Source organism: Allobosea sp. 05T439 (assembly GCF_056396005.1).
In genome coordinates this window covers 56576-112708 of the sequence record NZ_JBFTKP010000017.1, presented here as the reverse complement: position 1 = coordinate 112708, position 56133 = coordinate 56576, and the positions used below count along the sequence as shown (strand labels likewise).

Annotated in this window: 58 protein-coding genes and 1 other RNA gene (2 of these 59 only partly in view); 29 read left to right on the top strand and 30 right to left on the bottom strand. The window is 65.4% G+C overall.

The features are described 5' to 3' along the window. The 5 genes in view from AC1DIO_RS20400 to ruvC are tightly spaced (at most 40 nt apart) and all read right to left on the bottom strand, a layout consistent with a single transcriptional unit that may run on beyond the window. Positions 1–295: the 5' portion of a DUF3828 domain-containing protein gene (locus tag AC1DIO_RS20400; RefSeq protein ID WP_476853999.1), read on the bottom strand. The gene continues 245 nt to the left of window position 1, outside the view; 295 of the gene's 540 nt are visible here — the first part of the coding sequence; its start codon is at positions 293–295; the stop codon falls past the left edge of the window. Further along, positions 295–1341 carry a Holliday junction branch migration DNA helicase RuvB gene (gene ruvB / locus AC1DIO_RS20395; RefSeq protein WP_476853998.1) on the bottom strand — a complete coding sequence of 349 codons (1047 nt, stop codon included), beginning with the start codon at positions 1339–1341 and terminating at the stop codon, positions 295–297. Before ruvB ends, AC1DIO_RS20400 begins: the two co-directional genes overlap by 1 nt. After that, positions 1338–1826: a hypothetical protein gene (locus tag AC1DIO_RS20390; protein ID WP_476770811.1), complete on the bottom strand. Its 489-nt coding sequence runs from the start codon at positions 1824–1826 to the stop codon at positions 1338–1340. The genes ruvB and AC1DIO_RS20390 overlap by 4 nt, the downstream gene beginning before the upstream one ends. Further along, on the bottom strand, positions 1823–2440 hold the full coding sequence (gene ruvA / locus AC1DIO_RS20385) for a Holliday junction branch migration protein RuvA (protein ID WP_476853997.1): 618 nt from the start codon (positions 2438–2440) through the stop codon (positions 1823–1825). The genes AC1DIO_RS20390 and ruvA overlap by 4 nt, the downstream gene beginning before the upstream one ends. Before the next feature lie 40 nt (positions 2441–2480). Beyond that, positions 2481–2996, bottom strand: a complete 516-nt coding sequence (ruvC, locus tag AC1DIO_RS20380) for a crossover junction endodeoxyribonuclease RuvC (protein ID WP_441488214.1) — start codon at positions 2994–2996, stop codon at positions 2481–2483. 217 nt (positions 2997–3213) lie between these two features. On the opposite strand from ruvC, the gene AC1DIO_RS20375 reads away from it, so the two are divergent. The 3 genes from AC1DIO_RS20375 to AC1DIO_RS20365 all read left to right on the top strand — a co-directional run bounded on the left by AC1DIO_RS20375 (position 3214) and on the right by AC1DIO_RS20365 (position 6616). Further along, positions 3214–4623 carry a DUF1254 domain-containing protein gene (locus AC1DIO_RS20375; protein ID WP_476853996.1) on the top strand — a complete coding sequence of 470 codons (1410 nt, stop codon included), beginning with the start codon at positions 3214–3216 and terminating at the stop codon, positions 4621–4623. A gap of 14 nt (positions 4624–4637) precedes the next feature. Further along, the gene (locus AC1DIO_RS20370; protein WP_476854007.1) at positions 4638–5669 is read left to right on the top strand and encodes a DUF1254 domain-containing protein; all 1032 of its coding nucleotides are present in this window, start codon (positions 4638–4640) and stop codon (positions 5667–5669) included. 167 nt (positions 5670–5836) lie between these two features. Beyond that, positions 5837–6616, top strand: coding sequence for a sulfite exporter TauE/SafE family protein (locus tag AC1DIO_RS20365; protein WP_476770808.1), 780 nt, complete (start codon positions 5837–5839; stop codon positions 6614–6616). Between the two features lie 104 nt (positions 6617–6720). Here the strand turns inward: AC1DIO_RS20365 and AC1DIO_RS20360 are convergent, their stop codons facing one another. Continuing rightward, entirely contained in the window at positions 6721–7467 is a 747-nt protein-coding gene (locus tag AC1DIO_RS20360; protein ID WP_069879409.1) for a YebC/PmpR family DNA-binding transcriptional regulator, read from the bottom strand. A 258-nt stretch (positions 7468–7725) separates the two neighbouring features. Here AC1DIO_RS20360 and AC1DIO_RS20355 point away from each other — a divergent pair, with 258 nt between their 5' ends. Continuing rightward, entirely contained in the window at positions 7726–9081 is a 1356-nt protein-coding gene (locus tag AC1DIO_RS20355; RefSeq protein ID WP_476832077.1) for a methyl-accepting chemotaxis protein, read from the top strand. A gap of 19 nt (positions 9082–9100) precedes the next feature. Here the strand turns inward: AC1DIO_RS20355 and AC1DIO_RS20350 are convergent, their stop codons facing one another. The 6 genes from AC1DIO_RS20350 to AC1DIO_RS20325 all read right to left on the bottom strand — a co-directional run bounded on the left by AC1DIO_RS20350 (position 9101) and on the right by AC1DIO_RS20325 (position 12096). After that, positions 9101–9928: a TIGR00282 family metallophosphoesterase gene (locus AC1DIO_RS20350; RefSeq protein ID WP_441488209.1), complete on the bottom strand. Its 828-nt coding sequence runs from the start codon at positions 9926–9928 to the stop codon at positions 9101–9103. A gap of 55 nt (positions 9929–9983) precedes the next feature. After that, positions 9984–10562, bottom strand: coding sequence for a 5-formyltetrahydrofolate cyclo-ligase (locus AC1DIO_RS20345; RefSeq protein WP_441506995.1), 579 nt, complete (start codon positions 10560–10562; stop codon positions 9984–9986). An 8-nt stretch (positions 10563–10570) separates the two neighbouring features. Next, positions 10571–10725: non-coding RNA, 6S RNA (gene ssrS, locus AC1DIO_RS20340), on the bottom strand. 69 nt (positions 10726–10794) lie between these two features. After that, positions 10795–11292 (bottom strand): hypothetical protein, encoded by a 498-nt coding sequence (locus tag AC1DIO_RS20335; protein ID WP_476832076.1) that lies wholly within the window; start codon positions 11290–11292, stop codon positions 10795–10797. 133 nt (positions 11293–11425) lie between these two features. Continuing rightward, the gene (locus tag AC1DIO_RS20330; protein ID WP_069879404.1) at positions 11426–11794 is read right to left on the bottom strand and encodes a cell division protein ZapA; all 369 of its coding nucleotides are present in this window, start codon (positions 11792–11794) and stop codon (positions 11426–11428) included. A gap of 14 nt (positions 11795–11808) precedes the next feature. Beyond that, positions 11809–12096 (bottom strand): DUF4164 family protein, encoded by a 288-nt coding sequence (locus AC1DIO_RS20325; protein WP_371331978.1) that lies wholly within the window; start codon positions 12094–12096, stop codon positions 11809–11811. A gap of 272 nt (positions 12097–12368) precedes the next feature. Between AC1DIO_RS20325 and tkt the strand changes: the two genes are divergently transcribed. From tkt to AC1DIO_RS20270, 11 genes are all read left to right on the top strand, one after another. Further along, on the top strand, positions 12369–14366 hold the full coding sequence (gene tkt, locus AC1DIO_RS20320; protein WP_476776087.1) for a transketolase: 1998 nt from the start codon (positions 12369–12371) through the stop codon (positions 14364–14366). Positions 14367–14462: 96 nt separating this feature from the next. After that, entirely contained in the window at positions 14463–15473 is a 1011-nt protein-coding gene (gap, locus tag AC1DIO_RS20315; protein ID WP_476853995.1) for a type I glyceraldehyde-3-phosphate dehydrogenase, read from the top strand. Between the two features lie 69 nt (positions 15474–15542). Further along, the gene (locus AC1DIO_RS20310) at positions 15543–16004 is read left to right on the top strand and encodes a hypothetical protein (protein ID WP_441488204.1); all 462 of its coding nucleotides are present in this window, start codon (positions 15543–15545) and stop codon (positions 16002–16004) included. Then, on the top strand, positions 16001–17191 hold the full coding sequence (locus AC1DIO_RS20305) for a phosphoglycerate kinase (RefSeq protein WP_476853994.1): 1191 nt from the start codon (positions 16001–16003) through the stop codon (positions 17189–17191). The genes AC1DIO_RS20310 and AC1DIO_RS20305 overlap by 4 nt, the downstream gene beginning before the upstream one ends. A gap of 407 nt (positions 17192–17598) precedes the next feature. Continuing rightward, the gene (gene fba / locus AC1DIO_RS20300; RefSeq protein WP_441488201.1) at positions 17599–18678 is read left to right on the top strand and encodes a class II fructose-bisphosphate aldolase; all 1080 of its coding nucleotides are present in this window, start codon (positions 17599–17601) and stop codon (positions 18676–18678) included. 269 nt (positions 18679–18947) lie between these two features. Next, positions 18948–20102, top strand: coding sequence for a benzoate/H(+) symporter BenE family transporter (locus AC1DIO_RS20295; RefSeq protein WP_476770455.1), 1155 nt, complete (start codon positions 18948–18950; stop codon positions 20100–20102). A 2-nt stretch (positions 20103–20104) separates the two neighbouring features. Next, the gene (locus AC1DIO_RS20290) at positions 20105–20752 is read left to right on the top strand and encodes a thiamine phosphate synthase (protein WP_441488199.1); all 648 of its coding nucleotides are present in this window, start codon (positions 20105–20107) and stop codon (positions 20750–20752) included. After that, positions 20749–21684 (top strand): tetratricopeptide repeat protein, encoded by a 936-nt coding sequence (locus AC1DIO_RS20285; RefSeq protein ID WP_476770457.1) that lies wholly within the window; start codon positions 20749–20751, stop codon positions 21682–21684. Before AC1DIO_RS20290 ends, AC1DIO_RS20285 begins: the two co-directional genes overlap by 4 nt. Before the next feature lie 71 nt (positions 21685–21755). Continuing rightward, positions 21756–22544, top strand: coding sequence for an inositol monophosphatase family protein (locus AC1DIO_RS20280; RefSeq protein WP_476770458.1), 789 nt, complete (start codon positions 21756–21758; stop codon positions 22542–22544). A gap of 214 nt (positions 22545–22758) precedes the next feature. After that, positions 22759–23751 carry a flagellar motor protein MotA gene (locus AC1DIO_RS20275; protein WP_441488349.1) on the top strand — a complete coding sequence of 331 codons (993 nt, stop codon included), beginning with the start codon at positions 22759–22761 and terminating at the stop codon, positions 23749–23751. A gap of 57 nt (positions 23752–23808) precedes the next feature. Beyond that, on the top strand, positions 23809–24825 hold the full coding sequence (locus AC1DIO_RS20270; RefSeq protein ID WP_113513290.1) for a peptidoglycan -binding protein: 1017 nt from the start codon (positions 23809–23811) through the stop codon (positions 24823–24825). 93 nt (positions 24826–24918) lie between these two features. Here the strand turns inward: AC1DIO_RS20270 and AC1DIO_RS20265 are convergent, their stop codons facing one another. Further along, positions 24919–25581: a GNAT family N-acetyltransferase gene (locus tag AC1DIO_RS20265; protein WP_441488348.1), complete on the bottom strand. Its 663-nt coding sequence runs from the start codon at positions 25579–25581 to the stop codon at positions 24919–24921. A gap of 82 nt (positions 25582–25663) precedes the next feature. On the opposite strand from AC1DIO_RS20265, the gene pdxR reads away from it, so the two are divergent. After that, positions 25664–27112 (top strand): MocR-like pyridoxine biosynthesis transcription factor PdxR, encoded by a 1449-nt coding sequence (pdxR, locus tag AC1DIO_RS20260; RefSeq protein WP_476770459.1) that lies wholly within the window; start codon positions 25664–25666, stop codon positions 27110–27112. Positions 27113–27124: 12 nt separating this feature from the next. Here pdxR and AC1DIO_RS20255 read toward each other — a convergent pair whose 3' ends face one another. Next, on the bottom strand, positions 27125–28714 hold the full coding sequence (locus AC1DIO_RS20255) for an EAL domain-containing protein (protein WP_441506990.1): 1590 nt from the start codon (positions 28712–28714) through the stop codon (positions 27125–27127). Positions 28715–29159: 445 nt separating this feature from the next. Next, the gene (locus tag AC1DIO_RS20250) at positions 29160–30938 is read right to left on the bottom strand and encodes an ABC transporter transmembrane domain-containing protein (protein ID WP_441506989.1); all 1779 of its coding nucleotides are present in this window, start codon (positions 30936–30938) and stop codon (positions 29160–29162) included. Between the two features lie 145 nt (positions 30939–31083). Between AC1DIO_RS20250 and rpmE the strand changes: the two genes are divergently transcribed. Beyond that, positions 31084–31317, top strand: a complete 234-nt coding sequence (gene rpmE, locus AC1DIO_RS20245) for a 50S ribosomal protein L31 (protein WP_043238453.1) — start codon at positions 31084–31086, stop codon at positions 31315–31317. Positions 31318–31436: 119 nt separating this feature from the next. On the opposite strand, the gene rcdA is transcribed toward rpmE, so the two are convergent. Then, positions 31437–31967, bottom strand: coding sequence for a protease adaptor protein RcdA (rcdA, locus tag AC1DIO_RS20240; protein WP_113513280.1), 531 nt, complete (start codon positions 31965–31967; stop codon positions 31437–31439). Between the two features lie 418 nt (positions 31968–32385). Next, the gene (locus AC1DIO_RS20235) at positions 32386–32586 is read right to left on the bottom strand and encodes a DUF1192 domain-containing protein (RefSeq protein WP_069879389.1); all 201 of its coding nucleotides are present in this window, start codon (positions 32584–32586) and stop codon (positions 32386–32388) included. A 120-nt stretch (positions 32587–32706) separates the two neighbouring features. Here AC1DIO_RS20235 and AC1DIO_RS20230 point away from each other — a divergent pair, with 120 nt between their 5' ends. The 3 genes from AC1DIO_RS20230 to AC1DIO_RS20220 all read left to right on the top strand — a co-directional run bounded on the left by AC1DIO_RS20230 (position 32707) and on the right by AC1DIO_RS20220 (position 35612). Continuing rightward, positions 32707–33708 carry an NAD(P)H-quinone oxidoreductase gene (locus AC1DIO_RS20230; RefSeq protein WP_476853993.1) on the top strand — a complete coding sequence of 334 codons (1002 nt, stop codon included), beginning with the start codon at positions 32707–32709 and terminating at the stop codon, positions 33706–33708. 250 nt (positions 33709–33958) lie between these two features. After that, positions 33959–34684 carry a DUF1013 domain-containing protein gene (locus AC1DIO_RS20225; RefSeq protein ID WP_441488192.1) on the top strand — a complete coding sequence of 242 codons (726 nt, stop codon included), beginning with the start codon at positions 33959–33961 and terminating at the stop codon, positions 34682–34684. Between the two features lie 43 nt (positions 34685–34727). Further along, entirely contained in the window at positions 34728–35612 is an 885-nt protein-coding gene (locus AC1DIO_RS20220) for an MBL fold metallo-hydrolase (RefSeq protein ID WP_476853992.1), read from the top strand. 42 nt (positions 35613–35654) lie between these two features. On the opposite strand, the gene AC1DIO_RS20215 is transcribed toward AC1DIO_RS20220, so the two are convergent. Continuing rightward, a complete protein-coding gene (locus tag AC1DIO_RS20215; protein WP_441506986.1) occupies positions 35655–37571 on the bottom strand; it encodes a propionyl-CoA synthetase in 1917 nt (638 codons plus the stop codon). Positions 37572–37737: 166 nt separating this feature from the next. Here AC1DIO_RS20215 and AC1DIO_RS20210 point away from each other — a divergent pair, with 166 nt between their 5' ends. Next, on the top strand, positions 37738–38502 hold the full coding sequence (locus AC1DIO_RS20210; protein ID WP_476853991.1) for a sulfite exporter TauE/SafE family protein: 765 nt from the start codon (positions 37738–37740) through the stop codon (positions 38500–38502). Positions 38503–38611: 109 nt separating this feature from the next. After that, entirely contained in the window at positions 38612–40240 is a 1629-nt protein-coding gene (locus tag AC1DIO_RS20205) for an acyl-CoA synthetase (protein ID WP_476853990.1), read from the top strand. 116 nt (positions 40241–40356) lie between these two features. On the opposite strand, the gene AC1DIO_RS20200 is transcribed toward AC1DIO_RS20205, so the two are convergent. Beyond that, positions 40357–40545, bottom strand: coding sequence for a DUF465 domain-containing protein (locus tag AC1DIO_RS20200; RefSeq protein ID WP_043238472.1), 189 nt, complete (start codon positions 40543–40545; stop codon positions 40357–40359). 228 nt (positions 40546–40773) lie between these two features. On the opposite strand from AC1DIO_RS20200, the gene AC1DIO_RS20195 reads away from it, so the two are divergent. The 5 genes from AC1DIO_RS20195 to AC1DIO_RS20175 all read left to right on the top strand — a co-directional run bounded on the left by AC1DIO_RS20195 (position 40774) and on the right by AC1DIO_RS20175 (position 44221). Then, positions 40774–40992 carry a YdcH family protein gene (locus tag AC1DIO_RS20195; RefSeq protein ID WP_043238474.1) on the top strand — a complete coding sequence of 73 codons (219 nt, stop codon included), beginning with the start codon at positions 40774–40776 and terminating at the stop codon, positions 40990–40992. A 110-nt stretch (positions 40993–41102) separates the two neighbouring features. Next, positions 41103–41600 carry a 5-(carboxyamino)imidazole ribonucleotide mutase gene (purE, locus tag AC1DIO_RS20190; protein WP_441506984.1) on the top strand — a complete coding sequence of 166 codons (498 nt, stop codon included), beginning with the start codon at positions 41103–41105 and terminating at the stop codon, positions 41598–41600. Further along, positions 41597–42697, top strand: a complete 1101-nt coding sequence (locus AC1DIO_RS20185) for a 5-(carboxyamino)imidazole ribonucleotide synthase (protein ID WP_441488186.1) — start codon at positions 41597–41599, stop codon at positions 42695–42697. Before purE ends, AC1DIO_RS20185 begins: the two co-directional genes overlap by 4 nt. 209 nt (positions 42698–42906) lie before the next feature. Next, a complete protein-coding gene (gene rpsU, locus AC1DIO_RS20180; RefSeq protein WP_038359685.1) occupies positions 42907–43140 on the top strand; it encodes a 30S ribosomal protein S21 in 234 nt (77 codons plus the stop codon). Between the two features lie 235 nt (positions 43141–43375). Next, positions 43376–44221 carry a tetratricopeptide repeat protein gene (locus AC1DIO_RS20175; RefSeq protein WP_244523454.1) on the top strand — a complete coding sequence of 282 codons (846 nt, stop codon included), beginning with the start codon at positions 43376–43378 and terminating at the stop codon, positions 44219–44221. A gap of 21 nt (positions 44222–44242) precedes the next feature. On the opposite strand, the gene AC1DIO_RS20170 is transcribed toward AC1DIO_RS20175, so the two are convergent. From AC1DIO_RS20170 to AC1DIO_RS20130, 9 genes are all read right to left on the bottom strand, one after another. Beyond that, positions 44243–45088 carry an alpha/beta hydrolase gene (locus tag AC1DIO_RS20170; protein ID WP_441506983.1) on the bottom strand — a complete coding sequence of 282 codons (846 nt, stop codon included), beginning with the start codon at positions 45086–45088 and terminating at the stop codon, positions 44243–44245. Positions 45089–45129: 41 nt separating this feature from the next. Further along, the gene (locus tag AC1DIO_RS20165) at positions 45130–45609 is read right to left on the bottom strand and encodes a GNAT family N-acetyltransferase (protein ID WP_441488184.1); all 480 of its coding nucleotides are present in this window, start codon (positions 45607–45609) and stop codon (positions 45130–45132) included. A 70-nt stretch (positions 45610–45679) separates the two neighbouring features. Beyond that, the gene (locus AC1DIO_RS20160; RefSeq protein ID WP_441488183.1) at positions 45680–47083 is read right to left on the bottom strand and encodes an NAD(P)(+) transhydrogenase (Re/Si-specific) subunit beta; all 1404 of its coding nucleotides are present in this window, start codon (positions 47081–47083) and stop codon (positions 45680–45682) included. A gap of 6 nt (positions 47084–47089) precedes the next feature. Next, positions 47090–47521, bottom strand: coding sequence for an NAD(P) transhydrogenase subunit alpha part 2 (locus AC1DIO_RS20155; protein ID WP_069879377.1), 432 nt, complete (start codon positions 47519–47521; stop codon positions 47090–47092). Between the two features lie 26 nt (positions 47522–47547). Beyond that, positions 47548–48687, bottom strand: a complete 1140-nt coding sequence (locus tag AC1DIO_RS20150) for a Re/Si-specific NAD(P)(+) transhydrogenase subunit alpha (RefSeq protein ID WP_441506981.1) — start codon at positions 48685–48687, stop codon at positions 47548–47550. 22 nt (positions 48688–48709) lie between these two features. Continuing rightward, positions 48710–48997 (bottom strand): aa3-type cytochrome c oxidase subunit IV, encoded by a 288-nt coding sequence (locus AC1DIO_RS20145; protein ID WP_069879375.1) that lies wholly within the window; start codon positions 48995–48997, stop codon positions 48710–48712. Positions 48998–49166: 169 nt separating this feature from the next. Further along, the gene (locus AC1DIO_RS20140; RefSeq protein WP_476853989.1) at positions 49167–50534 is read right to left on the bottom strand and encodes an ABC1 kinase family protein; all 1368 of its coding nucleotides are present in this window, start codon (positions 50532–50534) and stop codon (positions 49167–49169) included. 117 nt (positions 50535–50651) lie between these two features. Further along, positions 50652–51131 (bottom strand): SRPBCC family protein, encoded by a 480-nt coding sequence (locus AC1DIO_RS20135; RefSeq protein ID WP_441506979.1) that lies wholly within the window; start codon positions 51129–51131, stop codon positions 50652–50654. 172 nt (positions 51132–51303) lie between these two features. Further along, the gene (locus AC1DIO_RS20130; protein ID WP_441488179.1) at positions 51304–52188 is read right to left on the bottom strand and encodes a beta-keto acid cleavage family enzyme; all 885 of its coding nucleotides are present in this window, start codon (positions 52186–52188) and stop codon (positions 51304–51306) included. Positions 52189–52366: 178 nt separating this feature from the next. Between AC1DIO_RS20130 and AC1DIO_RS20125 the strand changes: the two genes are divergently transcribed. Both AC1DIO_RS20125 and AC1DIO_RS20120 read left to right on the top strand, forming a co-directional pair. Next, positions 52367–52819 carry a MaoC/PaaZ C-terminal domain-containing protein gene (locus AC1DIO_RS20125; protein WP_441506978.1) on the top strand — a complete coding sequence of 151 codons (453 nt, stop codon included), beginning with the start codon at positions 52367–52369 and terminating at the stop codon, positions 52817–52819. Then, entirely contained in the window at positions 52819–54450 is a 1632-nt protein-coding gene (locus AC1DIO_RS20120; protein WP_441506977.1) for an acyl-CoA synthetase, read from the top strand. Before AC1DIO_RS20125 ends, AC1DIO_RS20120 begins: the two co-directional genes overlap by 1 nt. Positions 54451–54479: 29 nt before the next feature. Here the strand turns inward: AC1DIO_RS20120 and AC1DIO_RS20115 are convergent, their stop codons facing one another. Together AC1DIO_RS20115 and AC1DIO_RS20110 are read right to left on the bottom strand one after the other, a co-directional pair. Further along, positions 54480–55442 carry an alpha/beta fold hydrolase gene (locus tag AC1DIO_RS20115; RefSeq protein WP_441506976.1) on the bottom strand — a complete coding sequence of 321 codons (963 nt, stop codon included), beginning with the start codon at positions 55440–55442 and terminating at the stop codon, positions 54480–54482. A 115-nt stretch (positions 55443–55557) separates the two neighbouring features. Then, positions 55558–56133, bottom strand: partial view of a PCC domain-containing protein gene (locus tag AC1DIO_RS20110; protein WP_441488175.1) — the 3' portion only. It continues 279 nt past the right edge of the window; only the last 576 of its 855 coding nucleotides appear in the window; its start codon lies off the right edge, out of view; the stop codon is at positions 55558–55560.

The following is a 56133-nucleotide window of genomic DNA, read 5'->3' as shown; positions in this document are numbered from 1 at the left end:
TGAGGAAGGGATCAGCGCCGATATTGCCCATCTCGCCGCTCTCATCCTGATAGAGATCGTCGCGGGCGAAGAGCGCGGCGAGGCCTTTGCTCAAGAGCCTGTCGCGATGCGGCGGTCGCCATGCCGGTGGCGGGGCTTTGGGGCCGGAGCCGGCAAGGCTACGGATTGTCGCGGCATAAGCCTGTTTGACCGTCGCTTCCGGCGTGGACTCGGCCGCCGCAGCCCATTGCGCGGCGAGCCCCGCAGTCAACGTGACGAAGACGGCGATCAAAAGGTTCCGGAGTATTTTCAGCATCACTCGTCCTCGGCCTCGTCCCCGAACAACCCGAATTGCGCGGCCTCGCGGTTCGGCTCCGGCATGCCGAGATGCCGGAAGGCATGCGGCGTCAGCAGGCGCCCGCGCGGCGTGCGCTGGATGAAGCCCTGCTGCAGCAGGAACGGCTCGATGATTTCCTCGATCGCATCGCGCGGCTCGGAGAGCGAGGCGGCGATGGTCTCGATCCCGACCGGGCCGCCGCCGAAATTGACCGCGACGGTGGTGAGATAGCGCCGGTCCATCTGATCGAGGCCGATGCCGTCCACATCGAGCAGGTGCAGCGCCTTGTCGGCGACCGAGCGCGTGATCACCGGATCGCCGTCGACGATGGCGAAGTCCCGCACGCGCCGGAGCAGCCGGCCGGCGATGCGCGGTGTCCCGCGGGACCGGCGGGCGACCTCGTTGGCACCGTCATCCGACATGCCGATGCCGAGCACGCGAGCGCCGCGCGAGACGATGCCCTGCAATTCCTCGACCGTGTAGAATTGCAGGCGGATCGGAATGCCGAAACGGTCGCGCAGCGGCGTCGTGAGCAAGCCGGCGCGCGTGGTCGCGCCGACCAGCGTGAACTTGGGCAGGTCGATCTTGACCGAGCGCGCCGCCGGGCCCTCCCCGATGATCAGGTCGAGTTGGTAATCCTCCATCGCCGGATAAAGGATTTCCTCGACCGCCGGGTTGAGCCGGTGAATCTCGTCGATGAAGAGCACGTCGCGCTCTTCGAGATTGGTCAGTTGCGCCGCGAGGTCGCCGGCCTTGGCAATGACCGGCCCCGAGGTCGAGCGGAAATTGACGCCGAGTTCACGCGCCACGATCTGCGCCAGCGTCGTCTTGCCGAGGCCCGGCGGGCCGACGAAGAGCACATGGTCGAGCGCATCACCGCGCGCGCGCGCCGCATTGATGAAGACCTGGAGATTGGCGCGCGCCGCCGCCTGGCCGGTGAAATCGGACAGCGACAGCGGCCGCAGCGAGGTTTCGCTGTCGTCGTCGCGACGGTCGGCCGTCACGAGGCGGCGGGGTTCACTCACAGTTCAATCTCCAGCTCCAGCGCGTCATGCACCGGGATGTCCCTGTAGCCGGTCTTGATAATCGTCGGAATCACGGAGCGATAATGATCGATCGCCTCGGGATAGAGGCCGGACAGGCGAAAGCCCTGGCGCTGATAGAAGGTCAGCCCGGGCATGTTGTCATTGGTCAGCATCGCCTTGAGCTTCTTGGCACCTGCGGCCCGGGCAGCGGCCTTGACCGCAGCGAGCATCTGGACTGCCACGCCCTCTCCCGGCCGCAGCGAATGCAGGGCGCAGAGATAGGCGGTCTCGTCGTGTCGCGTCCAGCTTGCCAGCGCCGCCGTCTGCCCCGTAGCCGTGAACAGGCCGAGCGCATCGATCTCGGCGACGTCGTAGGTGTGCAGGTCGATCATCATCTTATGCGAGCCCCAGACCGCCAGCATCAGTTGCAGCAGCTCGCTCTTATCCTCGACGGCGCGGACGATCAGGGCGTCGGCATTGCTCACTTCGCCAGTTCCTTGAGACCCAGCTTGATCAGCTGTGCCGTCCCGGCCCCCTCGCCGGCCGCTTTCGAGGCCGCGGCCACCGCCGCCACGGCCTGGGCCTGCGGATAGCCGAGATTGGACAGGGCAGAGATCGCGTCCGCCACCGCTTGCGGTAGTTTCCTGTCCTCCAGTGCGCCCGCGAGCTGCACCACGCCGGGATCGATATGGCCGAAGGCGGGCGCCTTGTCCTTGAGCTCGGCGCAGAGCCGCTGCGCCAGCTTTGGACCGACCCCGGGGGAACGCGCCACGKCCGCCTTGTCGTTGGTCGCGATTGCCGTCGCCAGCGCGCCGGGCTCCAGCGTCGAGAGAATGGCGAGCGCCACCTTGGCGCCGACGCCCTGTACCACCTGCATCAGCCGGAACCAGTCGCGTTCGACGTCGGACAGGAAGCCATAGAGACGGATCGCGTCCTCGCGGACATGGGTCTCGATTGCCAGCGCCGCTGCCTCGCCGGGTTTTGGCAAGCGCTGCAGGGTGCGCGACGAGCATTGCACGACATAGCCGACACCCTGCACGTCGAGGATCACGAAATCCTCGCCATAGGAATCGATCAGCCCCTTGAGCTTGCCGATCATCAGAGGCTCCGTCGCATGTGCATGTCCAAGCTGTAGCGCCTCACGAGGCCGCGCGCATCTGCGCGACCAGCGCCCTCATGCCGCGATGCTGCGAATGGCAGATCGCCACCGCGAGCGCGTCCGCCGCATCCGCCGACTTTGTCTCGGCCTTCGGAAGCAGCACCCGGATCATCGCCTGGACCTGCTTCTTGTCGGCATGGCCGACACCGACCACCGTCTTCTTGACGAGATTGGCCGCGTATTCGGCAACGCTGAGGCCGGCGATCGCCGGCACCACCAGCGCGATGCCGCGCGCCTGGCCGAGCTTCAGCGCCGATTGCGGATCGCGGTTCACGAACGTCTCTTCGACGGCGACCTCGTCGGGGTCGAACGAGCCGATCACCCGCGCGATACCGTCATGAAGTTGTCTCAACCGCTCCGAAAGCGGGCTCGCTCCGTCGCTTTCGACGCAGCCGCAGGCAACGAAGGAGAGCTTGGTGCCCTCGCTCGTGATGATGCCCCAGCCGGTCTTCCTGAGACCGGGATCGAGGCCGAGAATCCGAATCGCTTGTGCCATGTCCGCACACTAGTCTGGACACGGTTTGTACTCCATTACCGAGGTTCCACTGAGGAGCGCTGCCGGAATGCCAGGGCATGCGGCGCAGCATGGCCTGGCCTCTATACGCTGCGCGCGGCTTGCCCCTATGCTTCGTCGATTGCGGTCATTCCGCGAGAATTCCGGACGTTTTTCGTTATCGAGAAGATTTCAGCGCAGGAATCCAGGGGAATACGCCATGAGAACGTCGCTCTTCGTCTCTCTCGCCGCATCGCTTGCCCTGTTGCTGCCGCCGCTGGCACTCACKGCGCACGCACAAGCTCCTACCCCCGCCGAAGCTCGCGCCATCGCCAAGGAAGCCACGATCTATGGCTTCCCGCTCGTCGACAATTACCGCATTCAGCATTCCTATTTCGTCGATCGCTACAGCCCGGAGTTCAAGGCTCCCTGGAACACGCTCGTCAACAACGCGCGGGTCTATACGCCCGACGACAAGGCGATCCAGACGCCCAACTCGGACACGCCCTATTCCTATGTCGGTGCCGACCTGCGCGCCGAGCCGCTCGTCTTCACGGTGCCCGCGGTCGAGAAGGGCCGCTATTACTCCCTTCAGTTCATCGACCAGTACACCTTCGATTTCGCCTATGTCGGCAGCCGCGCCACCGGGAACGGCGCTGGTAGCTATCTGCTGGCGGGTCCGAAATGGAGGGGCGAGAAGCCGGCCGGCATCAAGCAGGTGATCCGCTCCGAGACCGATTTCGCCTTCGTGCTGTACCGAACCCAGCTCCTCGACCCCGGGGACATCGACAAGGTCAAGGCGGTCCAGGCCGGCTACAAGGTCCAGCCCCTCTCGCAGTTTCTGGGACGGCCAGCACCAGCACCGGCGCCGACGGTCGATTTCATCAAGCCGCTGACGCCCGAGCAGGAGCGCAGCTCGCTCGAGACCTTCAACGTCCTGAATTTCGTTCTGCAATTTGCCCCGACGCATCCGTCCGAAAGGGCGCTGATGGCGCGTTTCTCGAAGATCGGCGTCGGCGGCGGAAAGAGCTTCGACGCGAATGCGCTCTCGCCTGAACTACGCCAGGCCCTGCAGGACGGCATGGCCGATGGCTGGGCCGCATTCAAACTGTACAAGGAAACAGAGGTCGATACCGGCAAGAGTTCGAGTGCGGACGGGTTTGGTACGCGAGCCTTCCTGAAGAACAATTACATGCTGCGAATGGCAAGCGCTGTCCTCGGCATCTACGGCAATGCGAAGCAGGAGGCGCTCTATCCCGCCTATTTCATCGACTCCGCCAAGCAGACGCTGAACGGGGCGAAGCGCTACACCCTGCGCTTTGCACCGGGGCAGTTGCCACCGGTCAACGCCTTCTGGTCGCTGACCATGTACGAGCTGCCGGCGAGCCTGCTCTATGCCAACCCGATCAACCGTTACCTGATCAATTCGCCGATGCTGCCGGGCCTGAAGCGCGATGCGGATGGCGGGATCACGGTCCATGTGCAAAACGAGTCCCCCGGCAAGGAGCGCGAAGCCAACTGGCTGCCCGCGCCGACGGGGCCGTTCTTCGCGGTCATGCGGCTGTACTGGCCGAAGCCGGCGGCGCTGAACGGCAAATGGAAATCCCCACCGCTGCAGCCACAGAACTGACCCAGAGGGCCGAGATGCACACCAAGCTCACGATTTACGCGTTTGCCGCTACGCTGGCGGTTACGGGCGGCGCGGTCGCGCAGGCGCCGTCGGATCCTGCAGCCCCAGTCGGAGTGGACAATTTCATCCGCGCCGAATCGGACCTCTACATGAGCAACATGGTCAAGGACGGCAGCCTCGGTAAATTCGTGCACCGGCGTGAGCCGGCCGCGATCGACAACCAGACCGTTATCCGCCTCAACCGCGATACGCTCTATTCGGCGGCCGTCTTCGATCTCGACGCAGGCCCGGTCACGATCACGCTGCCGACGGCAGGCAAGCGCTTCATGTCGATGCAGGTGATCAACGAGGACCACTATACCCCGATGGTGGCCTATGGCGCCGGCTCCTACACCCTCGACAGGCAAAGGGTCGGCACGCGCTATGCGGCGGTTGCCATCCGCACCCTGGTCGACCCTGTGGATCCAAAGGACGTGCAGCAGGTTCACGCCCTGCAGGATGCCATCAAGGTCAGCCAGAAGCGCGCGGGTAAGTTCGACGTGCCGAACTGGGATCAGGCCAGCCAGAAGAAAGTCCGTGACGCATTACTGGTGCTGGGCTCGACGATACCCGATTTCAAGAAGGCCTTCGGCACGAAGGAGGAAGTCGATCCCATTCGGCACCTGATCGGGACCGCGACAGGCTGGGGCGGCAACCCCGACAAGGACGCCACTTATCTCAACGTCACGCCGGCGAGGAATGACGGAACCACMGTCTACAAGCTCAACGTCAAGGATGTGCCGGTCAACGGCTTCTGGTCGGTGAGCCTCTACAATGCCGAGGGCTACTACGAAAAGAATCCTTACGGCGCCTACTCATTGAACAACATCACCGCTAGGAAGAATGGCGACGGCTCGATCTCGATCCAGTTCGGCGGCTGCGACGGCAAGATCCCGAACTGCCTGCCGATCATGAAGGGCTGGAATTACACGGTTCGCCTCTATCGCCCACGCGCTGAGATCCTGAACGGCAAATGGAAATTCCCGGAACCCGTGGCCGCAAGCTGAGCAAGGCGGGCATGCGCGGACGCGCAGTTGATCAGGCGCGCATGACCGCGCGCGATCCTCATGGCATCGATGACGTGCACATATCGATGCCATCACAAGGAAAGAGTTGATCCCGCCGGGACTTGGGTGATGGTGGGCTGCCCCGACTGCCTGACCTCCCTGGACCGATGACCGACCTGCTTTCCGCGCTGTTCCCCAGCCTCACCCTCTCGGGGATAACCACCCTTCTCGGCGCGACGCTGCTCGGCGGACTGGTGCGCGGGTTCACCGGCTTCGGCTTCGCCATGGTCTTCATGCCGCTGGCAAGCCTGGTGCTCGGCCCCGTCGCAGCGCTCGGCCTGATCTGGGTGATCGATCTGCCTTTCGCGCTGCCGATCGCCGCCCGCTCGGCCAAGCGTGCCGAATGGAGCGAGGTCATCCCCTTGCTGATCGCCGCGACGCTGACGCTGCCATTCGGGCTCTGGCTGCTGACCTGGCTGGAGCCGAGGACGATGCGCTGGATCGTCGCCGTGCTCGTTCTCGCCGCGGTGACGCTGATGGCCTCGGGCTGGCGCTATCACGGCAAGCCGGGCATCCCGCTCTCGCTGGGTGTCGGTTCGCTGTCCGGCCTGTTCAACGGCCTCTCCAGTATCGGCGGCATGCCGCTGGCCGTATTCTGGCTCGGCGCCCAGCGCAACGACCGGCACAAAGCGCGTGCCAACCTCCAGACCTATTTCGGCCTGTCGACCGTGGTCAGCGGTGTCCTGCTCTGGCTGAAGAGCATCATCACGGCCGCATCGCTCGCGATGGCGCTGCCGTTGTTTGCGATCTACGGCGCCGGTCTCTGGGTCGGCACGCATGCCTTCCGGATCGCCTCCGAGGAGACGTTCCGGCGCATCGCCTATCTCGTGATCTTCCTCAGCGCGCTGGTCAGCCTGCCGCTATGGGATGGCATGCTGGGGCGTTGAACCGCCGCGTTCGCCTTCGCAGGCAAGTAGTCGCGCCTTGCCGCACGCGATGAAGGAGCAGGCGTCGTGGCCGGGACAAGCCCGACCATGATTGGCAGGGCTGCTTACGAGCCGAGCTTCGCCATGATCTCGTCGGCGATCTCGAAATTCGCGAAGACGTTCTGCACGTCGTCGTCATTGTCGAGCGCCTCCATCAGCCGCATCATCGATGCGGCCTTCTCCTCGTCGAGCGGCGCGGTCGTCGTCGGGCGCCAGACGGGCTTGGCCGAAGCCGGCGCGCCGAGCGAGGCTTCGAGCGCCTTGGAGACTTCGTTCAGCGCATCGAAGCCGCACAGGATCGTGTGGCCGTTCTCGTCGCTGACGACGTCGTCGGCGCCAGCTTCGATCGCCGCTTCCATGACCTTGTCGGCATCGCCGGCCTCCGGCGGGTAGGTGACCTCGCCGACGCGGTTGAACATGAAGGAGACGGAGTTGCTTTCGCCAAGAGCCCCACCGGCCTTGGTGAAGTAGGATCGGACGGCCGAAGCGGTGCGATTGCGGTTATCGGTCAGCGCCTCGACGATGACGGCGGCACCGCCCGGGCCATAGCCCTCGTAGCGCACCTCGTCATAGTTCTCGCCTTCATTGCCGGCCGCCTTCTTGATGGCGCGCTCGATATTGTCCTTCGGCATGTTTTCGGCACGCGCGGCGAGCACCGCCATGCGCAGGCGCGGATTCATGTTGGGGTCGGGCATGCCCATCTTGGCCGCGACGGTGATTTCGCGCCCGAGCCGCGAGAACAGCTTGGACCGCACCGCGTCCTGCTTGCCCTTGCGGTGCATGATGTTCTTGAATTGGGAATGCCCGGCCATCGAGGTCAGCCTCTTTTGTCACTGTGGACCTGCCAAGGCGGACCAAACTGGGCCCGGCGAGGCAATCCGCGCCTTATAAGCGGGGCTTTTGCCGGCAGGCAAGCCGCCGGGCCGCCCTGAATGACGATGCTCCTACTGCGTTTCCACGGCAGAAGCGCGGCAAGAGCAGCGTTAAGCCAATCTTTGCCGAACTGGGTCAGGGTCACTTCAGATCAGTCCCTCCTGCCAGATTGCAGCTCTCCCGACCTCATGAAATCTGTGTCCAGCATAGCCATCGCAGAACAGGACGTGCGCTTCCGCGCGTTCCAGATCGGCGCCGACGATCTCGCCCTTCTGCGCCTGCAATCCGCCTTCGCCAAGGAGAGACTGCCGGGGTTGCTGCAGGAACTGCACGTCGAATTCGATCCCTGGCCGGAAACCAGCCGCGCATTGAAAACCCCCGAGGTTCATGAACTCAGGCTGGCGCACTGGATCAGGCTGGCCTCGGGCGAACTCGGGGATGGCTACCTCCACTCCGCCCGCAACCTCGCCGCAGCCTTCTATCGTCACGGTGTTCCGGTCTATGCGGTCGCGATCTGCCACACGATCGTCTCCAACGCGATCGGCGCCGAGCTTGGTGTCGACCGCGACGGCCTCCAGAAGTTGAATGGCTTCTGGCAGCACAAGCGCTTCGTCCGGGGCATTGCCATGAGGGCTGCGCTCAACAAGGCCGTGCAACTGGACCTCGAATTGCTGCTCGAGACCTATGCGGAAGTCCAGCGTGAAAGCCGCGAGCGCACCCGCGCCGAGATAGAGGCCTTCGAGGTCACGGTTCGCGGTGTGGTCGACACGGTCAACACCGGTGCCACCCGCGTCGAGACCATGGCACGCGCCGTCAGCAACGTCGTGCAGGATACCGGCACGCAGGCCATCGTCGCCGCGCAGGCCTCCGATGAAGCCTCGGCAAACGTCCAGAACGTCGCCAGCGCGGCCGAAGAGCTCTCGATCTCGTTGAACGATGTCTCGTCCGAAATCTCGCGCGCGGCGAACATGGCGCATGACGCCAATGCGGCCGCGATGAAGACCGACATCATCGTGAAGAGCCTCGCGCATTCGGCCGAAACCATCGGCGCGGTGGTCGAGATGATCAAGACCATCGCCGCCCAGACCAACATGCTCGCGCTCAACGCCACGATCGAGGCTGCGCGTGCCGGCGAAAGCGGGCGCGGCTTTGCCGTGGTCGCCAATGAGGTCAAGCAGCTTTCGGCGCGCACGGCCCAGGCAACCGACGAGATCGCGGCTCAGGTGCCGGCGATGCAGGCGGCGACGCGCGAGGCAGTCGCGGCAATCGAGAGCATCGTCGCCTTCGTCACGCAGATGGAGCAGACGACGGTGACGATCGCGGGCTCGATCGACGAGCAACGCGCCGCAACGCAGGAAATTGCCCGCAGCGTCAACCTGGCCGCGCTCGGAACGCAGGAAGTCGCGCAGGCCGCCAGCGGGGTCAGCGAGATGGCGCAGACAGCCGGCGCCAATGTCTCGGACGTCCTGAGCGTCGCGGAAAACCTGGCGAAGCAAGCCTCGTCGCTCACCTCCGCCTTCGAGAACCTCGCCCGTCAGGGCCGCACCGTCTAAACGGTTCAGGGTGGGGTGATCAGCCCCGCTCCCAGGCCTCCGGTGTGGCCTCGCTCAGATGCGGCCCCAGCCTGACGGCCCAGACCGCCCGGGCCAGCCCCGTCGCGTCGTCGATATCGACCGCCACGCCAGACAGTGTTCCAGGTCCGGTCGCAGGCTCCAGCCTCGCGCCCGGCACCTTCTGCAGGAAGCGGCGAACCGGCTCCTCCCGGTGCATGCCCAGAACGGAATCATAGTCGCCACACATGCCGGCATCGGACTGGTAGGCGGTGCCGCCAGGCAGGATGCGCGTATCGGCGGTCGGGGCGTGGGTATGGGTGCCGACCACGAGACTGGCGCGGCCATCGACGAAATAGGCCATGGCCTGCTTCTCGCTGGTCGCCTCGGCATGGACATCGATGATGACGGCGTCGGCGACCTCGCGCAGCGGACAGGCTGCGAGTTCGCGTTCGACCGCGGCGAAGGGGTCATCGAGCGGATCCATGAACAGCCGCCCCATCACATTGACGACCAGCACGCGCGCGCCGTTGCGCGCCTCGATCACGGTCGCGCCGCGGCCGGGCGTTCCGGGCGGATAATTGGCGGGGCGGACCAATGCGGGCTGGCGCTCGATGAAGACCAGCGCCTCGCGCTGGTCCCAGGAATGGTTGCCGAGCGTCACGGCATCGGCCCCCGCGGCCAGAAACTCGTCGCAGATCGCCTCGGTGATGCCGAAGCCACCGGCCGAGTTCTCGCCATTGATCACGACACAGTCGAGCTTCCAGCGCTCACGCAGGCCAGGCAGGCGCTCCTGAACCGCAATGCGACCGGGGCGACCGACGACGTCGCCGAGGAAAAGAAAACGCATGACGGGAACCCTGAACGAAGAAGGAGCGCTTCACTGACGCGAACGCGCACGCGAATCAACCGCAGCGGATGGTTTCGCGCTCGGTCACGATCCAGTCGAGCTTGCGGTCATGGGGCTCATCGGGAACAGCCGCGATCTCCTGCGCACCATAGGCGAGGCCGATCGTAGTGACCGCTCCGAGCTCGGTGAGCGTGCGGTCGTAATAGCCTTTGCCGTAGCCGATGCGGTAGCCGCGGCGGTCGAAGGCCGCAAGCGGCACAAGCAGGATGCTCGGCCTTGCCTGCGGCTGTTGCGGCTCGGGCACCAGCGTACCGAAGCCACCGGGCACGATCGGCTCCCATGGCGCCCAGCTCCGGAAAATCATCGCGCCATTGACGATAGCCGGCAGGCAGAGCGGAACGCCCCGCGCGTGCAGGGCTTCCAGAACCGGGCGGGGGTCGGCCTCGGAGCGCATCGGCCAATAGGCCGAGACGGTTCCGCCTCCAGCCAGCGCCGGCAGCGCCAGGACGCCGGCGACGATGGCCTGATCCCATTCGAGCCGGTCATCGATCTCAAGCGCGTCACGGCGCGCGAGCGCCTCGATCCGCAACTCGCTCTTGCCGCGGAGCGGCGTCGTTTGAAGGTCAGTATGCATGGAGAAAGCGCGGAGCCACCTTGGCCGTGGAGTTTTCGATCCCGGGACACCTACTAAGTAGGTGGGCGCCATATGTCTGGGTCCAGGGACCCAGTCAGGGACAGCTCCCGAGGAGATCGTATGGGCCCGGGAATACATACTCTCACGCACCGGGCAGCCCCGCCAGAACTATGTAGGACGCTCGCCGGCAAAGCGCCAGTGGCGAGTTGCAGCCGGCGCACAGGATGCTGGCTCACGCCGAGAAGAACTCTCGCACGTCCCGGGTGAGCTGCTGCAACGTCGCCTCGAACGGCAGCAGGTCGGTGTCGATGATCAGATCGCTGAAGGGACGTTCCGCATAACCTTCATGCAGCATGACGCGGATGCGCTCATGCTCGTCCTCGTCGAATGCACGGCCGCGTGCCGCCGATGTGATACCCGCATAGGAGGCGCGCAGGCTGATGAAGAGCGGGCGAACGCCAGCATCCGTGAAATGACGCCGGTAGAAGATCCAGGTGCTACACCCCAGCGGATAGGCGATCACGACAACTGGCTGAACCGCGAGGATTGTCAGGCCAGTCCTGACCACGGATCGGCTCGTCCGCAGGATTGAGCGATACCAGGGCAGATCCGGATCCGAATGGTCGTCACCGTCGATGAAGCCGCCACCGAGTTCCGTGGCCAGCGCCTTGCCGAGTGTCGTCTTGCCGGCGCCGATCGGGCCGCTCAGGAAAATCGCATAGGGCTGCATCGCCGCTGTTTCACCCAGAGAACGCCTCGGGGCAATCGTCGCCCCCGCAGGGCACTGCCAGGCCGCCCGCACCAGTCCGTGCTGGATCACGCCGTCGATCGGATCGGGATAGGCGATGCCGTGCCTCGAGGCTTCAGCCGACTGGGCTTGGGATCAGGCTGCGCGCTACGCTTTCGATACGCTCTGCCGCAGTGACCAGCGCTTCGGCGGCGCGCTCCTCGACCTCGCCCAGGCGCTGATCGGCAGAGCCGGCGTCGCCGCGCACAGCCGCGAGCATGTTCTCCAGCGTCGCGACGCGTTCCTTGAGCTCCGACACCTCGTCGGCAACCATCAGCGCGGCCATCACATGCAGACGCATGTCGCCGATCTCGCCAAAAGCCTGGCGCATTTCATCGATCTTGCCGTCATAGAGATTGGCGAGCCCTTCGAGATGGGCTTCCTCGCCGTCGCCGCAGGCCATGCGATAGGCCTTGCCCGCGATCGTGACATTCACCTGCGGCATCACGCCCTCCGTATTCAGTGCTCGCGCGCCTCGGCGCGGGCGATCACGTCACCCACCGCGCCCAACGCCTTCTCCAACCTGCGTTCGACGTCGCCCGCCGCGGTTTCGACCTGGCCGACGCGCGCGATCGCGCCATCGAGCTCCGCTGCGAGCCGGGCCCTGTCATCCTGCATCAAGGTCAGCTCGGTTTCGAGGTTGGCCCGTCCGCGCTCCGCCTCGATGCGTCGGCGCGCAGCCGCCTCGAGTTGCGCGAGTGCGCTATCGAGTCGCGCAAGCGCATTGTCCAGCATCAGGCTCGCCACGGTCGTCTCCTCCCTTTCAGTTCGAAGCCGGCTCCATGATTCGCGAGCCTAAAGCAGGATATGAGCAAGTGGGAAACGCTTTCGGGCAGATATTCGCAGCTCTCAACTGTGATAGCAGCCCCCTGATGAATTGACTCCGGGAGAGCGGGCATCCTATCGAGCACCCGCACGAAAACGATGCCCCGAAAGCCTACCGGACCGTCGCCCTCATGCCCTTCCGGCATGGTTCGGACGCGGGACGCGCCCTTCCGCCCGCCGGAGCCAATGACACCATGACCACGATCGACCGCGCCCAGCACGACAAGCTCGCCAACGCCATTCGCGCCCTGGCAATGGATGGCGTCGAGCAGGCGAAGTCCGGCCACCCCGGCCTGCCGATGGGTGCAGCCGACGTCGCAACCGTGCTGTTTACCCGCGTCATGAACTATGACGCCGCCGATCCGCGCTGGCCGGATCGCGACCGCTTCATTCTCTCGGCCGGTCACGGCTCGATGCTGCTCTACGCCCTGCTCTATCTCACGGGCACGCCGGGCATGGAGCTCGACGACCTCAAGAAGTTCCGCCAGCTCGAGTCGAAGACCCCGGGGCATCCCGAGAACTTCATGACTGTCGGGGTCGAGACCACCACTGGCCCGCTCGGCCAGGGTCTCGCCACCGCAGTCGGCATGGCCATGGCCGAGCGCATGCTCGCCGCCGAGTTCGGCAAGAAGGTCGTCGACCACAAGACCTATGTCCTGGCCTCCGACGGCGACCTGATGGAAGGCATCAGCCAGGAAGCGATCGCGCTTGCCGGCCACCACAAGCTCAACAAGCTGATCGTGCTTTGGGACGATAACGGCATCTCGATCGATGGCCCGCTCTCGATCTCCGACTCGGTCGACCAGGTCGCGCGTTTCAAGGCCTGTGGCTGGCGCTCCGAGCGCGTCGACGGCCATGACCCCGACGCGATCGAGGCCGCGATCCGCCGCGCCCAGAAGTCGAACAAGCCGACCATGATCGCCTGCAAGACCGTGATCGGCTTCGGCGCACCGAAAAAGGCCGGCACCTCCAAGGCTCATGGCGAGCCGCTCGGCGCCGAGGAACTCGCAGCCGCGAAGGCCAAGCTCGGCATCACCGGCGCGGCCTTCGAGATTGCCCCCGACATCCTCAAGAGCTGGCGCGCCTTCGGCTCTGCCGGCCACCTCGCCCACAAGGACTGGCTCGCCCGGTTCGAGGCGCTGTCGCCACGCAAGCGCGCCGAGTTCGAGCGCCGCCTCGCCCACACGATTCCGGGCAAGCTCGACAAGGTGATCGTCGCCCACAAGAAGGCCCTTGCCGCCAACCCGGTCACCGTCGCGACCCGCAAGGCCTCCGAGCTCGCCCTCGACGTCATCGTGCCGGTGATGCCGGAGCTGGTTTCCGGCTCGGCCGACCTGACGCCATCGAACAACACCAAGGCGAAGGGGCTGGAAGACTTCACGCTCAAGACCCCGAAGGGGCGCTACATCCGTTACGGCATCCGCGAGCACGGCATGGCTGCCGCGATGAACGGCATCACCCTGCATGGCGGCTTCCGCACCGCCGGGGGCACCTTCCTGGTCTTCGCCGACTACGCCCGCCCCTCGATGCGTCTGGCGGCCCTGATGGGCCTGCCGGTCGTCTATGTCATGACCCATGACTCGATCGGCCTGGGCGAGGACGGCCCAACCCACCAGCCGGTCGAGCATCTCGCCTCGCTTCGCTCGATGCCGAACATGCGCGTGCTGCGCCCAGCCGACGCGATCGAGACGGCGGAAGCCTGGCAGATCGCGCTTGAGCGGACCGGAGGGCCGACCGTGCTGGCGCTCTCGCGCCAGAATCTCGCGCCGCTCCGCACGGATGGCACCGCGACCAACCGCTCGGCCAAGGGCGCCTATGAATTGCAGGCGGCCGAGGGCGGCAAGGCGCAGGTCTCGCTCTTCGCGTCCGGCTCGGAACTCGAGATCGCCGTTGCGGCCCGCAAGCTTCTGGCCGAGAAGGGCGTTCGCGCCCGTGTCGTCTCTGTACCCTCGCTCGAACTGCTGCTCGCTCAGGACGAGGCGACGCAGAACCAGATCATCGGCGAGGCCCCGGTCAAGATCGCGATCGAGGCCGCCGTCCGCTTCGGCTGGGATGCGGTGATCGGCCATGACGGCATCTTCGTCGGCATGGCCTCCTTCGGCGCCAGCGGCCCCTACAAGGACGTCTACAAGCATTTCGGCATTACGCCCGACGCAGTGGTCGAAGCCGCATTGAAGCGGCATAACGGCTGAGTTTTACCCGGACACTTGCGTTTGGCCATGCTTTGGCCGATTTGCCCGCGTGAATAACGGCCAACCCGCCGTGAATCGGCGAAGGAGAGGATTGAGATGACGGTCAAGGTGGCGATCAACGGCTTCGGCCGCATCGGGCGCAATGTTCTGCGCGCGATCATTGAGTCGAAGCGCAAGGATATCGAGGTCGTGGCGATCAACGATCTCGGCCCGGTCGAGACCAACGCCCATCTCTTCCGCTTCGACTCCGTCCACGGCCGCTTCCCCGGTACCGTGACAGTCTCCGGCGACACGATCGATGTCGGCCGTGGACCGATCAAGGTCACGGCGATCCGCGATCCCAAGGACCTGCCGCACAAGGCGCTCGGCGTGGACATCGCGCTGGAATGCACCGGCATCTTCACGACCCGCGACAAGGCGGCCGCCCATCTCGCCGCCGGCGCCAAGCGCGTGCTGGTTTCGGCGCCCTGCGATGGCGCCGACCTGACCGTGGTTTTCGGCGTCAACAACAACGCCCTGGCCACGGACCATCTCGTCGTCTCGAACGCCTCCTGCACGACGAACTGCCTCGCGCCAGTCGTGCGCGTGCTGCAGGACGCGGTCGGCATCGACAAAGGCTTCATGACCACGATCCACGCCTATACCGGCGACCAGCCGACGCTCGATACGATGCACAAGGATCTCTATCGCGGCCGTGCTGCCGCGTTGTCGATGATCCCGACTTCGACCGGCGCCGCCAAGGCGATCGGCCTCGTCATTCCCGAGCTGAAGGGCCGTCTCGACGGGACCTCGATCCGCGTGCCGACCCCGAACGTCTMGGTCGTCGACTTCAAGTTCATCTCGAAGCGCAAGACCACGGTCGAGAAGATCAACGAAGCCATCATCAAGGCCTCGAAGCGCGGTCCGCTCAAGGGCATCCTCGCGGTCACCGACCAGCCGAACGTCTCGATCGACTTCAACCACGACCCGGCTTCGTCGACCTTCGCGCTCGACCAGACCAAGGTTTTGGACGACAAGTTCGTTCGCATCCTGGCTTGGTACGACAACGAGTGGGGCTTCTCGAACCGCATGAGCGACACTGCCGTCGCGATGGCGAAGCTCATCTGACGCAACGGCCGGCGGGACCCCGCGCGCTGCCGGGCCCCGCCTGACCCTTCTCGAACGAACGGAACGCGCATGACCAAGATCGAGCCGACCGTCGCCGCGCCGGCGAGCCTCTCCGAACCCTCCATCGCTGCGCCCGGCGCATCGGGAGCAACGGTGACGGCTCTCTCCGCAGCCAGCCGGACCGAAGAGGTGGCGCCGACCGCGGAGCCGCGCAAGCTCGACCAACTCTCTCGCATCGAAGACAAGGCGGCGCGCATCGAGGAGAAGTTTGCCCGCTACGAGGCCGTCTTCACCCGAGCCGAAGCCTCGCTGGAGCGCAGTGCGGCCAAGGTCGAGACCGCGACCGGCGCCATGGACTTCGCGGGAATCCGCCAGGAGGTTGCGGCGCTGCGCGAACGCGTCGACGCGACTCCTCGTTCGGCGACCCTGTTCACGACCGCCCTCGTCACTGCCGTTCTCACCGTGCTGCTCACCATCCTGGTGCTGAAGTTCGGCGTGCCGGGCCTGTTTCCGGGACTTCTGCCACGATGAGCTTCCGCACGCTCGACGACGCCGATCTCGCCGGCAAGCGCGTGCTTGTCCGCGTCGACCTGAACGTGCCGATGGACGCCGGCAAGGTCACCGACACGACACGCATCGACCGTGTCCTGCCCACCATTCGCGAGATCTCGCAGAAAGGTGGCAAGGTCATCCTGCTCGCGCATTTCGGCCGGCCGAAGGGTCGCGATCCCAAGGATTCGCTGAAGCCGGTCGCCATGGCGCTTGCCCATCAGCTTGGCCAGCCGGTGATCTTCGTCGATGACTGCATCGGCGAGGACGCCGCCAAGGCCGTCGCCGCGGCCAAGAGTGGCGAAGTCCTGCTGCTGGAGAACACCCGCTTTCATGCGGGCGACGAGAAGAACGACGCCGCCTTCGTCCGGGCGCTCGCCGCCAATGGCGACATCTTCGTCAATGACGCCTTCTCCGCTGCCCACCGTGCCCATGCTTCGACCGAGGGCCTCGCCCATGTGCTGCCGGCCTATGCCGGTCGCACCATGCAGGCCGAGCTGGAAGCGCTGAGCGCCGGGCTCGACAATCCCGCCCGCCCGGTCATGGCGATCGTCGGCGGCGCCAAGGTCTCCACCAAGCTCGAGCTGCTCGGCAACCTGGTGAAGAAGGTCGACGTCCTCGCCATCGGCGGCGGCATGGCCAATACCTTTCTGGCCGCGCGCGGCGTCGATGTCGGCAAGTCGCTCTGCGAGCATGATCTCCTCGCTACCGCCCGCGAGATCGACGAGAAGGCCAGGATTGCGGGCTGCGAGATCATGCTGCCGGTCGATGCGCTGGTCGCCCGTGAGTTCAAGGCCAATCCCGGACACCGCGTCGTGCCGATCACCGAGGTCGCTGCCGACGAGATGATCCTCGATGCTGGCCMGCTCAGCGTCGCCGAGGTCGTGCTCAAGCTCGACACCGTCAGGACGCTGGTGTGGAACGGCCCCTTCGGCGCCTTCGAGCTGCATCCTTTCGACACGGCGACGGTCACAGTCGCCAAGGCTGCGGCCGAGCGCGTCAAGGCCGGCCGGCTCGTGGCCGTTGCCGGCGGCGGCGACACCGTTGCAGCAATGAACCATGCTGGCGTCGCCGACGACCTGTCCTATGTCTCGACGGCGGGCGGTGCCTTCCTCGAGTGGATGGAAGGCAAGGCCCTGCCGGGGGTCGAGGCGCTGCGGACGCGGTAAGCCGCAATGCCTTCATCTTCCTGTTCCACGTCTGCACAGCAGGTCTGGCAGGGCTCCAATCGAACAATCGACGTGCCTGCCGACTTCGTCGGCTGGCCGGGGCCGCGCTGGTTGCCGATCGGCATCACCGGCCTTCTGGCTGCGGGCCCGGTGACTGAACCTCAGTCATCCTTGGACATATGCTCGGCTATGCGCTCCCCGGAAGAGCTCGTCCAAAAGCAGGGACATGACCCTGCAGGCCTGGTCACGATGGCCGAGACCATACCGGCGACTTTGCCGAGCAGGCGCGCCTCATGGGAGCGCGCGGCCACGAACTGCATTCACGCTGCGGCCGCTTTCGCTTTGCCATGACGGGTCATCCGCACTAAATCCTCCCCGAACGCTCTAAGCCCAAAGGGAGGACCATCGTGGCCCGCATCACGCTTCGCCAACTGCTCGACCATGCCGCCGAGAACGATTACGGCGTGCCCGCCTTCAACATCAACAACATGGAACAGGCACTGGCGATCATGGCCGCAGCGGACGCGACCGATGCGCCCGTCATCATCCAGGCCTCGCGCGGCGCCCGCTCCTACGCCAACGACATCATGCTCAAGCACATGATGGACGCCGTCACCGAGATCTATCCGCATATCCCAGTCTGCGTTCACCTCGACCACGGCAACGAGCCGGCGACCTGCATGACCGCGATCCAGGCCGGCTTCACCTCGGTGATGATGGACGGCTCGCTCAAGGCCGACGGCAAGACCCCGGGGGACTGGGACTACAATGTCGGTGTGACCAAGACGGTGACCGAGATGGCTCATCTCGGCGGCATCTCGGTCGAGGGCGAGCTCGGTGTGCTCGGCTCACTGGAAAGCGGCGAAGGCGAGAAGGAGGACGGCCATGGCTTCGAGGGCAAGCTCTCCCACGACCAGCTCCTGACCAATCCAGAGGAGGCCGTGAAATTCGTCGCCGAGACCAAGGTCGATGCGCTCGCCATCGCCATGGGCACCTCGCACGGCGCCTACAAGTTCACGCGCAAGCCCGACGGCGCGATCCTCGCCATGCATGTCATCGAGGAGATCCACAAGAAGCTGCCGAACATGCATCTCGTGATGCACGGCTCCTCCTCCGTGCCGCAGGACCTGCAGGACATCATCAACCAGTATGGCGGCAAGATGCCCCAGACCTGGGGCGTACCGGTCGAGGAGATCCAGCGCGGCATCAAGCACGGCGTGCGCAAGATCAACATCGACACCGACAATCGCATGGCCATGACTGGCCAGATCCGGAAGATCCTCTCCGAGCATCCCGGCGAATTCGACCCGCGCAAATATCTGAAGCCCGCCATGGAGGCAATGACCAAGCTCTGCACGCTGCGCCTGCAGGAGTTCAACACCGCCGGACAGGCCTCGAAGATCAAGCGCGTCGCCACCACCGCCGAGATGGCCAAGCGTTACGCCAAGGGCGAGCTCGACCCGACCTTTGCGGGCAGGGCCGCGTAAGTCACACCGCTCGGACGGACGGACGGACGGATCGGCGCGGCGCGGCGCAGAGTCGCGACCCAGGCCTGAACCCACCGAACAGAAACGCCCGGCCTTTCGCCGGGCGTTTCACTTTGAAAAGGGAGCCGTGGCAGCTCCGCGACAGGCGCCGCGGACATGAGCCGGTTTCGTCCCTGCCCTTCCGGGCGCCGTGCTTTTCTGGTTCAAGGAAAGGCCCGTCTGGCCGCGCACTCCCTGCGCGGCTTACCTTACTGCCGCGGTAGTGCCCGATGTCGATCGTCTTTTCCGCGCTGGTCGCGGTCTTTGTCGGCTTTGCCGCCTCCGTCGCGGTCGTGCTTGCCGCGGCGCAAGCCATTGGGGCGACACAGGCACAGACGGTGTCCTGGATCGTCGGGCTCGCCATCGCCAAGGGGCTCGCCAGCATCTGGCTGTCCTGGCGCCATCGGATGCCGATCATTTGCGCCTGGTCGACACCCGGCGCCGCTCTGATCGCGGCCGCAAGCGGCTTTGATCTCGCAGCCGCGATCGGCGGTTTCCTCGCCGCTGCGGCGCTGATGATGCTGACCGCCACTTTCCGGCCGCTCGGCGCGCTGATCGAGCGGATTCCGATGACCATCGCCTCGGCCATGCTCGCCGGCGTCATCTTCCGCTTTGTCGTCGCCGTCTTCGACGAGATGAAGCTGCAACCCGCCCTTGTCCTGACGCTGCTCGCCGTCTTCCTGGTCGCGCGCCTGATCAACCCGTTTCTTGGCGTCATCGCCGCGCTCGCTGCCGGCCTGGCGCTGAGCTTTGGAACCGGCCTCGCAACCCTGCCCGGCGGCGACATGGCGCTGACCGAACTCGTCCTGACCTGGCCGCGCTTTGACCTGACCGCGATCATCGGCATCGGCATCCCGCTCTATCTCGTCACCATGGCCGCGCAGAACCTGCCGGGCTTCGCCGTGCTGCGCGCCGCCGGCTATCATCCGCCGACTTCGCCCAGTCTGTTCGTCACCGGGCTGATGTCCTTCATCACGGCGCCGACCGGCGCGCATATGGTCAATCTCGCAGCGATCAGCGCCTCGATCTGCACGGGCGCCGACACTCATCCCGACCCCAAGCAACGCTGGAAGGCCGGCATCGCCTACGGCCTGTTCTGGCTATGCATCGCCGCGACAGCCGGTCTGCTGCTCGCGCTCATCATCGCCATGCCCAAGGCACTGATCGTCGCGGTCGCGGGACTCGGCCTCATCGGCTCGCTGACAGGCGCGCTCGGCCAGTCCATGGCCAAGGATTCCGAGCGCTTCGCCGCCGTCATCACCTTCGCCGTTGCGGCGTCCAGCCTCTCGCTTTTCGGCGTCGGTTCCGCCTTCTGGAGTCTGGTCGCCGGGCTTGCGGTCTTGACATTGGACGCTCTCGCAGGCCGTTTGCGCGCAAGATCATGACCATGACAACCTCACAGACCCGCCTCATGCTCGTCACTCCGCCCGTCGCGGATGCCGAGGCCATGTCATTCCGCCTGATGCAGGCCTTCGCCGGCGGCGACGTCGCCGCCGTGCTGCTCCGCCTCACCGAGGGCGACGACCGCAGCCGGATCGAGCGCGTCAAGCGCATCGCCGGGCCCGTTCAGTCGAACAGCGTTGCGCTTGTCGTCGAAGGTTCCGCGCTGATTGCGACACGCGGTGGCGCCGATGGCGTGCACCTGGTCGACGGCCCGGAGGCGATCCGCGAGGCGCGCTCCAGCCTGCGCGATGAGCGCATCATCGGCGCCGGCGGCCTGCGCGCCCGGCACGACGCCATGGATGTCGGCGAGGCAGGCGTCGACTACGTGATGTTCGGCGAACCGCGGCCTGACGGCTCGATGCCGCCTTTGCCGGCCGTCGTCGAGCGCGCCACCTGGTGGGCGGAGATCTTCGAGACGCCATGCGTCGCCTATGCGCCCGACGCGGCATCCGTGCCGGCACTTGTCGAAACCGGCGCCGAATTCATCGCGCTCGGCGAATGGGCCTTTGGCGAAGATCAGGACATCCGCGCCCTTGTCGAGGCCGCCAATGCGGCGATTGCCGCCTGCGCAACCCGGAAGGCCGGCCGGTGAGACGCCTTCGGCGCAACCTGCTGCTCGTCGGGCTGGCGCTCGCGCCGGCCGGGCTTGCGTCGGCCGCCGATATCGACCTTGCCTATGGCGCCCTTCAGGCTGGCCATTATCGCAGGGCTCAGGAAGAGGCGCTAAAGCGCGTCGAGGCTGATAACACTGACGCTGCTGCCATGACACTGCTCGGCGAAATCTATCGCCAGGGTCTCGGCGTCCCGGAAAACACCACGGCCGCCACCGAATGGTATGAGCGCGCAGCCGACCGTGGCGACATCAACGCCGTCTATGCGCTCGCCATCGCATTGCTCGACCAGCGCAGCAGCAAGCGCGACCCCGCCAAGGCCGGCCAGCTGCTGGAACGTGCCGCCGCAGCCGGGCATCCGGCCGCCAACTACAACCTGGCCCTGGCGCTGCTCGCGACAGGCAAGGAGGCCGACGACAAGCGGGCTATTGCCTCTCTCGAAATCGCCGCGAAAGCCGATATCGGCGATGCCGAACACGCGCTGGGCACGCTTTACAATCAGGGCCGCGGCGTGCCGCAGGACAATGCGAAGGCCGCCGAATGGATGGCGAAGGCGGCACAGAGCGGCAATGTCGCGGGCGAGATCGAATATGCGATCATGCTGTTCAATGGCGAGGGCGTCGCCACCGACGAAACAGCTGCCGCCAGGCTCTTCCTGCGCGCCGCCTACAAGGGCAATGCGATAGCGCAGAACCGCATCGCCCGTCTCTATCTGGCTGGCCGCGGCATCGCTCCCGACAGTGCCGAGGCCGCTGCCTGGCATCTCGCCGCCAGGGCCCAGGGCCTCGACGATCCCATGCTCGACCAGTTGCTTGATCGCATGACACCTGAGCAGATGAACCGGATCGCACGCGTCGCCGCCGACCGGATCGAGGGCACGGCCTTGACTACGCCGAGCCAGCCGAGCAAGTGACGGCAGAATTTCCAGGCCGGAGCGATGGCGCTGCCGGCCTTCTCGCGTTCAAGGCGCGCATGAGGTTTTAGATGATCCGCTCTCCCCTGATGACCGTGATGACCGACGCCGTGATGAAGGCGTCCCGTTCGCTGAAGCGCGACTTCGGCGAAATCGAGAACCTGCAGGTGCTCGCCAAGGGCCCGGGTGATTTCGTCTCGAAGGCCGACCACAAGGCCGAGAGCATCCTGCGCGAATCGCTGGAGAAGGCCAGGCCAGGCTACGGCTTCGTCATGGAGGAGAGCGGCGTCGTCCACGGCACCGACGAGAGCAACCGCTGGCATATCGACCCGCTCGACGGCACCCATAACTTCCTGCGCGGCATTCCGCATTGGAACATCTCGGTGGCGCTGGAGCGCGACAACCAGTTCGTCGCGGGCATCGTCTATGATGCAGCCAAGGACGAGCTCTTCATCGCCGAGAAGGGCAAGGGCGCCTATGTCAACAACCGCCGGATGCGCGTTTCCGGCCGCCGTGAGCCGACCGACATGCTGATCGGCATGGGCGTGCCGCATATCGGCAAGGGCGGCCACCCGCTCTTTCTGCGCGAGCTCGGCGCCGTCATGACGCGCTTTGCCAATGTCCGCCGCCTGGGCTCCGCTGCGCTCGACATCGCCTATGTCGCGGCCGGCCGGATGGACGCTTACTGGGAACGCGGCCTCAACACCTGGGATTTCGCGGCGGGCGCCGTGATGATCCGCGAGGCTGGCGGTACCTTCGGCACCCTCGATGGCAAGCAGCCGACCAGCGCCAAGGATATCATCTGCGGCAACGAAGTCGGTGAACAAGCGCTTCGCGCCGCGCTCAAGACGGCTGGCTGACATACAGCTTTGATCTTTCACGCTTGATCATGGCGCAGCGGGAGGCGACAGTCTGCCTCCAGCGTTGAGGCCGTGGACAGGGGTGACCGGATTCGGGTCCACCCCGCTGACGGCCGGATGGTTGATGAGAGACGCCGGCTCGGGATCACCCGGGAGTGGCAGGCTCCAGGCGAACGGAAGACGAGGCATGGACAGAGAGGTCCCAGCGGCCGAGATGGGCACGGTCGCGACGACACGGGAAACCACCCGCTTTTCGCGGCCGCTGCGCTACGCGATCCGCGCAATCCTGTTCCTTGCCCTGATCGGATTCCTGGGCTTCATCCTCCAGGGCGGCCTCGTCACGGCCTTCATGACCAATCCCGGTCTCAACGGGCTCATCCTCGGCGCGCTCCTGGTCGGAGCGCTGATCGCACTGCGTGAGCTCTGGCGCGTCAACAGCGAAGCGGCCGCTGCGACCCGCCTCGCCGCAGCGCCCGGGCTCGCCGATGTCGAGCGCGGCCAGGTCATTGCCCCGCTCGGTCCCGTGCTGCCGGCCCTCGACGCCGGGACCCTCGCCCCCACTCAAGCGGCCTCCGTACTCGAATCGATTGCGGTCAGGCTCGACGACGGTCGTGAGGTCCTGCGCTATCTCGCAGGCCTGCTTGTCTTCCTCGGCCTGCTCGGCACCTTCTGGGGCCTCCTCGAAACCGTGAGCTCGGTCGGAAACGTCATCAAGAGCCTGCGCACCGGCGCTGAAGCCGGCGTGCTCTTCGACGAACTCAAGGCCGGCCTTGCCGCACCGCTTGCCGGCATGGGCCTCTCCTTTTCGTCTTCGCTCTTCGGCATCGCGGGCTCGCTGATCCTCGGCTTCCTGGAACTGCAGGTCGGCCAGGCACAGCGCCGCTTCCGCAACGAACTCGAGAGCTGGCTCGGCTCGCGCAGCCGGGAGGCGGCCTCGGCCGTCGCGGCCCCCGGCTTCGCCCCCGAGATCGGCCGCAATCTCGGCGACAAGCTCGACCGGCTCAGTGCAGCGCTGGCCGACGGCCCCAATAACCGCGCCGCCACTCAGGCCATCTCGAACCTTGCCGAAGGCGTGCAGGGGCTGGTCCAGCATATGCGCGCCGAACAGCAGCTGATCCGCGATTGGGTCGAGGCGCAGGCTGCGCGCGAGAAGGATCTGAAGCGCCTGATCGAGCGGCTGACCGCAAACGGCGTCTCCGAGCCATGATCCGCTCGTCGGGCTCATTGACGAAGGCGTACGCGAAGCCGAAGGAGGCCTGAAGCCATGGCTTTGTCTCGCACCTACCGCCGTGAGCAGCTGAATTTCTGGCCCGGCTTCGTCGATGCCCTCTCGACGATGCTGATCGGCATTGTCTTCCTGCTCTCGGTCTTCGTGCTCGGTCAGTTCTTCCTGTCGCAGGAATTGACCGGCAAGGACACCGCGCTGGAACGGCTGAATCGCCAGATATCAGAGCTGTCCGACCTGCTTGCGCTGGAGCGCGTCTCCAACCGGCAGGCCCAGGAGAACCTGCTCCTGATGCAATCGACCCTGACGCGCGAACAGAGCGAGCGCGGCCGCTTGCAGGGTGCGCTCGAAGCGCAGGCGACGAACGGACCAGCCCAGCTTGCCGACACCCAGAAAGCGCTCGACGCGGAGAAGCAGCTCTCGGCGAGAGCCCAGGCGACGGTCGAGCAGGTCAACATGCAGATCCAGGCCATGCGCCGGCAACTCGCTGCGCTCGAGCAGGCCATCGAGGCTTCCGAAGCCAAGGACAAGGAATCGCAGGCCCGTATTGCCGATCTCGGCTCGCGCCTGAATGTCGCCCTCGCCCAGCGCGTGCAGGAACTGGCGCGCTATCGTTCCGACTTCTTCGGCCGTCTCAGGCAGGTGCTCGGTGCACGTCCCGACATCCGCGTCGTCGGGGACCGTTTCGTCTTCCAGTCAGAGGTGTTCTTCGATGCCGGCCAAGCCGTGCTGAAGCCTGAAGGAAAGGCCGAACTCGACAAGCTCGCAACCATCCTGACCGATCTCGGCCATGAGATGCCACCCGATATCCCGTGGATCCTGCGCGTCGACGGCCACACCGACGCACGCCCGATCCGCTCCGCACAGTTCCCGTCCAACTGGAGCCTGTCGACGGCGCGTGCGGTCGCGGTTGTCGAGTATCTGATCACACGCGGCCTCCCCGCCGATCGCATCGCTGCAACCGGGTTCGGCGAGTTCCAACCCCTCGATCTCGCCAGCAACGACGAAGCCTATCGCCGCAATCGCAGGATCGAGTTCAAGATCACGGAGCGGTAGGGGAAAGCCGCTCCTGCGGCCTCCCCACCCCGTATCGCGCCCATCCAGCCAAACGCCTTGACCGGAAGGGCATGCGAGACGCTGGCGCCAATCCTAAAATGCCAGCTTCGAACGCTGCTGGCCGGTCTCGTCGAAATTATCCGGGCTGAGCCAGGCCTCGTAGCCGGCCTTCAGGCGCGGCCAGTCGCCATCGACCATCGCGAACCAGGCCGTATCGCGGTTTCGCCCCTTGGTGACCATGTGCTGGCGGAACACGCCCTCCGGCGTGAAGCCGAAGCGCTGCGCGGCGCGCTTCGAGGGCTCGTTGAGGTTATTGCACTTCCACTCGAAACGGCGATAGCCGAGCGTGTCGAAGGCATGGCTGGCAAAGAGATAGAGCGCCTCGGTCGCGACGCGACCGCGAGCGATCGCGGGTCCCCACAGAATGTTGCCGATCTCAATCACACCATGTGCAGGCTCGATCCGCATCAGCGCCTGGCGTCCCTCGGCCCGACCGGTCCTCTTGTCGATCACGGCAAAGAACAGCGGATCGGGCGAGGCTGACGCCTTCTCGAGCCAGGGACCGAAGGCTGCCAGATCGGCCGGCGCCTCCTCGAACAGATAGCGGAAGCGGTCCTCCGCGCCTGGTTGCTGGGCTGAGGCGAAGAGATCCTTACCGTGCCGCGCAGCCTCCAGCGGCTCGAGCCGAGTGTATCGCCCATCCAGCGCTACGCGTTCCGGACGCGGCACGCCCTTCCAATGTGAGAGATCCATGATGCGTTCCTGATGTCGAACCGGGCTGAAGACCGGAACCGGCGACAGTTGTCGGGATTGCCGGTAGGACATAAACTGCCACTTCATGGATTTTCATCAGACCACTTTGGACGTCGCGACAACACCTCCGCATCCGGTGTGGTCTCCGCTCGATCGGGCCGCGGGCGATCTAGAAGGACAGGTCTACCGCGCGGTACGGGACCGCATCCTGCAGGGCCAATTGCTTGCAGGTCAGCGCCTGCCGTCGACGCGCGTTTTGGCCAACGCTCTTGGTGTCGCCCGCTCGACGGTCGTCCTGGCCTATGACCGGCTCAAAGCGGAAGGATATCTTGAGGCCGCGTCCGGATCGGCCAGTCGCGTTGCCCCCGTTGCGAAGCTGCCCTCCCCGGGACCGGATCGCGCCGAGCCGACCACTCCATGGCCGAGCGCCGAACCGCCCGCCCAGAAACTCTTCGAGCCCGGCATCCCGGACCTGGCCGGTTTTCCGCACGCAACCTGGGCGCGATGCCTGGGCGCCCGAGCCCGCTCGCTGCGGATTCACGATCTCGGCTACGGCGACGCCGGTGGCATCCGCGAGTTGCAGGAAGCGATCATCGCTCATGTCGCCGACCGGCGCGGGGTTGTCGCGCGGCCTGAGCAGGTCCTCGTCCTTCCCTCGACCAGGGCGGCGATCGGCCTGCTCGCGTCCATCCGGCTCCAACCCGCCGCAAGCGATGCCAGCATCGCCTGGATGGAAGAGCCAGGATACCCGGCGGCACGGGCCTTGCTGCAGGCGGCCGGAGCACGCATCGTCCCGGTCCCCTGCGACAGTGCAGGGATCGATGTCAGCAAGGCCTCCGGCCCGCCGGCGCGGCTGATCTATGTCACGCCCTCGCATCAATACCCCACTGGCGCAACGATGAGCCTGCAACGACGACTGGCCTTGCTGGAGGTCGCGCAAGCCAGCGGAGCTCTGATCATCGAGGACGATTACGACAGCGAATTCCAGTACGCATCCCGCTCGATCGCGGCGCTGCAGGGCATCGATCGGAACAATGTCGTCGCCTATCTCGGCACGTTCTCGAAGGTTCTGGCACCGGGGGTAAGGGTCGCCTATGCGATCGTTCCACCCTGGCTGCTGGAAGACGCCCATGTCGGCCTGCAACTCCGAGGCGCGGTTGTACCGATCCATGTTCAGGCGGCGCTTGCCGATTTCATCCGAGAGGGGCGGCTGCGCGCCTATATTCGCAAGATGAACGCTGCCTATGCCGCGCGCATGGCCATGAGTATGGCGGCCCTGAGCCATCATTGCGGTCAGGTTCTGCACCTCGGCGGCGGTACAGGTGGCCTCCAGCTGGCCGCATGGTTCAAGGATCAGCGTGCCGATGATCGCGCCACGGCTCACCATCTCAGCCAGCACGGCTATGCGATGCAGCCCATGTCGCGCTTCCATCTTGGTCCGCCCCGGACCGGGCTCGTCTTCGGCATCTCGCGCGTGACCGCCGACACGGTCGAGGAGGTTGTGGCGAAACTCGGTCGGTTGCTCCCGGCGTAACCGCGAGACCGTTCAGGCGGCGGCGCGCCGGATGACATCGGGCCCCGAACCGTGGCTCGCCTGCCTGTCGTGATAGAAGGCGATGAACTCCTTGGCGGGGAGCGGTTTTGCAAAGAACCAGCCTTGGGCAAAATGCACGCCGTGATCGAGCAGGTAATCGAACTGCTCCCGGGTTTCGACGCCTTCTGCGACGATGAACAGGTTCAGCGTCTTGGCCATGTCGATGATGTGAGAGGTCACCGAACTGGTCGCCGTGTTCCGGCCGATCGTGTCGATGAAGGATTTGTCGATCTTGAGGGCGTCCAGCGGCAGGCCCTGCAGATATTGCAGGCTCGAATAACCCGTCCCGAAATCGTCGATCGCCACGGAATGACCGAGCTTGCGGGCCTGAATGATCGTCTCCCGCGCCGGATTGATATCGATGAAGCCGCGCTCGGTCGCCTCGAGCCAGATCTGCTGCGGCCTTATGCCCGTCGGCGCGAGCGCGGTCTGGATGAACGACAGAATCCGCCCGGTCTTGATATCGTCCGCACAGAGATTGACCGCGATGTGCAAGGACCGGTCGGTCACCAGCAGCGCCTTCATATCGAGGATCACCACGTCGATGATCTGATCGGTGATCGGCATGATCAGCCCGCTTTCTTCCGCAAGCGGAACAAAGAGATCCGGCTGCACCAGGGAGCCATCGGGGCGCCGCCAACGCACGAGGGCCTCGGCACCGACGCAGATGCCGGTCTCGAGCTCGATGATCGGCTGATAATGCACGATGAATTCGCGGTTGCGCACCGCGATCGTCAACTCCCCCAACGGAGACAGGCGCTTTCGGGACAGCCAGATGATGATGCCGACGATGAAGGCCGCGATGAAGGCCCCGACCGGCAGAAGCAGCATTCGTTCCCGCCGGAGGGGCCTCAACAGGCTCTCGCGCGACTGGGCCGCCACTGCGACCCAGCCTTGAGCGCGGGCTGCTGCAAAGATGTTGTGATCATCCATGCCCGTGCGCGGATTGGCGAGCAGCTCGCGCAGCACCCCGGGATCTGGATCGTTCAGGGCACCGATCAGCACGCCCTGTTCGTTGCCGACGGCGATCTTGATGCCGGGGTCGACGATCACGTCAACCAGGCGCACCGGGTCGATCAGGACATTGTAGTCCCCGTGGTGCAGCGCCATCCTGGCATCGCCGCCGCTCACCATCGGCATCATCCTGACGATGACCTCGATGCCGTCTGCCGTCACGTAGTCGCCGGGAGAGTGGGCAATCCTGTCAGCCGTCTGACCCCAGGATGTACATTTCAGGATTCCGTCGCGAAAATACCCAACCTCGTCGATCGAGCGGTTGTTGATCGCGAGCCTGCGCATCGCGGCAATATGCTCCTCGGTGCAAGGCTCATACGGAGTGCCGGCGATGGTCCGGAGGGCCTCGCTCGCCCCGGCGAAGGCCGTCTCCGCGCGCACGATCACCCGCTTGGCAAACAGCTCCAGCCGGGCCTGCTCGGCGCGGACGGCAAGCGTCCAGGAAATATGGAGCATCACGGCGATCGGAAGGACTGCGCCGACCAGGGCTAGCACTGACGCGACAAGGATGATGTGAAAACGCTTCACGCTTGCGCCTTCGCGAATGGCGTGCACCCCATCAACGAGCGGAGCGTACGGGTTCCGGAACTGCTGCGCAATTTGCGTCACAGACGGAGCCGATGTCTTGTCGAACTGCAGGAATAGTGAATCGGCGCCCTGCAGGAATGACAAGGGCGTTACAATTCCCTGACGCGTTTGATCGGCGCGAACAGCCGGACATCTCCGAGAGCCAGCCGTTTCACCTCGCAAGACGGAGCCTCTACTCGTGCCGTGCGATGCCTCGCTTGAATCCCGCGACGCGGCTTGCGTGGAGCGCTCCGACCTTGAGGCGATCCGATTGAGGCGCGAGCTCCCGCCGCCATGCAGGAGGACAAAGCAAAGAGCCCGGGTACGATGACGGCGTGGCCGCCGTCATCGGGTCGCAAAACCGGGATTGCTGGGCATCGGCCCAGATTGCGCCCGGGGCGCTCGGCTACGCCGCCTCCAGCCCGAATTGCAGGGCAGCCAGCCTGGCATAGAGCCCACCTCTCGCCTTGAGCTCCGCGTGGGTGCCCTCCTCCACCACCTGGCCCTCGTCCAGAACCAGGATGCGATCGGCAGAAAGGATGGTGGCGAGCCTATGGGCGACCACCAGCGTGGTGCGGCCCTGCATCAGCCGGTCGAGCGCATCCTGGACCGCGCGTTCGCTTTCCGAATCGAGCGCGGAGGTGGCCTCGTCCAACAGCAGGATCGGCGCATCTTTCAGCACCGCCCGGGCGATCGCCAGACGCTGGCGCTGGCCGCCCGAGAGCGTGACGCCACGCTCGCCGACGACAGTGTCGTAACCCTGCGGCAGAGCACGGATGAAGCCGTCGGCTGCGGCCAGGCGGGCGGCTTCCTCGACCTCCTCGCGGCTCGCACCGGGGCGGCCATAGGCGATATTGTCCCGCACCGAGACACCGAACACGGTCGGTTCCTGCGGCACCAGCGCGAAGCGCTGCCGCCAGGCTTCCGGATCGGCGTCGGTCCCGGCGACGCCGTCGACCATGATGCGGCCTTCCGCCGGATCAAAGAAGCGCAGCGCAAGCTGCAGCACCGTGCTCTTGCCGGCACCGGATGGGCCAACCAGGGCAATGCGCTCGCCCGGGCGGACGCTGAAGGACATCTCGTGCAGCGCCAGGACCGTCCGCCCAGGATAGGAGAAGGAGACGCGTTCGAAGGCGAGTTCACCGAGCGATGGCTCGGGCATCGGCTTTGGATGCACAGGAGCGGTGATCGCCGGTTTGGTCGCGAGGATTTCGCCGAGGCGCCCGGCGGCACCGGTGGCGGCCGAAATCTCGCCATAAACCTCCGAGAGCTGTCCGAGCGAACTCGCAGCCAGCACCGCGTAGAGCACGAATTGCGAGAGCCTGCCGCCAGTCATCCGGCCGGCAAAGACATCCATCGCGCCGACCCAGAGCACGCAGACCACGCTGGCGCTGACCAGGAAGATCGCGACGCCTGAGAGGATGGCACGCGAGCGCGTCGCGGAGCGCGAGGCCGCATAGGCATCGTTCGAGGCACTCTCGAAGGCCCGGGCCGTCTGCCGCTCGGCCCCGAAGGATTGCATGGTGCGGATCGCACCGACCGCCTCCGAGGCGAAGGCCGAGGCATCGGCCAGACGATCCTGCGCCGCCCGCGCCCGGCGCCGGACCGAGCGTCCGGAGAAGACCAGCGGCAGCACGATCAGCGGGATCGCGGCGATGACGATGGCCGAAAGCTGGGGGCTCGTCACGACCATGAGCGCCAGGGCACCGAGAAACATGATGCCATTGCGCAATGCGATCGAGGCAGCCGAACCGAAGGCCGATTTGATCTGCGTCGTATCCGCCGTAAGGCGCGAGACGAGGTCGCCGGCGCGGCTCGAATCGAAGAATGCGGGCTCGAGCCGGGTCAGATGGGTGAAGACATCGGCGCGCAGGCTGGAAACGATGCGCTCGCCGATCGTCATCACCAGATAGAATCGCGCCGAGCTCGCCAGTGCCAGCACGGCGACGACCCCGATCAGCAGCATGAAATAATTGTGGGCGAGCGCCTGATCGCCGCCGGAGAACCCGACATCGATGACGCGACGGACCGCGAGCGGCAGCACCAGAGTCGCGCCCGAGGCGACGATCAGTGCGAGGATGGCCAGCGCGATCCGCCCCTTCTGCGCCAGCGCATAGGGCCAGAAGGAGGAGAGAGAATGGAAATCGGGGCGCGTCTTTTTCTGGTCTTCGTTATCTTCGGCCACGCTTCACTGTCCTGTCATGCTTGCGCTGTCGCTTCGCCTGCGCTATTGCGCTGGCGACTTCACGACAGGCTCATACGAATTGTTCGACGGGCCGGCCAGCTAGCCTGGTTATCGACCGTGCCCGCTTACGATTGAGGATTTCGCCATGAAGACCGGCATCCATCCCGACTACCACACCATCAAGGTCGTCATGACCGATGGCACCGAATACTTCACGCGTTCGACGCTCGGCAAGGAGGGGGACACCCTCAATCTCGACATCGACCCGAAGACCCACCCGGCCTGGACCGGCGGCACCCAGCAGCTGATGGACCGCGGCGGCCGCGTCTCGCGCTTCAATTCGCGCTTCGGCGCCCTCAGCGCGCTCGGCAAGAAGTAATTCGGCCGTCGATCGTCCCCGATCGACGCAGCCTGCAAACACAAAAGCCCGGCCTAGCGGCCGGGCTTTTTGCGTGTCGGGCGGCGATTGGTCGCGGTCGCGAGCCCCGCGCATCAGGCTCAGTTGAGCAGGGCGAGCCGCGATTGCAGGCTGCGGATCTGGCTCTGGACGGGGTTCGGAGTGACCTCGAACACGTCTGAACCGGACATCAGCCCTTCGAGGTGGCGGATGCGGTCCTGCAGACGGATGGAGTGGGCAATCAGATCGCGCAGCCTCTGCGGCAGGCGCATCGCCTCTTCCTGCACCGGCGACAGCATCGGCTCGGCGATCTTGACTTTGTTCTTCTCCAGCCGAGCCTGCTCTGCGGTCATCTCTCCTTCGGCCACGGCGCGCTGCACCAGGAGCCAGGAGGCGATCTGCATCAGCCGCGTCGTCAGGCGCATGCTTTCGGTCGCATAGGTCAGCGCAACATCGCGCGGGAGTGCCGCCGACTCGGCGCGGCCGTCGCCATCGAGGTAGCTCGCCGTCAGCTCGACCAGCGCCATGCCCTCGCGAAACAGCAGCATGAAGCCGTCCGATTTGACGAAGCCCCTTGCAAAGGAAAGTGCGCCTTCATCCGGCCCGGACTTCAGCAGCGTCATATCGGTCATCGCGACGTCTCCAATCGGCACAAAGGCGTGTGCGTCTGGGACGCGCCACGGATTGATACCGTCACAACGGCAAGAATAGCGCCGTTGCATTGTCGAGACTCTGGTAAGATGTTGTTAACCTTAACACGCCATGAAGGCCAAAAAAGAGCCGCCCCGAAGGCGGCTCGAAGGTCAACAGGGAGGCGTCAAACAGAGTGGGCAGGAGCCACTCGACATCCAGAGAAACTGGATGATCGGATTCATACTTTGGAATCGTTAAGGAGCGGTTAAGAACGCCGCCGCGCGAGCATATTTGCGCAAGGAAACGGCAGGATCGGGCGACGATTGCCCTCCTCCCGCGCCAGTCGGCCCGGTCGATGCGCGCTTATGGAATCCTGGCACGACGAAGCCTGAGCTATTCGTGCCGCGAGCCCCTGCCTCAGCCTATCTTGCGGAAAAAGGCATCCGCAGCMGAGCGCGAGGCATCCTTTTTGGCCCTGATCTCCATCAGGCGCGCGATCTCGGTCTTGAGCGCCTCGATGCGTTGATCGATCTCCGCGAGCGACAGCATCGCAAGATCCTGCCCGATCTGGTGAATGGGTTGCGGCGCGGGGCGGTCATCCTCTGAAAATATCGACATGGCTGCCTCATTTTCGAAACGCGACGGCGGAGACTAGCCGGCTCGCCGCCGCAAGGCCACTATCTCTGCGAAGCAGGCGTCAGATGCGGACGCCTCATGACCAAAGAGGGACAACCAGACGTGATGCCAATCCTTCCCGAGACGATGACCGCCATCGGCTTTGCGGCCCCCGGCGGCCCTGACGTGTTGCGTCCTGAAACACGGCCCGTGCCGAAACCGGCCGCAGGCGAGGTTCTCGTCGAAGTTGCGGCCGCCGGCATCAACCGGCCCGATGTCCTGCAGCGGCTCGGCGGCTACGCTCCCCCGCCCKGCGCCTCGGATATCCCCGGCCTCGAGATCGCGGGCAGGGTCGTGGCGGTCGGCGATGGCGTCGGCCGCTTCGCGTTGGGAGACCGGGTCTGCGGGCTCGTCGCCGGCGGCGGCTATGCCCAATATGCAAGCGTCCACGAGAGCAATGCCCTGCCAGTCCCCGCCGGGCTGTCGCTGATCGAGGCGGCCGCGATTCCCGAGACCTATTTCACCGTCTGGACCAACGTCTTCCAGCGTGGCCGGTTAAAGAGCGGCGAGAGCTTCATGGTCCATGGCGGCAGCTCGGGCATCGGCACCACGGCGATCCAGCTCGCAAAGGCCTTTGGCGCGACGGTMATCGCAACCGCGGGCTCGGATGAGAAATGCGCGGCCTGCCGCGAACTCGGTGCCGATGTCGCGATCAACTACCGGGAGCAGGATTTCGTCAGCGCCGCGAAGGAGGCCACCGGCGGGCACGGCATCGACCTGATCCTGGATATGGTCGGCGGCGACTACATTTCCCGCAATTACGAGGCAGCGGCCGAGAGCGGCCGGATCGTCCAGATCGCCTTTCTGAACGGCCCCAAGGCGGAGGTCGATTTCCGTCGGCTGATGATGAAGCGCCTGACCCATACCGGCTCGACACTGCGCCCGCGCACCATCGCCGAGAAGGCAGCCATCGCCGTCGAGCTGGAGGCCAAGGTCTGGCCCCTGCTGGCCCAGGGCCGCTGCAAACCCATGATCCATGCGACCTTCCCCTTGGCAGAGGCCGCGGCCGGGCATCGCCTGATGGAGAGCAACGCCCATATCGGCAAGATCGTCCTGACGATGTGACCCGCAGCCGCGATATCAGTGCTCGCCTTGCCGGCCGGCGCTGTCATCGATCATAGGGCTGTCTGAGCCACCGGCGCCTTCCGCGCTTTTTCTTGGACAGCCTTCATGGCTTTGCATATAACGCCCGCATCCTGCTCATCGCTGATGATTTGGATGGCCGGCCGAGGAGGCCGGTCGGCGCATGAGAGCTTTTGTCCGCGACCCTGATCCGGCGTAAGCCGCCGGCCTTCGAGATCCAGGAGACGATGCCGTGTCACAACCCCCGCTGATGCCGAAAGCCACTGCGGTCTGGCTCGTGGAAAACACGTCGCTGACCTTCGAGCAGATCGCCGAGTTCTGCAAACTCCACCCGCTCGAAGTTCGCGGCATCGCCGATGGCGAAGTCGCCGCCGGCATCAAGGGCCTCGACCCGATCACCTCTGGTCAGCTCACCCGTGAGGAGCTCGAGCGCGCCGCCAAGAACCCGAACCACCATCTCCGGCTTGCCGAGCGCAAGGTGAAGGTGCCGGAGATCAAGCGCGCCAAGGGGCCGCGCTACACTCCGGTTTCCAAGCGCCAGGACCGCCCGAACGCGATCCTCTGGCTGCTGCGCAACCATCCCGAGCTCAAGGACGCGCAGATCATCCGCCTGATCGGCACGACGAAATCGACCATCGCCCAGATCCGCGACCGCACCCACTGGAACGCGCAGACCCTGACGCCGGTCGACCCGGTCAGCCTCGGGCTCAGCTCGCAGATCGATCTCGACTTCGAGGTCGGTCGTGCGGCCAAGGATCGCCCGGCCGCCCTTGCGGAGGCAGGCTCGACCTTGCTCCCGGCCGAGGAGACCACCGCGCGGGAGCCGGTCCATGCGAGCCAGCCTTTCGCTGATATGAGCAAGCCGAAGCGCGAGGAGGAAGCGGCGATCGACGTCGATTCCGTCTTCGCCAAGCTGAAGCAGCTCAAGCGTCCGGCCGACGAGGACGACGAGATCTGAGGTCGCTGACGACCGAGCGGCCTGCCTGTCGCGGAGAATGGCCTTGGCATCCGATCTTGCCTTCACCTTTCTCGGCACGGGCGCGCCGCCGGTCAGCCTGCGCCGGGCCGGCCCGTCCCATCTCGTCCAGGGGGCCGGACGCAAGATCCTGATCGATTGCGGCTCGGGCGTGAGCCAGCGCCTGGTCGCCGCCGGCCATCGCGGCACCGATATCGACCTGCTCATCGTCACGCATGAGCATTCCGACCATCTGGTCGATTTCTACCAACTTGTGGTCTCATCCTGGCATCAGGGCCGCGCCCGCCCCTGGCGTGTGCTGGCCCCTGCCCCCGCACTTGCCAATATGCGCGCGCAATACGAGGGCTTTGCCCGCGAACGCGCCTTGCGCATTGCCTTCGAGAAGCGGCCCGACGCCACGGGGCTCGATGTGCAGTTCGAGGAGCTGCGCGAAGGCATCGTCTCCGGGCTGGGCGAACTCGCGATCGACGCCTTCCTGGTTGATCACCGGCCTGTCGAGCCCGCTTTCGGACTCGCGATTTCGCTGGCAGGCAGCAGCCTTGTCTTCTCGGGCGACACGCGCCTGACACCGTCGCTCGAACGCGCCGCGCAGAATTGCGATCTGCTGGTCTGCGAGGTCTTCATCGACAGTGAGATGCCTGTCGTCGCCGGTATTCGCTCGGCCGAGACCGTGGCGGCCGTACAGGCCTATCACATGACCCCCGCCGTGGTGGCGAAACTGGCGACGCAGGCCGGCGCAGGCATGCTCGCGCTGACGCATCTGGTACCGCCCGGCGCCGACACCTCCCGGCTTGCCCGCKAGATCAGGACGGCAGGTTATGCCGGCCCGCTGATTGTTGGCGAGGATCTGATGGCGCTCGATGTCGGCGAACGACTGCTGCGCTGGAATGGCGCGACGATCGGGATCTGAGCCGCGTCATCGCGAGCCAGGCAATCCTGTCTCGCCCTCGGACTAGCCAACGCCTCTCGCCTTGAGGACCTCGCCGATCTCGTCGAGCACGACAGGATCGTCGATCGTCGCCGGTACGGCATATTCCTCGCCATCGGCGATCTTCTTCATCGTCGCGCGCAGGATCTTGCCGGAGCGTGTCTTCGGCAGGCGTGCCACGGTCACCGCGAGCTTGAAGGCAGCAACCGGGCCGATCTTGTCGCGCACCAGCGCAACCAGCTCCTTCTCGACCTCGGCCGGGCTTTGCGTCACGCCCGATTTCAGCACGACGAACCCGCAGGGCTGCTCGCCCTTCAGAGCATCCCTGATACCAACCACGGCGCATTCCGCCACCGCCGGATGCGAGGCAAGCACCTCCTCCATGCCACCGGTCGAGAGCCGATGGCCGGCGACGTTGATGATATCGTCGGTGCGGCCCATGATGAAGACGTAGCCGTCCTCGTCGATGAAGCCGGCATCCGAGGTGTTGTAATAGCCCGGGAAGGCCGTGAGATAGGATTGGCGGAACCGCTCGTCGTCCTGCCACAGCGTCGGCAAGGCGCCGGGCGGCAGCGGCAGCTTGACCACGATCGCCCCCATCGTGCCGGCCGATACGGGTTTTCCGGTCTCGTCGAGGCACTGCACGTCATAGCCCGGCAGCGGCACGGTCGGCGATCCATGCTTCACCGGCAGGAGCTCCAGCCCGACCGGGTTGCCGACCATGCAGGAGCCGCTCTCGGTCTGCCACCAATGGTCGATGACCGGAACCTTCAGCACGTCCTCGGCCCATTTCAACGTATCGGGATCGGCCCGTTCTCCGGCGAGGAAGAGCGTGCGGAACTGCGACAGGTCGTAGCGTGCGAGATGGGTTGCCTGCGGATCCTCCTTGCGGATCGCGCGAAACGCCGTCGGTGCGGTGAACATCGCCACCGCCTTGTGTTCGGAAATGACGCGCCAGAACGCGCCGGGATCAGGCGTGCCGACCGGCTTGCCCTCATAGAGCACCGAGGTCGCGCCATGCAGCAGCGGGCCATAAACGATATAGCTATGGCCGACGACCCATCCGACATCGGACGCGGTAAAGAAGACCTCGCCCGGCTTCACGCCGTAGAGGTTCTCCATAGTCCATTTCAGCGCGACCATATGGCCGCCGTTGTCACGGACCACTCCCTTGGGCCGACCCGTCGTGCCCGAGGTGTAGAGCACATAGAGCGGGTCCGTGGCGGCGACCTCGACGCAATCGGCCTTGCGTCCCGCGGCCTTGGCCGAGGCGACCAGCGCCCGCCAGTTCCGGTCGCGCGTGACATGCATGGAGGCGTCCGCCTGGGGACGCTGCAGCACGATGCAGGTTTCCGGCTTGTGGGCGGCGAGCGCGATCGCGCCGTCGAGCAGCGGCTTGTATTCGACGATGCGTGTCGGCTCGATGCCGCATGTCGCGGTCAGGATGACCTTTGGCCTGGCGTCATCGATGCGCGTCGCCAGTTCCTTGGCGGCGAAGCCGCCGAACACCACCGAATGCACCGCCCCGATCCGGGCGCAGGCCAGCATGGCAAAGGCTGCCTCCGGGATCATCGGCATGTAGATGATGACGCGGTCGCCCTTGCCGACGCCCAGATCCTGCAGGACAGCCGCAAGCGTCGCGACCTCGCCGAGCAGATCACGATAGCTGTAGCTCGCCTTGGTTCCGGTGACGGGGCTGTCATAGATCAGCGCCGTCTGCTCGCCCCGCCCGTCACGCACATGCCGGTCGAGCGCATTGAAGCAGGTATTGCAGCTCGCATCCGGGAACCAGCGTCCATAGACACCGGCTTCGGCATCGAAGATCGCCTGCGGCGGCTTGATCCATTCGATCTCGCCTGCCGCCTCGCGCCAGAAGCCGATCGGATCCGCCTGCCAGCGCGCATAGGTTTCGCGATAGTGGCTTGCATGCGTGGCATTCATCGGACGCGTTCCTCTTCGCCTGGTTCTGGCCTAGACCCGGCAAGCGGGTCGGGCGATTTTGCGCGGGATCGTGCTCACTCTCCCCCGCCTGCGCAAGCACGCCGCCGTCAGACTTTAGCTACGCATCCGCGCACGACCGCTCCCGCCCTCGCCCCCCCGGACAGCCATGAGCTTCGACCCAGCCTATCTCGCCGCGATGGTGCCTGCCGTCATCCTGGTCGGGCTCGCCAAGGGTGGCTTCTCGGGCCTGGGGCTGCTCTCGCTGCCGCTGATGGCGCTCGTGCTCCCGCCGGTCCAGGCGGCCGCGATCATGCTGCCCATCCTGATCGTCCAGGACATGGTGAGCGTCTGGGCCTATCGCCGTGAGTTCGACAAACGCAACCTCGCGACGATGCTGCCGGGTGCTCTTCTCGGCGTGCTTGCGGGTTATGTCTTGGCATCGCGGGTTTCCGATGCCGCGGTTGGCCTTTCGGTCGGCATCATCTCGGTTGCCTTCGCAGGCCGTCGGCTCTTCGCCKACCGCAAGGCGCAGTCGCCGGTCACGAAGCCCGCGTTTGGGCCCGGCAGCTTCTGGGGCGCGGTTTGCGGTTTCACCAGCATGATCGCCCATGCCGGCGGCCCTCCCTTTCAGATCTACGTCATGCCGCAGCGGCTCTCGCCGCCGACCTTCGTTGGCACCGGCGCGATCTTCTTCGCGCTGCTCAATCTCATGAAAGTCGGCCCCTATATCGCGCTCGGCCAGTTCACCCGCGAGAACCTCGCCGCGTCGGCGGCACTGTTTCCGGTCGCGATCCTCGCGACCGTTGCCGGTGTCTGGCTGGTGCGCCGCGTGCCGGCGGAACGCTTCTACACCATCATCTACTGGCTGCTGATTGCTGTCGGCAGCAAGCTGATCATCGACGGGTTCCTGGCGTTGCGCCTCCATCCCTGACCCACGAGTCCAGCTGCGTCGATTGCGCCGCATCGGAAAAAGGGATGGATTACGGGAGAGCGCGGGACCGGCTAGATCCGAAGGCGACGCGACGGAAGAAGGCGCCCCGATGAAGACCTCGCCCTATGACATCGACCTCGACCGCAACCCGGCCAACTTCCAGCCGCTGACGCCGCTGACCTTCCTCGAGCGTGCCGCCGCCGTCTTTCCCGACCATGTTGCGATCATCCACGGCCCGTTGCGCCGGACCTATGCCGAATTCTACGCACGCTCGCGCAGGCTTGCATCCGCGCTGGCGAAGCACGGCATCCGCAGGGGCGATACCGTCGCAGCCATGCTGCCGAACACGCCCGCCATGCTCGAATGTCACTACGGCGTGCCAATGACCGGCGGTGTGCTCAACACGTTGAACACGCGGCTCGACGCCGCCATCATCGCGTTCTCGCTCGACCATGGCGAAGCCAAGGTGCTGATCGCGGACCGCGAATTCTCGAGCACAGTCCAGGCGGCACTGGAACTCTGCAAGGTCAAGCCGCTGGTCATCGACTATGACGACCCGGTCTATGACGGCAGCGGCGAGCGGCTTGGCAGCGTCGAATACGAGGACTTTCTCGTGACCGGCGACCAGGATTTCGCCTGGACGTTACCCGGCGACGAATGGGACGCGATCTCGCTGAACTACACATCGGGCACCACCGGCGACCCCAAGGGGGTGGTTTATCATCACCGCGGCGCCAATCTGCTCGCGACCTCGAATATTGTGACCTGCGGCATGGGTCGTCATCCCGTCTATCTCTGGACGCTGCCGATGTTCCACTGCAATGGCTGGTGCTTCCCCTGGTCGATCTCGATCCTCGCCGGCACCCATGTCTGCCTGCGCCAGGTCCGCGCCAAGGCGCTGTACGCGGCGCTGGCGGATCATGGCGTCACCCATCTCTGCGGCGCACCCATCGTGATGTCGACGCTGCTCAACGCCCCGGCGGAGGAACGCCGCCCCTTCTCGCAGAAGGTCTCCTTCCTCACCGCCGCCGCCCCGCCGCCAGAAGCCGTGCTTGCCGCGATGAAGCAGGCTGGGTTCGAGGTGACGCATCTCTACGGCCTGACCGAGACCTATGGTCCCTCAGTCGTGAATGAGTGGCAGCGCGACTGGGACGCCTTGGAAGCTGCGGACCAGGCCGTGCTGAAAGCACGCCAGGGCGTGCGCTACCCCGCTCTGGAAGCCCTCGATGTACTCGACCCGGAAACCATGCAGCCGGTTCCCCGCGATGGTCAGACACTCGGCGAGGTGATGTTCCGCGGCAATGTCGTGATGAAGGGCTACCTCAAGAATCCGAAGGCGACCGAAGCTGCCTTTGCCGGTGGCTGGTTCCATTCCGGCGACCTCGGCGTGCGTTATGCCGACGGCTATATCCAGCTCAAGGACCGCTCCAAGGACATCATCATCTCCGGCGGCGAGAACATCTCCTCGATCGAGGTCGAGGATGCGCTCTACAAGCATMCCTCGGTGCAATCGGCTGCGGTTGTCGCCAGGCCGGACGAGAAATGGGGTGAKACGCCCTGCGCCTTCGTCGAACTCATGCCGGGGAAGAATGCGACCGAGGCGGAGATCATCGCCTTCTGCCGCGGGCTTCTGGCCTCGTTCAAATGCCCCAAGACGGTGGTCTTCACCGAGATCCCCAAGACCTCGACCGGCAAGATCCAGAAATTCAAGCTGCGCGAGATGGCAAGGGCCCTGTAGTGCCAGGCGCGGCTTCCAGTCCTGCATGTCCATTCAACGAGAAAGCCGGCCCCTCCTGGGACCGGCTCGATCAAAACCATCCTATTCGACGGGCGATGGCTGCCCCGTTATCCCGTTCAATGCAGCGTCGGCTGCGGCATCGTCATTCTGACGCGCTCGATCTCTTCCTTCAGCAGCAGCTTCTTCCGCTTCAACTCGGACACACTCAGCGTATCGGAAGAGGGGCGCGCCGCGGCTTGGGCGATGGCTTCCTCAAGCTGACGATGCTTGCGCTCGAGCTCGGCGAGGTGGGTCTGCAGCGACATCTGGATTCTCCTGATGAGCGATTGACGGGGGGAGTCTGACACAGAGCCGGCTTCAAGTCTCTGGGGCAGCAGTGCACTGCACCATGAGTTTCCGTGATCCTGGGTCTCTCCTTCCCGCAGGGCGCGAATGGCACGCGCTATCCCTGCGCGAAGCGACACTGCGCTCTTGCCGGGCCGCCCGCGCCTGAGCATAGTCGACCCGGATCGCGGCAATGATGAGACGGCTTCATGGGATTCGAGCTGAGCCCTGAGGAGATCGAGGCCTTTACGGCCGAGCTGGCTCGTCTGCGCGAAGAGCATCGCGACCTCGACAGCGCCATCGACGCGTTGGAGCGCATGGGCGCGATCAATCAGATCCAGGTGCAGCGCCTGAAGAAGCGGAAGCTCTACCTCAAGGACCGCATCACGCAGATCGAAGACGCGCTGACGCCGGACATCATCGCCTGATGCGGAAAACAGCACACAGAACAATGATTTCGACGAATCGGTGCTTGCCTGCCGGGCTGCCCGCAGTTTAAGTCGCGCGCTTCCTCCCCTCGCATGGGAAGCGAGTGCACATGGCCGATACCAGCCCTCCTGTCGCCATCATCATGGGCAGCCAGTCCGACTGGGCGACGATGCGTCATGCGGCCGAAGTCCTCGACATGCTCGGCGTGGCCCACGAGGCTCGCATCATGTCCGCGCACCGGACCCCGGAACGCATGTTCTCCTTCGCGAAGGAAGCCAAGGCGAAGGGCTTCAAGGTCATCATCGCGGGCGCCGGCGGGGCCGCGCATCTGCCGGGCATGACGGCTTCGCTGACGCCGCTTCCGGTCTTCGGAGTGCCGGTCGAATCCAAGGCCCTTTCCGGCCAGGACAGCCTGCTCTCGATCGTGCAGATGCCGGCGGGCATCCCGGTCGGCACGCTCGCCATCGGCCGGGCCGGGGCGGTCAATGCCGGCCTCCTCGCCGCCGCCGTGCTCGCCTTGGGCGATGAGCCCCTGGCCGAGCGGCTGGAAGCCTATCGCAGCCGCCAAAGCGGGGCGGTCGCCGAATTCCCCAGGGACGACGCATGAGCACGCCCGATCCGCGCGGGCTTGGCCCCGGCGCCATGCTCGGCATCCTCGGCGGTGGGCAGCTTGCCCGCATGATTGCGCTCGCCGCCGCCGATCTCGGCATTCGCGCCCATATTTTCGCGCCCGAGGCTGATAGCCCGGCCTTCGACGTCGCCGCCCGTCATACGATCGGCGCCTATGAAGACGAGGCTGCGTTGGCCGGATTTGCCGATGCGGTCGACCTCGTCACCTATGAGTTCGAGAATGTGCCGCATGCGACAGCGGCCTTCCTCGCCGCGCGCACGCCGCTTCATCCCGGCGCGCGCGCCCTGGCCCTGACGCAGGACCGGCTGAGCGAGAAGAGCTTCGTCGCCGATCTCGGGCTGGCGGTTGCGCCGTTCCGCGCCGTCGATTCGCTGGCCGATCTCGAACGCGCGGTCGCCGAACTCGGCCGCCCCAGCGTCCTGAAGACGCGCCGCTTCGGCTATGACGGCAAGGGGCAGGTGAAGATCGCGGCTGATACCGATCTGGCCGAAGCCTATGAGGCCATCGGGCATTTTCCTGCCATCCTCGAAGGCTTCGTCAGCTTCAGCCGGGAGGTTTCCGTCGTCGCAGCCCGCAACACTGCCGGCGACTTCGCTGCATTCGATCTTTGCGAGAACGAGCATCGCGACCACATCCTCGCCTTCACGCATGTGCCGGCGCAGGTTGCGGCCGGGACCTCCGCCAGCGCCATCGAGGCGGCGCGCAAGATCGGAGAAGCGCTCGGCTATATCGGTGTCTTCGCCGTCGAGATGTTCGTGGTTGGCGAGGGCGCGAGCGAGACCGTCATCATCAACGAGATCGCGCCGCGGGTGCACAATTCCGGACACTGGACCAGCGAAGGCGCCGAGACCTCGCAATTCCACCAGCATGTCCGCGCCGTCTGCGGCCTGCCGCTTGGATCGGCCACCCGTCGCGGCACTGTCGAGATGGAAAACCTTGTCGGCGACGCCGCACTTCGTTGGCGGGAAATCCTGGCAGAGCCGGGCGCGCATCTGCATCTCTACGGCAAGCGGGATGCCCGCCCCGGCCGCAAGATGGGCCATGTCACGCGGCTGAAGCCGGCCCGCACATAACGTGCTTCCTTACGGAGTCGGCACTCATTCCTGCCGGCTTGTCCGGACGAATCCCGCGGCTCGTCTCCGCCCGCGATTTCTCCACGTTCTCCGGCTCTTCCGGCGTGGACAGCCGAATTGAATTCTGTTATCCGCACAACCCTTCCTGCGAGTTGAGAAACTTCGCTGGACCCGAAATCTTGACCAACCCGCTAAAGACGGACAATCACGTGCAGGTTCTCGTTCGCGACAACAATGTCGATCAGGCTCTTCGCGCCCTCAAGAAAAAGATGCAGCGCGAAGGCATTTTCCGGGAGATGAAGCTCCGCGGTCATTACGAGAAGCCTTCCGAGAAGAAGGCGCGCGAGAAGGCGGAAGCCGTCCGCCGCGCCCGCAAGCTGGTCCGCAAGAAGCTGCAGCGCGAGGGCCTTCTGCCCGCGCCGGTGAAACCCAAGCGCCCCTGATCTCCGGCTGAGGGCGGCCGCTTTGGCCGCTTCGCACGGATGCATCATGTCGAAACAGCGCCTGGAGCCTCTCCGGGCGTTGTTGCTTTTTCGGCGGCGTTAACCAAAGCTTGGCAGGATGCAGGCGTTCTCGCGTGAAGGGGCGCTGTCGGCTGGGGAGCGCAATCAGGTCATGACGACCAACGGGGTCGAGCATGGCAGTCGAGGCACAGAACCGGGACCGATGAGGCAGAGCATGTTTCGAGGCAAGAGCTGGCTGGCTGCAGCCGGCATCGCCGTCGCGCTGGCAGGATGCGACACCGTTTCCAATCTGGGCTCACAGAGCGCAATTGCTGAAGTCGATGCGGAATCATCCGCCAATGCGAGCGTGAATATCGGCTCGCTCAGCGAGGTCATCAACCGCAACCCCAACGATCCGCAGGCCTATAACACCCGCGGCGCGGCCTATGCCCGTGCCGGCCGCTACTCCGACGCGATCTCCGATTTCACCAAGGCGGTGCAGATCGACCCGAACCTCGCCTCGGCCTATACCAATCGCGCATTGGCGCTGCGCCAGAGCGGCCGCAATGACGCGGCGATGGCAGACTTCAACCGCGCCACCACAGCCAACCCGAACTATGCCCCGGCCTATATCGGGCGTGCCAACCTGCTGCGCCAGCAGGGCAACAGTCAGCAGGCGCTGTCCGACCTCAACACCGCGATCCGCCTGAATCCAGAATCGGCCGAAGCCTTCCATGCCCGTGGTCTGGTCTATCAGAAGGAAGGCCAGCACCAGCATGCGATCACCGATTTCGACTCGGTCATCGATCGCAATCCCTATAACGCCCCGCCCTATACGGCCCGCGGCCAGAGCCTGATCGCGGTCGGAAAGTTCGAGCAGGCGATCGAGGACTTCACGGCTTCGCTCAATGTCGACAACCGCAACGCCGAAGCCTGGGCCGGTCGCGGACTCGCCAGCGAAAAGCTCGGCAAGAAGACTGAAGCGGCCGAGAACTATCAGCGCGCCCTGAGCCTGGACAGCAACAATGCAACCGCCCGCGCCGGCCAGGCGCGCCTCGGCGGAGGCAGCCTCTTCCGCTGACCATAACGCCAGGCCGCCGCGCTACTCGACGGCGCGGCTTTCTTGGCCGGCAACGGCACCGTTCGTCAGATTGGCCAGGAAGCCCCGGATCTCGGGCAGCGAACCATGCGCCGGCAGGTCCTGGTGGCCGCCGCTGGAAAAGCGGACGAAGCGCTTGGGCATGTTCGCCATGTCGTAGAGTGCCTGCCCCTGCGCGAAGGGAATGACGGCATCGCGGCCACCGTGCAACACCAGCAGTGGCGCGGTGACGCGGCCGATGACGGCGTCCGACCGGAACTGATCCTTCATCAGCCAGCCGATTGGTGCGAAGGGATAGGCGAGTTGCGCCACTGCAGCTGCCGACAGATAGGGCGCCTCGAGTATCACGGCCTTGAGCGGGCGCTCCGCTGCAAGCTTGAGCACAACACCGGTGCCCAGGGATTCGCCATAGCCAACCAGCCGATCGGCGCCAAAGCGTGAGACGGCAGCGTCATAGACCGCACGCGCATCGAGCAGCAGCCCCTCTTCCGACGGCGCGCCGCTCGACCCGCCATAGCCGCGATAATTCACGGCGAAGAGCCCGGTCCCGTCCTCGGTCAGGCCACGGAAGCGCGCCTGGCGGGCGGATCTCGCGAAATTGCCGGCATTGCCGTGGAAGAACAGCAGCACCGGCTTGCCCTCGCGCGGCGGCACCACCCAGGCGATCAGCCGCTCGCCATCGGCAGCAGTTAGCGTCGTCTCCTCGACACCTGGCAGATTGGCCGCAGCGATGTCTGCACGTGTCGGGTCGCGCGGATACAAAAGCTCGCGCTGCTCGACATAGAGCAGCGCCAGAAAGGTCAGATAGAGGACAAGCCCAGCGAGCGCGAGAAGGCGAATGAGCTTCATGCCGATCATGGTCCCCGATCACCGCGGCGGCACGGCCACGCTCAGTCCAGCACCTTCATCATGTCCACGGAGGCCGTCTCGAAGCCTGCGCGGCGATAAGCCCTGAGCGCGAGGTCATTGCCCTCCAGCACACCGAGATGGAGGACCTTGCGCCCCGTCGCCCGCGCAAAGCGCTCGGCTTCCGCCAGCAGGATCTGACCGATGCCGGTCCCACGCTCCGCGGCGCCAACGACGATATTCTCGATATAGACGTGATCGCGCAGGTGCTCGTGTACGAACGGGCCGGTCCGGGCAAGCTGCAGCGCGAGATAGCCGACGACGCGGCCATCGCTCTCGGCGACCATCAGCACACCCCCGGTCTCGTCCGCCTTCTCACGATCATCTGCCAGGCAGGCGGCGGCCACCTCCGGCCCGGTCCCGCGCGCCGGACTCAGGCCCGCCTCATGGGCGGTCAGCTCCAGCAGCAGCGCCAGCACGGCGGGACGGTCCGCCTCCGCCATCGGTCTGATCGTGATGCCCACCGTTTGAAACTCCAAAAGAAAAGGGCCAGCGAGACGCCGGCCCCTCGCAACTTGCCGTGGGTCCGGCGGCTCAGTGCGCCATTGCCTTGACGATCTCGTCGGTGACCTTCTTGGCGTCCCCGAACAGCATCATCGTGTTGGGCATGAAGAACAACTCGTTCTCGACGCCGGCATATCCCGAGCCCATGCCGCGCTTGATGAAGAGCACGGTCTTGGCCTTTTCGACATCAAGGATCGGCATGCCGTAGATCGGCGACTGCGGATCGGTCTTGGCCGAAGGGTTGGTGACGTCATTGGCTCCGATGACGAAGGCCACATCCGCCTGGCCGAACTCGGAGTTGATATCCTCGAGTTCGAAAACCTCGTCATAGGGCACGTTCGCTTCGGCGAGCAGCACGTTCATGTGGCCGGGCATACGGCCAGCGACCGGGTGGATGGCGTACTTGACCTCGACGCCTTCCTTCTTCAGCGCGTCGGCCATCTCGCGCAGCGCATGCTGGGCTTGCGCCACCGCCATGCCGTAGCCCGGCACGATGATGACCTTGCCGGCATTCTTCATGATGAAGGCCGCATCGTCGGCCGAGCCCTGCTTCACCGGGCGAGCCTCTGTGGCGCCACCGGCAGGGCCAGCGGTCTCGCCGCCGAAGCCACCGAGGATGACCGAGATGAAGCTCCGGTTCATGCCCTTGCACATGATGTAGGACAGGATCGCACCGGAAGAGCCGACCAGCGCACCGGTGATGATCAGCGCCATGTTGCCGAGCGTGAAACCGATGCCCGCAGCCGCCCAGCCCGAATAGGAGTTGAGCATGGAGACCACGACCGGCATGTCCGCGCCACCGATCGGTACGATCAGCAGCACGCCGAGCGCGAAGGCGAGGAGCACGATCAGCCAGAAGGCGACGTGGCTCTCGGTCTTCAGGAAGAACAGCAGCAGCACGATGACCGCGATGCCAAGGCCGATATTGATGCCATGGCGCTGCGGCAGCATGATCGGTTTGCCGCTCATCCGCCCGTCGAGTTTCAGGAAGGCGATGATCGAGCCCGTGAAGGTGATCGCGCCGATGGCGCAGCCCAGCGCCATCTCGAACAGGCTTGCGCCCTTGATCTTGCCGACCTGACCGATGCCGAAGGCCTCCGGCGCGTAGAGCGCCGCTGCCGCGACCAGCACTGCCGCCAGACCAACCAGCGAGTGGAAGAAGGCGACGAGCTGCGGCATCTGGGTCATCTGCACGCGCCGGGCCATGTAGGCGCCGATGCCGCCGCCGATAGCGATGCCGAGAACGACCAGGAACCAGCCGGAGAAGCCGGAAGGCGGATAGAAGATCACGGTGGTGGCAATGGCGATGCCCATGCCCACCATGCCGTAGAGATTGCCCTGACGCGAGGTTGTCGGATGCGACAGGCCTCGCAGGGCCATGATGAACAGGACGCCGGAGACGACGTAGAGAAGGGCGGAGAGATTAGCGGCCATGTGCGCTCAGCCCTTCTTCTTGTACATCGAGAGCATGCGCTCGGTGACGAGGAAGCCGCCAAAGATGTTCACGGACGCCAGGACCAGCGCGACGAAGCCAAAAATCTTGGCCCAGATCGGACCATCGCCCAGAGCAGGCGCCGCATTCACGCCAACGGCGAGCAGCGCGCCGACGACGATGACGGAGGAGATCGCGTTGGTCACCGACATCAGCGGCGTGTGCAGTGCCGGCGTCACCGACCAGACGACATAGTAGCCGACGAAGACCGCGAGCACGAAGATCGCAAGCCGATAGACCGTCGGGTCCACGCCGGTAGCGGCACCGGCGGCGGCCGCAGCCTGCTCGGCATAGCGCTCCGCCAGTTCTGCAGCCTGTTTCGCGAGGGCAGCCGCCGAGCGGGCCTGCTCGAGCGCTTGTTCAGGTGTCGGATTAGCCATGGTCGGACACTCCCCCTAGCGATGCTTCAGGCCTTCGGCGCGAAATTCGGATGAACCACCGCGCCGTCCCGGGTCAGCGCAGTCGCCTTCACCAGCTCGTCGTCCCAGTTCACCGCGAGCTTCTTCTCGCCCTTGTCGATCAGCGTTTCGACGAAGGCGAAGAGATTCTTGGCGTAGAGGCTGGAGGATGTCGCAGGCAGACGCCCGGGCACATTCAGATGGCCCACGATCTTGACGCCATTCGGCGTGGTCACGATCTCGCCCGGCTTGGCGAGCTCGCAATTGCCGCCGCGCTCGACGGCGAGATCGATGATCACCGAACCCGCCTTCATGCTTTCGACCATCGCGGCGGTGATCAGCTTCGGCGCCGGGCGGCCCGGGATCAGCGCGGTCGTGATGACGATGTCCTGCTTGGCGATGTGGCCGGCGGTGAGCTCGGCCTGCTTTGCCTGGTATTCCGCGGACATTTCCTTGGCGTAGCCGCCGGCGGTCTGCGCCTGCTTGAACTCCTCGTCCTCGACGGCGAGGAATTTCGCACCGAGCGACTCGACCTGTTCCTTCGTGGCGGGGCGCACGTCGGTCGCGGTGACGATGGCGCCCAGACGCCGCGCAGTCGCGATTGCCTGCAGGCCGGCGACGCCGACGCCCATGATGAAGATCTTCGCCGCGGGAACCGTGCCTGCCGCCGTCATCATCATCGGGAGAGCCCGGCCATACTCGGCGGCGCCGTCGATCACGGCCCGATAGCCGGCGAGATTGGCCTGAGAGGACAGGACGTCCATCACCTGCGCACGGGTGATGCGCGGCATGAATTCCATGGCGAAAGCAGCGACATTGGCCTTCGCAAGGCCTTCGACTGCGGCCTCGTTACCGTAAGGATCCATGATGCCGACGACGAGCGCGCCCGCCGGCAGGCCGGCGAGTTCGCTCTCGGCCGGGCGGCGCACCTTGAGAACGATATCGGCGCCCTTCAGCGCCTCCTTGGCGTTCTTGGCGGTGGTCGCGCCGGCAGCCTGGTAGTCCGCGTCGGTAATACCGGAAGCGAGCCCCGCTCCCTTCTCCACTGCGACATCGGCCCCGAGGCCAATGAACTTGCGGACGGTTTCCGGCGTCACGGCGACGCGGGTTTCCGTCCCTTGCGTTTCGGCTGGGACAGCAATGCGCATGGCAGGCGGGGCCTTTCCGGCGTTACATCAGGAGGAGCGCGAGCAGCATCAGAACCAGCGGAACCGCCGGTGCACGCCAGGACAGCGAGGGAGCGGCAATGCCGACGCCTGTGGCGACGAGGGTCAGGAGCGTTCCGACGACCGCAGTACCCCAGGCATGCTTGGTTCCGCCCACGGCGAGCGCCGCGACGATGGCAAGGCAGGCTGCAGTGGTAACTTCGGCCATGTGGACGAAGCCGCGATAGGTCCGCTCGTGTTCCGGATAATCCATCTGCGGAGCATCGGCTGCGCTGTGTCCGTGGTGGGCCATAAAAACTGTTCCCGCATAAAAAGGTCTCATTGCCGTGTAGCGCACCAGCGAAGGGTCTGGCAACGCGTCAACACGCCATCGCCGCCTGTTTCAGGGGCATTTCAGGCAGTGAAACCGCTTGCTCTGCAAAGCCCTGGTAACAGCGGGGATGCCGGAACGAACATCCCCGTCAATGCGCAGCGGCCAATCCGGCGCGATCGAGTGCCTTCGCCTGAACGTCAGCCACATGCTCGGTCGAGAAATTCTCGATTTCCTGCTCGAACAGGCGATGGAAATTCAGCTCGGCATCGAGATGCAGGAAGACGCCGCCGAGGCCGATCGCGGCGCGGTCCATGAAGACGAATTCACGCGGCACGGTCACCGGCCCGCGCTTCTTCAGCGCCTGATGCACCTGGAAGGCCTGCTTGCGGCCATACTCCGCCGGGCTGACATCTTCGGCGATGCKCCGGGCCCTGTCCTCCAGCAACGGCCCGTAGATGAAACGCGCCCAGATGTTGAGGGTGTCGACCAACTCCTTGGTCAGCCCCTTGAAGCCCCAGGTCTCATAGGCGTGGATCACGCGCGCCTGGTCATTCTCCAGGAGGCCGCGATAGAGATCGACCACCCCGCCGACGAAGGAGGGTGGGAAGATCCGGATGCAGCCATAATCGAGCAGGTTGATGCCTTGTGGCGCACCATCCTCCGAGAACACCGTGTAGTTTCCGAGATGCGGGTCGCCGTGAATGACGCCGTGATGGCTGAAGGGGCGCCACCAGGCACGGAACATCGCGGTCGAGATCCGATCGCGGGACTCCTGCCCGTCCTGCTTATGGTCGAGGATTCGGTCACCCTCGAGCCAGTGCATGGTCAAGAGCCGGCGGGTCGACAGCCCGGCTTCCAGCGTCGGCACGCGCACGTCCGACGTCTCGGCCAGCATCGCGCGGTAAAGCGCGATATGTTTCGCCTCGCGGACGTAGTCGAGTTCCTCTCGCACCCGCGCGCCGATCTCCTTGGCGATCTCTGTGGTGTCKATCACCGGATCCATGCGTCGATGCAGCGCAAACAGGATGTCGAGCTGGGCGATATCGGCCTCGACCGCTGATTCCATATCCGGATATTGCAGTTTGCAGGCGACCGGCACGCCATCATGCGTCGTCGCCCGGTGCACCTGGCCGAGCGACGCTGCCGCCGCAGGCTTCAGGTCGAACTCGGCGAAGCGCATGCGCCATTGCGGCCCGAGCTCCGCCATCATGCGGCGCTTGACGAAGGCCGGCCCCATCGGCGGCGCCTGCGATTGCAGCTTCTGCAGCTCGGCGGCGTATTCCGGCGGCACGACGTCGGGAATGGTGGCGACGAGCTGCGCCACCTTCATGATCGGCCCCTTCAGCCCACCCAGCGCCTTGGCCAGCGCCTCGGCATTGCTGAGATTGCGGCCTTCCAGTCCGAGCAGCCGCGTCCCGGCAATGCGTGCCGCGACCCCACCGACATTCGCCCCGACGCGGGCGTAACGGGCTGCGCGGGCGGAGAAACGATTGGCTTCGCTGTCGCGTTCGGACATGTCGCTCACAGGATTGGCTGCAGGGTCGCGCCCAGGATGTAGGGCACGATCACGGCAGAACCAATGCTACATCATGCCCCGTCGGCGCAGCACGGTACCGTGCGCGCCCGGCGCCCTTCACTCGAGGAAGGCCGCAAGGTTCGCCAGCGTCGACCTCAAACCCACATCGTGGTCCTCCTGCCGGATGCCCGCGGGCACGTTCTCGCAGAGGATGGTGACCTCTGTGCCGCTCCCGACCGGAGCGAGGCTCCATGACATCGTCATCGTACCCGCGAAAGACGGATCCTCCGACACGAACTCAACCGACTGTACGATCCGCTCGTCCGGAATCAGCTCCAGAAAACGACCCTGAACGATGTCGGTGTTCTCCGAGGTCTTGCCGGCCCCTGAATGCTGCGATGCCTCATAGGTCAGGACCATGCGATAGCGTCCGCTGACCCGCGGTTCGAATGCGAGGATCTCGCCCGTCATGCCGCGTGGCGGGAGCCAGGACGCCAACGACTTGGGGTCAACGAAGGCGCGGTAGATGGCTTGTGGAGACGCTTGGACGATCCTMGAAGCGGAGTCCGTTCTCGTCCTGGCGCCAGGATTGGTCATGGCGTCCCTCCTTTCGGGCAATACACGTTGCTCTTCAACTGCGGCATCGATGCCGTCCAGAGGAGCCCAGCTTCCTCAATGCGACGTTTGCAAACTCCGTTCCGTGCAGGTGGCCAGCACCACTTGAACCTGGATTGACCATCAGTCACCTCCCGTCCAGGTTCGCTGGGTTCTATCCAACCCGCGCCGCCAGGTCGGCCCTGACATCCGCCGCACCGACAACCCGTCCACCGGCGGCTTCGACCCGTTTGACAGCTTCCGCGATCAGCGCGGCATTGTTCCGTGTCTCGCCGAAGGGCGCATCTTCCAGTCCGGCACGAACATGCACACCGCGGGCAACCGCGTGCGGGATCAGGTTGCCAAGTTCCACGCCCAGCCCCGCGATCATCACAGGCGCCTGCGGCGCAACCTCGGCAAGCAGCGCAAGATGGGCCTCGAGCGCATAGGACTTCGGCGGGAAGCCCCAGGCAAAGGCGTCCGAGAACATCAGCCGGTAGATCGGCATCGGCATGCCGGGATAGGCCTTGGCCAGCGCAGCTCCCAGGCGTGTGAAGCCTGGCTCGTAAATGGCATAGCTCGGATGGACCTTATGGCGCTGCGCCACCTCCATGCCCTCGCGAATATGCTCGCCGGGGTTCTGGTAGATGAAGCCTGCCTCGCCTTGTGGGATGCCGGCAAAGGTCGTCCAGTTGCAGGACCCGGGATCGAGCACGCCCCACTCGACCAGGCCGCGCTTCGCCAGCTCCTCCAGATGCCAGTAACGGCCGGAACCGACGATATCGCCGGCATAGCCGGAGCCGACGATCGGGATGGTCGGATAGACGATGGCATCGACCTTGGTGCGGATGCCCTCGATCGCCTGCGCATAGAGTTCCCAGTCGTCGCGCTGGCGGCCGGTCACGAGGTCGTAGACATGAAGATGGACAATGGCCGCCCCGGCCTCGACCGCCGCAATGCCGTCGGCAACAATCTCGGGGATGCTGATCGGAATGCCGGGCTGACGCTCCCTGCCCCAGGGGCCGTTGATCGCGGCTTCGATCCAGATCGGTGTGCTCACGGCGTTTCGTCCTCAGGCCAGGTGTCGGGAACCGAGCGAGCGTCCCCCTCGATATCGATGCAAGAGAGAACCGAACGTCGCCATCAGTGCAACACCACGGTGAGCAAATGAGCTCTGCTTCGGCCTTGCCAGCAGCCCGCGCCAGCACGCTAGAATGCGCAAAAGCCGGGAGGAACGGATGGGGCTCCATTTCGAGGACTTTGACCTCGACAGCAGCATCACGACCCGCGGGCGCACCGTCGGCGAGGGTGACATCACGCTGTTCGCCGGCCTTTCCGGCGATTTCAATCCGCTGCATGTCGACAGCGAGTATTGCGCAGGCACGCCCTTCGGCGAGCGCATCGCCCACGGCCCCCTGACGCTCGCCATGGCGATCGGCCTGATGTCGCAGCAGAACCTGATCGATGCCACCACCATGGGCCTGCTCGATCTGCACTGGACATTTACCGGGCCGGTGAAGGTCGGCGACACGGTCCATGCCGTCGTCACAGCCGTCGAAAGGACACCCAGCCGCAAGCCGGACCGCGGCATCGTCACCCTGCGCCTCGAGGTGCACAACCAGCGCGGCGAGCACATCCAGACCGGCCATCTCAAGCTGCTGATGAAGCGCCGCACTGGGGATCAAGGCTGATGTTGGAACGGCGCCCCAGCTATCGCGAGACCTGTGAGCGGTTCGCCTGGCAGATCCCCGAGCGGTTCAATATCGGCGTCGCAGCCTGCGACCGCCACGCGGACGGCAGTGGCAAGCCGGCGCTGATCTATGAAGACCAGGGGCACGGCGTCGCGACGATGAGTTTCGACGCGCTCAAGCTCGACACGAACCGGCTCGCCAATATGCTGCGTGCCCATGGCGTCAAACCGGGTGAGCGCGTCGGCATCCTGCTGCCGCAACGCCCGGAAACCGCGATGGCCCATCTCGCCATCTACAAGATGGGTGCGATCGCCCTGCCGCTCTTCACCCAGTTCGGACCGGATGCGCTTGAACACCGGCTGCAGCATAGCGGCGCCTGCACGCTGATCACCGATGGCGAGAACATCGTCAAGGTCGAGGCGAGCCGCGGGAGCCTGCCGGAACTCAGGCGGATCTTCCTGATCGACGGCGCAGGCCACCTCGACTTCTGGAGCGAGTTGAACAAGGCGTCCGACAGTTTCACGCCTCTCGACACCACGCCCGACGATCCGGCGCTGATCATCTACACCTCCGGCACCACGGGAAAGCCCAAGGGCGCGCTGCATGCCCACCGTGTGCTGCTCGGCCATCTGCCCGGCGTGCAATTGCCGCAGGAATTCTTCCCGCAGGCCGGCGACCTGTTCTGGACGCCGGCGGACTGGGCCTGGGCCGGCGGATTACTCGATGTTCTGCTGCCGAGCCTCTATTTCGGCGTTCCGGTGCTGGCCTCGCGTGCCCGCAAATTCGATCCCGAGGCAGCCTTCGACCTGATGGCGCGCCACAGCATCCGCAACGCCTTCCTGCCACCGACAGCGCTGAAGCTAATGCGGCAGGTTCACAATCCAAGAGAGCGCTTCGCCTATGCGATGCGCTCGATCGGCACCGGCGGCGAAACACTCGGCGCCGATATGCTAGCCTGGAGCAAGGAAACCTTCGGCTTCGAGGTCAACGAATTCTACGGCCAGACCGAAGCCAATCTGATCGTCTCCAACTGCGCCAGTCTGTTCCCGGTCAAGCCTGGCTCGATGGGGCGCGCCGTTCCCGGCCATCGCGTCGCGGTGATCTCGCCAGAGGGCGCGGTCCTGCCTGCTGGAGAGCAGGGGCTGATTGCGGTCGCGCGACCTGACCCCGTGATGATGCTGGAATACTGGCGCCAACCCGAGGCGACAACGGCGAAGTTCCTCGGCGACTGGCTCGTCACCGGCGATACCGGCGCCTGCGACGAAGACGGCTATTTCTGGTTCCAGGGCCGTGATGACGACATCATTTCCAGCGGCTCCTATCGCATTGGCCCCGGCGATATCGAGGATTGCATCATCCGCCACCCCGCCGTGCTGATGGTTGCCGTGGTCGGCAGTCCGGACCCGCTGCGGACGGAGGTGGTCAAGGCTTTTGTCCTGCCGAAACCGGAGATCACCGCCTCGGCGGCGCTCGCCGCCGAGATCCAGGACTTCGTCAAATCGCGCCTCGCCGCCTACCAGTATCCGCGCGAGATCGAGTTCGTGACGGAATTGCCGATGACCCCGACCGGCAAGATCAGGCGCAAGGATCTGCGGGACCAGGAGATCGCAAGGAAGCGGGGCGGCGAATAACCAGGCGGAGGCGGTTCAAAGCCAAATCTTCATGAGCCTCTCTTCATGAGGAAGGCCCCTGTCGCCTCGAAGAGCCCGGAGCGCGCATGTTCGAGATGCATCAGATGCGTGCCCTCGGGAATGACGACATCTCGGGTTTCACTCGTGCCAAGCCGCCCGCGCAGCCATTGCGCATCGCTGTCCCTGCACAGGCTGTCCCAGGCGCCGCGCACGATCAGGGTCGGCGCCGTGATGTGAGACGGGTCGTAGCCGAGCCGCCCCGACCAGGCCGAGGCGATATCGGCGCGAGGCCCGGAGGGAATCTTGACCGCCGGTTCAGGCCTTCTGCTTGCGGCTTGCGCATCGCTGGCGAGATAGGCTGGACCCCAGTCTGCGAGCGTGGGTTCGATCAGGACCGGGGAGTGGCCATGCGGGACGTCCTCGACGAAGCGCGCGAGCTGGTCGGCAACCGAGACGAGACGCCACGCCCCGATGCTCTCCGGCGCAAGGAAGCCTGGGGTCTTGCGTTGCGCGATAGGCCCGAACAGGACCAGTCGCTCGACACGCTCCGGATGCAGCGAGGCAAGGAGCCCGGCGACGATGCTGCCCCAGGAATGCGCGATGAGCGACACTCGGGCCCGTCCGGTTACGTCCAGCACGTGCTCGATCACCCGCGCCAGCTGTTTTGCGGCCTCTGGCGCGCGCCCGGATGGCGCATTGTCAGGCGCCTGGGCAAGGAAGCTCGCGGGCCTGTCCGAGCCGCCATAGCCCGCGAGATCAAAGCTCCAGACATCGAAACCGCGCTCCTGCAGGTCGTCCATCCAGGAACGCCCGTCGAAGCGGTATGCAACAGAAAGGGCCGACGGAAAGGTCGCGCCATGAACGTAGACGACGCTCGGCCCGGCCCCAGCCGCACGCCGGACCAGCAAGCCGGGCGTCTCGGCCGTTTCCGTCAACCGCATGACCTCGCCCGCGGCGACGGCGCGCGCTGTGTTGATCGAAGCTATGTTCATGGCTGGCTCCCGCCCTTGCTGGGTGGGCGGGAGACTGCGCCTTCGAATACGCGCTGACACCTGGAAACACTTCGGTGCCGACCGAAGGCTTCGGTGGGACTGCCTCTCTGGGCGCCTACAAGGCCTCGAGTACCAGCTCGAAGGTCATCAACACCGGATTGTCGCCGCGTCTCAGACGGCCCTGCGCCATCGCACCGGTGAAATCGACCAGCGCCACATCGATCTCTGCGGCAAGTCGCCCCTGCGCGGGTTCGATGACCCCGGCCTGAATCGCGACTTCGGTCGCGAAATTCTCGACGATCCGGCCATCCTCGAAATGCGCGCCGATGGTGCTGCCGACGCCGCCATGGATGACGGCACGCCGGATGCCGCGTTCGGCACAGAACTCTTCCAGCGCCGTGGTGAAATCGACATTCGGGCCCACACGCAGGGCGAAATAACGCCCTTCGCGCGAAGCGCCGGAGAATGGCACTGCGACCGGGCCGAACAGCTTGAAATTCGTCTCCGGATCGGGCGCGGCGGCAAAACCGGCGCCATCGAGGCCCAGCGCCGGTACGGTGACCGTTTCCGCGAGCACGGTGTCGTCCGGCAGGATATGACCGCCGCTGACCTTGCCGTCCGCTTCCGTCCAGAGCGCGTGGCAGTGGAAGAAGGGCGCTCCATCACGCATACCGAAGGTCATCGCCCCCGT

Excerpts from the sequence above, each read along its gene's own strand:
- ruvC (WP_441488214.1), bottom strand. The coding sequence starts at position 2,996 with ATGGCACAAGCGATTCGGATTCTCGGCCTCGATCCCGGTCTCAGGAAG.
- AC1DIO_RS20365 (WP_476770808.1), top strand. The coding sequence starts at position 5,837 with ATGACCGACCTGCTTTCCGCGCTGTTCCCCAGCCTCACCCTCTCGGGG.
- AC1DIO_RS20360 (WP_069879409.1), bottom strand. The coding sequence starts at position 7,467 with ATGGCCGGGCATTCCCAATTCAAGAACATCATGCACCGCAAGGGCAAG.
- AC1DIO_RS20350 (WP_441488209.1), bottom strand. The coding sequence starts at position 9,928 with ATGCGTTTTCTTTTCCTCGGCGACGTCGTCGGTCGCCCCGGTCGCATT.
- AC1DIO_RS20345 (WP_441506995.1), bottom strand. The coding sequence starts at position 10,562 with ATGCATACTGACCTTCAAACGACGCCGCTCCGCGGCAAGAGCGAGTTG.
- AC1DIO_RS20335 (WP_476832076.1), bottom strand. The coding sequence starts at position 11,292 with ATGCAGCCCTATGCGATTTTCCTGAGCGGCCCGATCGGCGCCGGCAAG.
- AC1DIO_RS20330 (WP_069879404.1), bottom strand. The coding sequence starts at position 11,794 with ATGCCGCAGGTGAATGTCACGATCGCGGGCAAGGCCTATCGCATGGCC.
- tkt (WP_476776087.1), top strand. The coding sequence starts at position 12,369 with ATGACCACGATCGACCGCGCCCAGCACGACAAGCTCGCCAACGCCATT.
- AC1DIO_RS20310 (WP_441488204.1), top strand. The coding sequence starts at position 15,543 with ATGACCAAGATCGAGCCGACCGTCGCCGCGCCGGCGAGCCTCTCCGAA.
- AC1DIO_RS20295 (WP_476770455.1), top strand. The coding sequence starts at position 18,948 with ATGTCGATCGTCTTTTCCGCGCTGGTCGCGGTCTTTGTCGGCTTTGCC.
- AC1DIO_RS20290 (WP_441488199.1), top strand. The coding sequence starts at position 20,105 with ATGACAACCTCACAGACCCGCCTCATGCTCGTCACTCCGCCCGTCGCG.
- AC1DIO_RS20280 (WP_476770458.1), top strand. The coding sequence starts at position 21,756 with ATGATCCGCTCTCCCCTGATGACCGTGATGACCGACGCCGTGATGAAG.
- AC1DIO_RS20275 (WP_441488349.1), top strand. The coding sequence starts at position 22,759 with ATGGGCACGGTCGCGACGACACGGGAAACCACCCGCTTTTCGCGGCCG.
- AC1DIO_RS20270 (WP_113513290.1), top strand. The coding sequence starts at position 23,809 with ATGGCTTTGTCTCGCACCTACCGCCGTGAGCAGCTGAATTTCTGGCCC.
- pdxR (WP_476770459.1), top strand. The coding sequence starts at position 25,664 with ATGGATTTTCATCAGACCACTTTGGACGTCGCGACAACACCTCCGCAT.
- rpmE (WP_043238453.1), top strand. The coding sequence starts at position 31,084 with ATGAAGACCGGCATCCATCCCGACTACCACACCATCAAGGTCGTCATG.
- rcdA (WP_113513280.1), bottom strand. The coding sequence starts at position 31,967 with ATGACCGATATGACGCTGCTGAAGTCCGGGCCGGATGAAGGCGCACTT.
- AC1DIO_RS20215 (WP_441506986.1), bottom strand. The coding sequence starts at position 37,571 with ATGAATGCCACGCATGCAAGCCACTATCGCGAAACCTATGCGCGCTGG.
- AC1DIO_RS20200 (WP_043238472.1), bottom strand. The coding sequence starts at position 40,545 with ATGTCGCTGCAGACCCACCTCGCCGAGCTCGAGCGCAAGCATCGTCAG.
- AC1DIO_RS20195 (WP_043238474.1), top strand. The coding sequence starts at position 40,774 with ATGGGATTCGAGCTGAGCCCTGAGGAGATCGAGGCCTTTACGGCCGAG.
- purE (WP_441506984.1), top strand. The coding sequence starts at position 41,103 with ATGGCCGATACCAGCCCTCCTGTCGCCATCATCATGGGCAGCCAGTCC.
- AC1DIO_RS20185 (WP_441488186.1), top strand. The coding sequence starts at position 41,597 with ATGAGCACGCCCGATCCGCGCGGGCTTGGCCCCGGCGCCATGCTCGGC.
- AC1DIO_RS20175 (WP_244523454.1), top strand. The coding sequence starts at position 43,376 with ATGTTTCGAGGCAAGAGCTGGCTGGCTGCAGCCGGCATCGCCGTCGCG.
- AC1DIO_RS20170 (WP_441506983.1), bottom strand. The coding sequence starts at position 45,088 with ATGAAGCTCATTCGCCTTCTCGCGCTCGCTGGGCTTGTCCTCTATCTG.
- AC1DIO_RS20160 (WP_441488183.1), bottom strand. The coding sequence starts at position 47,083 with ATGGCCGCTAATCTCTCCGCCCTTCTCTACGTCGTCTCCGGCGTCCTG.
- AC1DIO_RS20155 (WP_069879377.1), bottom strand. The coding sequence starts at position 47,521 with ATGGCTAATCCGACACCTGAACAAGCGCTCGAGCAGGCCCGCTCGGCG.
- AC1DIO_RS20150 (WP_441506981.1), bottom strand. The coding sequence starts at position 48,687 with ATGCGCATTGCTGTCCCAGCCGAAACGCAAGGGACGGAAACCCGCGTC.
- AC1DIO_RS20145 (WP_069879375.1), bottom strand. The coding sequence starts at position 48,997 with ATGGCCCACCACGGACACAGCGCAGCCGATGCTCCGCAGATGGATTAT.
- AC1DIO_RS20125 (WP_441506978.1), top strand. The coding sequence starts at position 52,367 with ATGGGGCTCCATTTCGAGGACTTTGACCTCGACAGCAGCATCACGACC.
- AC1DIO_RS20120 (WP_441506977.1), top strand. The coding sequence starts at position 52,819 with ATGTTGGAACGGCGCCCCAGCTATCGCGAGACCTGTGAGCGGTTCGCC.
- AC1DIO_RS20115 (WP_441506976.1), bottom strand. The coding sequence starts at position 55,442 with ATGAACATAGCTTCGATCAACACAGCGCGCGCCGTCGCCGCGGGCGAG.